The sequence below is a fragment of the Pedobacter psychrodurus genome (assembly GCF_004331735.1).
Lineage (GTDB): Bacteria > Bacteroidota > Bacteroidia > Sphingobacteriales > Sphingobacteriaceae > Pedobacter > Pedobacter psychrodurus.
In genome coordinates, this window is record NZ_SJSO01000019.1 from 57278 (window position 1) to 113394 (window position 56117).

The 56117-nt window shown below is 37.5% G+C and carries 51 protein-coding genes (1 of these 51 cut by a window edge); 22 read left to right on the forward strand and 29 right to left on the reverse strand.

Annotation, left to right across the window (positions count from 1 at the left end; all coding sequences use genetic code 11):
* On the reverse strand, window positions 1-1535 hold the 5' portion of the coding sequence (gcvP, locus tag EZ456_RS19230; protein WP_131532947.1) for an aminomethyl-transferring glycine dehydrogenase. 1342 nt of this gene lie to the left of the window's left edge; only the first 1535 of its 2877 coding nucleotides appear in the window; it begins with the start codon at window positions 1533-1535; its stop codon lies off the left edge, out of view.
* Window positions 1536-1884: 349 nt separating this feature from the next.
* Between gcvP and EZ456_RS19235 the strand changes: the two genes are divergently transcribed.
* Window positions 1885-2736, forward strand: coding sequence for a hypothetical protein (locus EZ456_RS19235; protein WP_131532949.1), 852 nt, complete (start codon window positions 1885-1887; stop codon window positions 2734-2736).
* 267 nt (window positions 2737-3003) lie between these two features.
* On the opposite strand, the gene EZ456_RS19240 is transcribed toward EZ456_RS19235, so the two are convergent.
* The 4 genes from EZ456_RS19240 to EZ456_RS19255 all read right to left on the reverse strand — a co-directional run bounded on the left by EZ456_RS19240 (window position 3004) and on the right by EZ456_RS19255 (window position 8377).
* On the reverse strand, window positions 3004-5553 hold the full coding sequence (locus EZ456_RS19240) for a TlpA family protein disulfide reductase (protein WP_131532951.1): 2550 nt from the start codon (window positions 5551-5553) through the stop codon (window positions 3004-3006).
* Window positions 5554-5961: 408 nt separating this feature from the next.
* Complete coding sequence (locus EZ456_RS19245; protein ID WP_131532953.1) at window positions 5962-6525, reverse strand: hypothetical protein; 564 nt, start codon at window positions 6523-6525, stop codon at window positions 5962-5964.
* 115 nt (window positions 6526-6640) lie between these two features.
* Complete coding sequence (locus tag EZ456_RS19250) at window positions 6641-7537, reverse strand: EamA family transporter (protein ID WP_131532955.1); 897 nt, start codon at window positions 7535-7537, stop codon at window positions 6641-6643.
* Between the two features lie 123 nt (window positions 7538-7660).
* Window positions 7661-8377 (reverse strand): pyridoxine 5'-phosphate synthase, encoded by a 717-nt coding sequence (locus tag EZ456_RS19255; protein ID WP_131532957.1) that lies wholly within the window; start codon window positions 8375-8377, stop codon window positions 7661-7663.
* An 83-nt stretch (window positions 8378-8460) separates the two neighbouring features.
* Between EZ456_RS19255 and EZ456_RS19260 the strand changes: the two genes are divergently transcribed.
* The 3 genes from EZ456_RS19260 (at window position 8461) to EZ456_RS19270 (ending at window position 11757) form a co-directional block, all read left to right on the forward strand.
* A complete protein-coding gene (locus EZ456_RS19260) occupies window positions 8461-10101 on the forward strand; it encodes an ArnT family glycosyltransferase (protein WP_131532959.1) in 1641 nt (546 codons plus the stop codon).
* A 1-nt stretch (window position 10102) separates the two neighbouring features.
* The gene (locus EZ456_RS19265; protein ID WP_131532961.1) at window positions 10103-10483 is read left to right on the forward strand and encodes a GtrA family protein; all 381 of its coding nucleotides are present in this window, start codon (window positions 10103-10105) and stop codon (window positions 10481-10483) included.
* Window positions 10484-10776: 293 nt separating this feature from the next.
* Entirely contained in the window at window positions 10777-11757 is a 981-nt protein-coding gene (locus EZ456_RS19270; protein WP_131532963.1) for a polysaccharide deacetylase family protein, read from the forward strand.
* A 142-nt stretch (window positions 11758-11899) separates the two neighbouring features.
* Here the strand turns inward: EZ456_RS19270 and EZ456_RS19275 are convergent, their stop codons facing one another.
* Window positions 11900-12241, reverse strand: coding sequence for a DUF6370 family protein (locus tag EZ456_RS19275; protein ID WP_131532965.1), 342 nt, complete (start codon window positions 12239-12241; stop codon window positions 11900-11902).
* A gap of 304 nt (window positions 12242-12545) precedes the next feature.
* Window positions 12546-13862, reverse strand: coding sequence for an adenosylhomocysteinase (gene ahcY, locus EZ456_RS19280; RefSeq protein ID WP_131532967.1), 1317 nt, complete (start codon window positions 13860-13862; stop codon window positions 12546-12548).
* 377 nt (window positions 13863-14239) lie between these two features.
* Between ahcY and EZ456_RS19285 the strand changes: the two genes are divergently transcribed.
* Window positions 14240-14668 carry a CBS domain-containing protein gene (locus tag EZ456_RS19285; protein ID WP_131532969.1) on the forward strand — a complete coding sequence of 143 codons (429 nt, stop codon included), beginning with the start codon at window positions 14240-14242 and terminating at the stop codon, window positions 14666-14668.
* Window positions 14669-14781: 113 nt separating this feature from the next.
* On the opposite strand, the gene EZ456_RS19290 is transcribed toward EZ456_RS19285, so the two are convergent.
* From EZ456_RS19290 to EZ456_RS19310, 5 genes are all read right to left on the reverse strand, one after another.
* Window positions 14782-15171, reverse strand: a complete 390-nt coding sequence (locus EZ456_RS19290; protein WP_131532971.1) for a bactofilin family protein — start codon at window positions 15169-15171, stop codon at window positions 14782-14784.
* 4 nt (window positions 15172-15175) lie between these two features.
* Window positions 15176-16012, reverse strand: a complete 837-nt coding sequence (locus tag EZ456_RS19295; protein WP_131532973.1) for a M23 family metallopeptidase — start codon at window positions 16010-16012, stop codon at window positions 15176-15178.
* Between the two features lie 639 nt (window positions 16013-16651).
* On the reverse strand, window positions 16652-18100 hold the full coding sequence (locus EZ456_RS19300; protein WP_131532975.1) for a M28 family peptidase: 1449 nt from the start codon (window positions 18098-18100) through the stop codon (window positions 16652-16654).
* Between the two features lie 228 nt (window positions 18101-18328).
* A complete protein-coding gene (locus tag EZ456_RS19305) occupies window positions 18329-19387 on the reverse strand; it encodes a TerC family protein (protein WP_131532977.1) in 1059 nt (352 codons plus the stop codon).
* The gene (locus EZ456_RS19310; protein WP_131532979.1) at window positions 19387-20358 is read right to left on the reverse strand and encodes a polyprenyl synthetase family protein; all 972 of its coding nucleotides are present in this window, start codon (window positions 20356-20358) and stop codon (window positions 19387-19389) included. The genes EZ456_RS19305 and EZ456_RS19310 overlap by 1 nt, the downstream gene beginning before the upstream one ends.
* Before the next feature lie 292 nt (window positions 20359-20650).
* Here EZ456_RS19310 and EZ456_RS19315 point away from each other — a divergent pair, with 292 nt between their 5' ends.
* Window positions 20651-21652 (forward strand): alpha/beta hydrolase, encoded by a 1002-nt coding sequence (locus EZ456_RS19315; RefSeq protein ID WP_131532981.1) that lies wholly within the window; start codon window positions 20651-20653, stop codon window positions 21650-21652.
* A 135-nt stretch (window positions 21653-21787) separates the two neighbouring features.
* Window positions 21788-22291 (forward strand): hypothetical protein, encoded by a 504-nt coding sequence (locus EZ456_RS19320; RefSeq protein ID WP_131532983.1) that lies wholly within the window; start codon window positions 21788-21790, stop codon window positions 22289-22291.
* A 108-nt stretch (window positions 22292-22399) separates the two neighbouring features.
* Here EZ456_RS19320 and EZ456_RS19325 read toward each other — a convergent pair whose 3' ends face one another.
* From EZ456_RS19325 to EZ456_RS19360, 8 genes are all read right to left on the reverse strand, one after another.
* The gene (locus EZ456_RS19325; RefSeq protein ID WP_131532984.1) at window positions 22400-23362 is read right to left on the reverse strand and encodes a YpdA family putative bacillithiol disulfide reductase; all 963 of its coding nucleotides are present in this window, start codon (window positions 23360-23362) and stop codon (window positions 22400-22402) included.
* Between the two features lie 85 nt (window positions 23363-23447).
* Window positions 23448-24860 carry an MBL fold metallo-hydrolase gene (locus tag EZ456_RS19330; protein ID WP_131532986.1) on the reverse strand — a complete coding sequence of 471 codons (1413 nt, stop codon included), beginning with the start codon at window positions 24858-24860 and terminating at the stop codon, window positions 23448-23450.
* A 578-nt stretch (window positions 24861-25438) separates the two neighbouring features.
* Window positions 25439-26458 carry an asparaginase gene (locus EZ456_RS19335; RefSeq protein WP_131532988.1) on the reverse strand — a complete coding sequence of 340 codons (1020 nt, stop codon included), beginning with the start codon at window positions 26456-26458 and terminating at the stop codon, window positions 25439-25441.
* Between the two features lie 356 nt (window positions 26459-26814).
* A complete protein-coding gene (locus EZ456_RS19340) occupies window positions 26815-27582 on the reverse strand; it encodes a TatD family hydrolase (RefSeq protein WP_131532990.1) in 768 nt (255 codons plus the stop codon).
* Between the two features lie 455 nt (window positions 27583-28037).
* On the reverse strand, window positions 28038-30950 hold the full coding sequence (uvrA, locus tag EZ456_RS19345; protein ID WP_131532992.1) for an excinuclease ABC subunit UvrA: 2913 nt from the start codon (window positions 30948-30950) through the stop codon (window positions 28038-28040).
* 112 nt (window positions 30951-31062) lie between these two features.
* The gene (locus tag EZ456_RS19350) at window positions 31063-32022 is read right to left on the reverse strand and encodes a hypothetical protein (RefSeq protein ID WP_131532994.1); all 960 of its coding nucleotides are present in this window, start codon (window positions 32020-32022) and stop codon (window positions 31063-31065) included.
* A 247-nt stretch (window positions 32023-32269) separates the two neighbouring features.
* The gene (locus EZ456_RS19355; protein WP_131532996.1) at window positions 32270-33316 is read right to left on the reverse strand and encodes a ferredoxin--NADP reductase; all 1047 of its coding nucleotides are present in this window, start codon (window positions 33314-33316) and stop codon (window positions 32270-32272) included.
* A gap of 381 nt (window positions 33317-33697) precedes the next feature.
* A complete protein-coding gene (locus EZ456_RS19360; protein ID WP_131532997.1) occupies window positions 33698-34480 on the reverse strand; it encodes a lytic transglycosylase domain-containing protein in 783 nt (260 codons plus the stop codon).
* Between the two features lie 263 nt (window positions 34481-34743).
* Here EZ456_RS19360 and EZ456_RS19365 point away from each other — a divergent pair, with 263 nt between their 5' ends.
* The 4 genes from EZ456_RS19365 (at window position 34744) to EZ456_RS19380 (ending at window position 39161) form a co-directional block, all read left to right on the forward strand.
* A complete protein-coding gene (locus EZ456_RS19365) occupies window positions 34744-36333 on the forward strand; it encodes a pseudouridine synthase (RefSeq protein ID WP_131532998.1) in 1590 nt (529 codons plus the stop codon).
* Between the two features lie 478 nt (window positions 36334-36811).
* On the forward strand, window positions 36812-37921 hold the full coding sequence (locus EZ456_RS19370; RefSeq protein ID WP_131532999.1) for a lactonase family protein: 1110 nt from the start codon (window positions 36812-36814) through the stop codon (window positions 37919-37921).
* Between the two features lie 18 nt (window positions 37922-37939).
* A complete protein-coding gene (locus tag EZ456_RS19375) occupies window positions 37940-38434 on the forward strand; it encodes an SRPBCC family protein (protein ID WP_131533000.1) in 495 nt (164 codons plus the stop codon).
* A gap of 4 nt (window positions 38435-38438) precedes the next feature.
* Window positions 38439-39161, forward strand: coding sequence for a phytanoyl-CoA dioxygenase family protein (locus tag EZ456_RS19380; RefSeq protein ID WP_131533001.1), 723 nt, complete (start codon window positions 38439-38441; stop codon window positions 39159-39161).
* A gap of 213 nt (window positions 39162-39374) precedes the next feature.
* On the opposite strand, the gene EZ456_RS19385 is transcribed toward EZ456_RS19380, so the two are convergent.
* From EZ456_RS19385 to tilS, 5 genes are all read right to left on the reverse strand, one after another.
* Window positions 39375-39821: a KTSC domain-containing protein gene (locus EZ456_RS19385; RefSeq protein WP_029279950.1), complete on the reverse strand. Its 447-nt coding sequence runs from the start codon at window positions 39819-39821 to the stop codon at window positions 39375-39377.
* A gap of 153 nt (window positions 39822-39974) precedes the next feature.
* Window positions 39975-40544, reverse strand: coding sequence for a hypothetical protein (locus EZ456_RS25170; protein ID WP_165501379.1), 570 nt, complete (start codon window positions 40542-40544; stop codon window positions 39975-39977).
* A gap of 88 nt (window positions 40545-40632) precedes the next feature.
* Window positions 40633-41775, reverse strand: a complete 1143-nt coding sequence (gene bshA / locus EZ456_RS19395) for an N-acetyl-alpha-D-glucosaminyl L-malate synthase BshA (RefSeq protein ID WP_131533002.1) — start codon at window positions 41773-41775, stop codon at window positions 40633-40635.
* A gap of 122 nt (window positions 41776-41897) precedes the next feature.
* Window positions 41898-42386: a hypothetical protein gene (locus EZ456_RS19400; RefSeq protein WP_131533003.1), complete on the reverse strand. Its 489-nt coding sequence runs from the start codon at window positions 42384-42386 to the stop codon at window positions 41898-41900.
* Entirely contained in the window at window positions 42387-43718 is a 1332-nt protein-coding gene (gene tilS / locus EZ456_RS19405) for a tRNA lysidine(34) synthetase TilS (RefSeq protein WP_131533004.1), read from the reverse strand. It lies immediately after the preceding gene.
* Between the two features lie 65 nt (window positions 43719-43783).
* Between tilS and EZ456_RS19410 the strand changes: the two genes are divergently transcribed.
* The 3 genes from EZ456_RS19410 to EZ456_RS19420 are packed head-to-tail and all read left to right on the forward strand — an operon-like array spanning window position 43784 to window position 46714.
* Window positions 43784-46153 carry an OstA-like protein gene (locus EZ456_RS19410; RefSeq protein ID WP_131533005.1) on the forward strand — a complete coding sequence of 790 codons (2370 nt, stop codon included), beginning with the start codon at window positions 43784-43786 and terminating at the stop codon, window positions 46151-46153.
* 37 nt (window positions 46154-46190) lie between these two features.
* Complete coding sequence (locus tag EZ456_RS19415; RefSeq protein ID WP_131533006.1) at window positions 46191-46412, forward strand: hypothetical protein; 222 nt, start codon at window positions 46191-46193, stop codon at window positions 46410-46412.
* Entirely contained in the window at window positions 46412-46714 is a 303-nt protein-coding gene (locus EZ456_RS19420) for a type II toxin-antitoxin system RelE/ParE family toxin (protein WP_131533007.1), read from the forward strand. The genes EZ456_RS19415 and EZ456_RS19420 overlap by 1 nt, the downstream gene beginning before the upstream one ends.
* Here the strand turns inward: EZ456_RS19420 and rdgB are convergent.
* Window positions 46709-47287 (reverse strand): RdgB/HAM1 family non-canonical purine NTP pyrophosphatase, encoded by a 579-nt coding sequence (gene rdgB, locus EZ456_RS19425; RefSeq protein ID WP_131533008.1) that lies wholly within the window; start codon window positions 47285-47287, stop codon window positions 46709-46711. The two genes, EZ456_RS19420 and rdgB, sit on opposite strands and share 6 nt — an antisense overlap.
* A gap of 116 nt (window positions 47288-47403) precedes the next feature.
* The gene (locus EZ456_RS19430; protein ID WP_131533009.1) at window positions 47404-48057 is read right to left on the reverse strand and encodes a hypothetical protein; all 654 of its coding nucleotides are present in this window, start codon (window positions 48055-48057) and stop codon (window positions 47404-47406) included.
* A gap of 209 nt (window positions 48058-48266) precedes the next feature.
* Between EZ456_RS19430 and EZ456_RS19435 the strand changes: the two genes are divergently transcribed.
* The 7 genes from EZ456_RS19435 (at window position 48267) to EZ456_RS19465 (ending at window position 53408) form a co-directional block, all read left to right on the forward strand.
* Window positions 48267-48749, forward strand: a complete 483-nt coding sequence (locus EZ456_RS19435; protein WP_225876576.1) for a hypothetical protein — start codon at window positions 48267-48269, stop codon at window positions 48747-48749.
* 53 nt (window positions 48750-48802) lie between these two features.
* Window positions 48803-50161 (forward strand): peptidylprolyl isomerase, encoded by a 1359-nt coding sequence (locus EZ456_RS19440; RefSeq protein ID WP_131533010.1) that lies wholly within the window; start codon window positions 48803-48805, stop codon window positions 50159-50161.
* A 5-nt stretch (window positions 50162-50166) separates the two neighbouring features.
* Window positions 50167-51129 (forward strand): AAA family ATPase, encoded by a 963-nt coding sequence (locus tag EZ456_RS19445; protein ID WP_029279992.1) that lies wholly within the window; start codon window positions 50167-50169, stop codon window positions 51127-51129.
* 246 nt (window positions 51130-51375) lie between these two features.
* On the forward strand, window positions 51376-51819 hold the full coding sequence (locus EZ456_RS19450; RefSeq protein WP_131533011.1) for a DUF1801 domain-containing protein: 444 nt from the start codon (window positions 51376-51378) through the stop codon (window positions 51817-51819).
* Entirely contained in the window at window positions 51809-52312 is a 504-nt protein-coding gene (locus EZ456_RS25175) for a DinB family protein (protein WP_165501380.1), read from the forward strand. The genes EZ456_RS19450 and EZ456_RS25175 overlap by 11 nt, the downstream gene beginning before the upstream one ends.
* Before the next feature lie 245 nt (window positions 52313-52557).
* Window positions 52558-53079 carry a hypothetical protein gene (locus tag EZ456_RS19460; RefSeq protein ID WP_131533013.1) on the forward strand — a complete coding sequence of 174 codons (522 nt, stop codon included), beginning with the start codon at window positions 52558-52560 and terminating at the stop codon, window positions 53077-53079.
* A gap of 140 nt (window positions 53080-53219) precedes the next feature.
* The gene (locus EZ456_RS19465) at window positions 53220-53408 is read left to right on the forward strand and encodes a hypothetical protein (RefSeq protein WP_086549118.1); all 189 of its coding nucleotides are present in this window, start codon (window positions 53220-53222) and stop codon (window positions 53406-53408) included.
* A 75-nt stretch (window positions 53409-53483) separates the two neighbouring features.
* Here the strand turns inward: EZ456_RS19465 and EZ456_RS19470 are convergent, their stop codons facing one another.
* Together EZ456_RS19470 and EZ456_RS19475 are read right to left on the reverse strand one after the other, a co-directional pair.
* Window positions 53484-54368 (reverse strand): glycerophosphodiester phosphodiesterase family protein, encoded by an 885-nt coding sequence (locus tag EZ456_RS19470; RefSeq protein ID WP_131533014.1) that lies wholly within the window; start codon window positions 54366-54368, stop codon window positions 53484-53486.
* 245 nt (window positions 54369-54613) lie between these two features.
* Entirely contained in the window at window positions 54614-55471 is an 858-nt protein-coding gene (locus EZ456_RS19475; RefSeq protein ID WP_131533016.1) for a nuclear transport factor 2 family protein, read from the reverse strand.
* Between the two features lie 435 nt (window positions 55472-55906).
* Between EZ456_RS19475 and EZ456_RS25400 the strand changes: the two genes are divergently transcribed.
* A partial coding sequence (locus tag EZ456_RS25400) for a hypothetical protein (RefSeq protein ID WP_205945137.1) occupies window positions 55907-56117 on the forward strand: 211 nt, incomplete at its 3' end.

The window sequence follows — 56117 nt, forward strand, 5'->3', positions numbered from 1 at the left end:
TTTAATTTCATGGTACAGCTACCCAAAGCAATCATCGAATGGCAAAGCGATAAATCTTTAGCTTCTAATGATTTGATATAACGCAACATTTCGTGTTCTGAGTGGTGCGCGTTAAAAATTGGGTGCGTTAAATAAGCCGAAGTACGTTGTAAAACAGCCGGAATAACGGTTTGTACATTTTCAACAACCTCAACCTGATCAGCCGCGATGGCTTTTACTTTAGCAAAGATTTTAGCAATTAAAGCTACATCTTCGAAAGTGCTTGTTTCGTCGAATGAAATGGTTGCAACGTTACCAACATAATTTAAGTTGATTTCGTTATCAATACATCCTGAGTGGATACCGCCTTTTAAATCGCCTAAATCGAAACGGATGGTATCGAAATAAGCTGAGTTTAACTGCTCGAAACCTAAACCTTTTAAAGTAGATGCCAAACTGATGGCCAAACCATGTGTACGTTCTGCAATGGCTTTTAATCCTTTCGGGCCATGGTAAGCGGCATAAAAACCAGCCATAATAGCCAATAATGCCTGTGCAGTACAGATGTTTGATGTTGCTTTATCTCTACGGATGTGCTGTTCGCGTGTTTGCAAGGCCATACGTAAAGCATAATCGCCATGGCTATCGATGGTTACACCGATAATACGACCAGGGATGTTACGTTTATATTCTTCTTTAGTTGCAAAAAATGCAGCATGCGGTCCACCAAAACCCATTGGTATACCTAAACGCTGTGTAGTACCTACCACTACATCAGCTCCCCACTCGCCTGGAGGCGTTAGTAAGGTTAAGCTTAAAATATCGGCAACTACCGTTAATTTAATATTTTGGTTGTGCAATGCCGATGCGAAATCTTTGTAATCGAAAACCTCACCGTTTCCTGCCGGATACTGAACAATTGCACCAAAGAAATCTTCAGTAGCTACGAAATCTAAATGACTTCCGATAACCAGTTCAATACCGTAAGGATTTGCACGTGTTTTTAAAATATCAATTGTTTGAGGGAAAACCAATTCTGATACGAAGAACTTTTTAGCCGCCTGGTTTTTACGCAAGCTATATTGCATAAACATCGCTTCAGCGGCAGCAGTACCTTCATCCAATAAAGATGCATTGGCAATTTCCATTCCGGTTAAATCGATAACCATGGTTTGGAAATTTAACAAAGCCTGCAAACGGCCTTGTGCAATTTCTGCCTGGTATGGCGTATATTGTGTATACCATCCTGGGTTTTCGAATACGTTACGTAAAATTACACCTGGAGTAATGGTATCATAATAACCCTGACCGATAAAGCTTTTGAAAACTTTATTCAACAATGAAGTTTGTTTTAAAGCACCAAGATATTCAGTTTCTGATTTCGCTGCAGGCAAATTTAACGGCTGTTTTAACCTTATTGCCGTCGGAACAGTTTGTTCAATCAGCTCATCAATAGAATTAACGCCAACAGTTTGCAACATTTCGGCTGTATCTGCCTCATTTGGCGCAATATGACGATTTTGAAAATCTTCCTTGTAATGGATATTTAAGCTCATGCGGTATGAATAATAAATTTGCGTGCAAAGGTAGCAAAAACGAAGCTGTATTTTGCTATATATCAGTGTAAAAAAGGTGTCCTATTTATACTTAAAAGCGACAAAATAGATAGATTTTGTACAGAAAGCAGAAGACAAACGTTTGTTCATTTTTATCTAAGAATCCTATTATTTGGAAAGTTATAGCAGTTCTGAAATTTAAATCTGTCAAGATCTATTTTATCAATCTTTTTGAATCCGTTCACACCAAATCGATACTCCCGTACAGTGTAAAATAGAAGCTACTTAAGGTTAGTCAAAAATTCATTTTCATACCTTTGCGAACCATTTATCTAAATGTGTTTTGTTTATGCCAACAGCTAAAAATAATGTTGCTCTTCTCGTTCATGCCTGCGATCGCTACGAATTTCTTTTTAAAGGTTTTGATTACACTTTCTCAGAAAACTGGGATTTCGAAATACCATGCAATTATTATTTCGCTACAGAAGTAAAAGAAGTAGAAGTGAATGGTTTTACAAACATCAAATCGGGTAAAGGCGAATGGGCCGATCGCCTGGTAACGCTGTTAAGCAATATAGACGAAGAGTATGTGCTTTACTTTCAGGAAGACATGTGGTTAAGCAAGTCCGTAAATCCTAAGTTCTTTATAGCGCTGTTCGAACGGGCAATTAAAAATGGTTGGCAACAGGTTAAACTCCATAGTTCTAGTGTTTACAAAACTAAAGAAACCACTAATTTTATTGAAGGATTTAATATTGCGGAAATCGATAATAAGGCATCAAATTATTTAATGTCGCACCAAATTACGCTTTGGAAAAAAGATTTTCTGCTGGCGCAACTTTATAAACAAGAGCACCCATGGAGGAATGAGCGCAAAGGTACAAAGAGGTTGAAAAAATTAAACCCTTTGATTCTTCATGTAGATTGCTTTGCTGAAAACGGCGCTGCAGAAATCAACAACAATAAAAATCCATCCGAACGAAGCGAATATTATGCAGTTTCATTTAACAGCACCTTAAATCACAATGCTGTGCGGTTTATCGAGGTGTTAAAATCAGGTAGTCAATCTCAAAAAGACTATGCTGCAGAACTGCAAAATCATTATGATAATAATCTAACCCACGATGGTAAGGAAAAACCCAAAAAAGTAGATTTGTTTAAGAAAATTAAAACCTTTTTTCGAAAAACCATTAGCAAGTAATTTTTGCATGTATTATATTTGGAAAGCAACGGCCGTACTAAAGCTTAAGTTTGTTCCCGCCATTCGCTGCAATCTTTTTGTGGCACTCCATAACATTATAATCATTGCGAGGAGGAACAACGAAGCAATCTTTTTCGAGCGTGCAAGCAAAAAGGATTTTCGCTATTGTCGGGTTTAAAACATAGCGTAATACAAGAAACAAAGGTTGCAGGGTGCGAGTGCCAAATTAACCCTTGCGGCCAACTAAAGCCAGCCGCAAGGAGTGTGCTATTTAGTGAGCAAAGTATTTACGGCAATAACAAGTTGTTCTTTGTCACTTGGTCGCGGAGCCTTCATCGTGTTTACATTCCCTTCTTTATCAATTAAAATATAGGTAGGAAAACTGTTTATCGAGAATCTGGTCTCAATCATATTTTGCTGCATTTCTGGCAAGCGGTAATGAACTGCATTTTCACTAGACAGTTCATATTCTTTGATAACATTCTTCCAACCTTCTTCTGGAGAATTATTGGCGAAATACATAAATACAACATCTTTTCCCTTTAAAGCTTCTTTAACCGGTTTTACAAAAGGCATTTCGCCTTTGCAGGGGGCGCACCAAGTACCCCAAAAATCAACATAAATCACTTTTCCTTTATAAGGTTTGATTAGCTCAGCAAACAGAGAATCTGCATTTTTTGCATCTTTTAAATGATCGGTTCTCTTTAAACTTTCCTTGTATTCCACATCAACCTTCGACATGTTTTGATAAGTAAGCTGGAGCTTCTCAATTTCACTCCGGTAGAAATCATTTTTTAAATTGCCCATAAACCGAGCAAATACAGTATCTGGCATTGCAGAATGTTTACCTTCAAGATATTTATAAAAACGACCTGCTATAATACTCTCTCTCAAATCTTCGTTTTCGATATCTTTTGCAACCCTTAATTCCTTATCAAAAACTTTAAAAGCCAATTTTTGACCTGCCCGATCTATAATCTGTTCTTTATAAACCCTTCTTACACTATCTGCTAATTTTCGTTTTTCAGGAGAAAAGCCCTTCAAAAGCCGTAGATATTTTAGTGAGTCTTTAGTTGATCCAATTTCATTCAATTCGATCTCTGCGAGCAGAGCCTCCTTTTCCTTGAATGATAAATTGATCTGTTTTAAATAAACCATTTCAGCAAGCACATCGTCCCATTTGACAGAACTTCCCTCATTCGAGACCAAATAAGCAAAGTAATCTCTTTTAAACGAAGAAAAATCCCTAACCAAAGTAAAAGGTTTAGGTGGGTTGTTTTTATACAAACTATCGTTAACAAAATTTATAAACGGTTCAGGGAATTTCCCTTGCTTTAGCGTAAATCTTTTCTGCATTAAATCAAATCCCATTTTGTACTTATAACCTTCTGATACAAAATATTTAAATCGGTTACTTGCATTGGGGTCCTTTACCAAATGTTTATTCAGATATGTAATTGCCTGTTGATGTTCTTTCTTACTGATGGCTAAAAAAGATAACAAATCTGCATTTCTTCTGGCATTATAATCACTCTCTGAGGTTCTTGAGTAAGGGCCATAATACCTGTAATTCAATAATTCGTTATGAAAACCGGAATTATCGCCCATAGTACTCCTAACTTCTGTACTGGAATCTTCAAAATAAAAATAATGTTCACCCGGTTCAATCACGTCAATAACTCCATTCCTCTCCCAGTCTAAAAAAACCTGAGTAGTATTTAACAAAGGGATTTTGAGCGTAAAAAACCCGTTGCTATCCAAATCTCCATAGTAATTCACCTGCTCATCTTTTAAATGATCGGTAAAACCAACCGAAAAAGGTTTATTACTTGTTGGGTTTCTTAAATAGCCCGTAATAACTGCCGTATCCACTCTGGCAAAATGGCTATCCTTAAATGACGTTGCATCTTTCGTTGTATTGGCTTTAAATTCTTTTTTCAACAGGTATACATTAATTATACCCTGGTCATCAACCAATTGTGCAACACTATCGTTTTTCGCTGTAAATTGAATATTTTTCTCCTTACCATCTTTAAGAAGTGTAATTTTTAAACTTTTTCCATTTTTTTCGATGCTTTTGTAGGGATAAACCTTCTGATTGTAGATCGCAAAGTCTTCAAAAAAACCATACTGCCATGCGTTGGTTTCATCGTTTATCCAATTACCCAAGAATTGATACACCAATGGATTCTTAGCAATAGGAACATAAATTTTAAGCCCTTCGAGACTGTTTAACTTTAAAGCTTTGACCAATTTATGTACATAAACCATCCTGCAGCTATCTTTATCTTTCAACAAAAACCGATCTTCTTTATCCATGTAGTTGCCGGCCCATGCAATGTCCCATTCCTTATTTTGATAAAGCATTTTATGCTTGGTTGTGATGTAAAAATCGGAATGAGATGGTGTACTCACCCATTTTCCAAAATAGTATGATGGGATTTCGTATTTGCTATAAACTTTAATATCAGGATCAGAAGCGTTCCAGGCACAAGATATTTCTTTCTCCCATCGGTTAAATTTTAATAAAGCTTTACCATAGGCGGGAGCTTTAATTTCTAAGGTTAAAAGGTCTTTGCCTCTTGTATTTAACCATAATTTGGTGATTCCGTTACTATTCTTCACACTATCGACCATGTACATTCGATAGTTATACTCAACATAATTATCGCCAATTAAGGTACCGTTCCAGTTGCCTACTTTTGCTGCTTTATAACTCCAAAAGCCATGAAGATTTTTGGGCACAATAGGTTTTGCCTGGGCAGGGATTAAATAAAAAAAGAAAATGAGGGTGAAGAGGTGAGCTAGATTTTTCATTGTTATTATTTAGATTAGACTGATGAAGGTATCAAGTTTTTAATCTAAAATTTCTTAAAAAATGTTAAAAATCAGATAGTTCCACTTTTTAATCCAAAACAAACGTTTGTTCATTTTATTTGATGAACTGATTATTTAGAAAGCAATTGCTGTGCTAAAATTCGACCTGCTCCCGCCATCCGCTACAATCTTTTTGCTACTCTTTGCCATGCTGAGGCACGAAGCATCTGTTTCATAGCTTGCAGATGTTTCGTGCCTCAGCATGACAGTATATTCAAGGTTGCTGCAAACAAAAAGGATTTTTGCTGCTGTCGGGTTTAAAACGTCAGGTACTGTAAGAAACAGAGGCTGCAGAGCGCAATAGGTATTATGCTTTCACCTTTGGTCTTTCAGCTTTAGTCTCCAAACCTACTTCTGCACTTTCCAGCCTTCATCCTTACTCAACTTTAATTTATAAGTTTTGGTAATGAAGTTGCTGTTTTTATTGGCGTCCTTATCGAATGGCTCGAAATCGGTAGTTGTCATTTTAAGTGAAACCGTTACTTTGGCTGTGCTTGAGTTTACCTGCGCAAAATCGACAGGTTTTTCGTCTGATAAAACATATTCTACAACTTTTACCGTGGCTTTGTCACCATCCTGTTTCAACACCAACGGACTTGCCTTATCGGTTAAAGTAATTTGGTAAACAAAACTGCTATCTTTCGATAAGAATTTTTTCTTGGCTTCCTTCAAACTCAATGAAACTAAACCTTTACTCGCTAAAGATTTATATTTCCCTAGCTCAAACATATCGTTTGTACTATTGAATTTGATCTCCCCAAAGTTGAAACGTGTTGTTTTATATTCAGGATTGGCTTTTAAATAGTCGGTAATTACCTCAGCAGCTTCATCTTGATTAATAGTAGTTTTGGTTTTACATCCTATGAAACCAATGATGACAAAAGATAAAATATAAATGGTAAGTTTTTTCATGTGTAAATGCTTTATGCTTTTTAAAGATATTTATTTTTTTTTGTAAGTCGGAGGTCAGGGGTCCGAAAGTCGGAAGATTATTAGCGCAAATTTTAACCTTACACCCTCCACCTTTCTACCGTCCACCTTTTTTCAAATATTTCAAATTAGGCAAAACCATTGCCGATAAAATTACCACAACGCCTACCCATCTTAAAAACGACACCTGTTCTTGTAAAACAAAGCCAGCCATCATCACAGCAACAGGCAATTCTGCAGCACTCAATATAGAACTAATAGCCGTGCCGATTCTGGGAACACCTTCGGCATAAAACAAGGGCGGAATAACTGTACCGAAAACGGAAATAATCAACCCCCATTTTAATAAACTTCCATTTAAAGCACCGTTAAATAAAAATGTTGGCGGGAAAATAATAAAGATCAAGATACAGGCACCGGTAATCATCAAGGCACTTTTTTGTAATGGAGCATATTCATTTCCAATTCTACCACTCAGTAATAAAAAGCCCGCATAACATATTGCAGCCAATAATCCAAAACCTATCCCTTTTAAATCCATACTTTCGATACTTGTTTCTGCCATTCCGCTGGCTAAAACTGTTCCGCCTAAAACCAATAAAATGGCCAAAAGCTGTAAGCCTGTAGGTTTCTTTTTAAAAATGAGGTATTCCATTAAAATGCTCATCCATATAAATTGCATCAACAGAATAATAGCCACTGAGTTAGGCACAAGCTTTACACATTGATAGTAAAAAATACTTACCAAGCCTGTACACGTCCCGGCCAGCACCATTTTCCACCAAGGGGTTTTAATGATGATTGTTTTGGCTTTATAACCAGCCGTTCTGCTATGAAAGAAAAATAGCACCCATAAAATTACGGCACCAAAGAAAGCCTGAGCACCTGTAACATCACCCAAAGTATAACCTTCGTGATAAGCCAGTTTAACAAAAGTAGAGAGGATACCAAAACTACAGGCACCAAAAAAAACAAGGAGGGTTCCTTTTAACATATATTTCGTTGTTTAACCGCTAAGGGCGCTAAGTGTTTGCAGAGAACCGCAAAGCATGATTAGAATGCGCCCAACTTTGCGTTTCTTTGCGTCATCTTTCTTTGCAGTCTTTGCGGTTAAAAACTAAGCCAATTGTTGTAAATATTTCTGGATGGTAGTTTCCAGACCCAGATAAAGTGCATCACTAATTAGTGCATGACCGATAGAAACTTCTAATAAACCCGGGATACTCTGCGCAAAATAATGCAGGTTGTGTAAGTCGAGATCGTGCCCGGCATTAATTCCCAAGCCTAATTTGTTGGCGTGATGTGCTGCAGCAATGTAACTCACTACTGCTTTTTCACGATCGGCAAAATAGTTATATGCATAAGCTTCGGTATATAGTTCAATCCGATCTGTTCCGGTTTCTACAGCACCTTCAACCATATCAACAACAGGATCTACAAAAATAGAAACACGGATACCTTCATTCTGGAAAACGGAAACCATCTCTTTCAGGTAATCTTTATGTTTAATGGTATCCCAACCATGATTTGATGTAATCTGACCTTCGGCATCAGGCACCAGCGTAACCTGAGCAGGTTTGTTGGCCAAAACCAGATCAACAAATTTATCTTCCCTACAATTTCCTTCAATATTAAATTCAGTAGCAATAACAGCCTTTAAATCATAAACATCCTGATAACGGATGTGGCGTTCATCAGGGCGTGGATGCACGGTAATTCCCTGCGCACCGAAACGTTCGCAATCTAATGCAACCTTAACCAGATCAGGATTATTACCTCCGCGACTGTTGCGAAGTGTAGCAATTTTATTGATATTAACCGATAATTTTGTCATGAAGCAAAGATAAGGCTTTGCCTTTGTTAATCTTAAACCTTAAAAAAATTTGACTTTTTTTTGCTCATATTTGCTTCTTATAAATGAACTTAAAAGACACAACCCTATATAAATTCTTGCTCGTTTTACTTGCAATTGCAAGTATACCAGCACTTTTTGGCGGCGTGATGGAGCCCGATGGAGCATTGTATGCATCCATGTCTAAAAACATCATTCTTTTTAAAGACTGGTTTAACCTTTACGGTCGCGGGGCCGATTGGCTGGATAAACCCCACCTCACTTTTTGGATTTCTGCAGCTTCTTTTAAAATTTTTGGCATTTCATCCTTTGCCTTTAAACTACCCTCATTTCTATTCGGTTTACTGGGTGCCGGCTATTTATACCGATTAGCGAAAGATATATATGATGAAAAAACTGGATTAATCAGTGCAGTTATTTTTCTGAGCGCCTTACACATCATCACCTCTACCTTTGATGTGAGGGCCGAAATTTACATTACCACTTTCACATTAGCATCTATTTACCATTATTATAAAGCACATCAAAACTCTTTCTGGCACATTGTAGCAGGCTCATTTTTTGCGGCCTGTGCGATATTGATCAAAGGAATTTTTGTATTAATTCCTGTATTTGCAGGCTTTATTATCTATTGGTTGTTTACAAAACAGTATAAGCAACTTATAAAACCAAAATGGTATATCGCTATCCTTTTAATTTTTGTTTTCATTACCCCTGAGCTGTATTCGCTTTACACACAATTCGATCTGCATCCTGAAAAAATTGTTTTCGACAGGACAGGTGTTTCGGGCTTAAAATTTTTCTTTTGGGATAGCCAGTTTGGAAGGTTCTTTAATAATGGGCCGATTAAAGGCAAAGGGGATATTTCGTTCTTCTTGCATACCACCCTTTGGGCATTTCTTCCTTGGTCTGTATTATTTTATACAGCAGTTTTAAATCTGTTTAAAAAGAAAAATAGAATTGCTTTAGCTCCTGAAAGTATTATGATCTGGGCAAGCGCCGCGGTTACTTTTCTGATCTTTTCGCTTTCTAAATTTCAGTTGCCACATTATATCCTGATCATCTTTCCTCAGTTTTCGATCATCACAGCCTTGTACTTAAGGAAGCTTAGCAGCAAAGGTTTAAAAACCTTCTTTTTCATCCAGAACATCATCTTCATTTTGGTTATTGCCTTACTTTCTGCATTAGCCTTTTTCTTTGGATGCGAAAACCCATATTTAATTATCGGGATTCTGATTGTTATTCTTGTTATCTCTTTCTTATTATTTAAAGGTGTCCTATTAGAAACCATCATTGCCAGAAGTGCATTTTTATCGGTCGGATTAATGATATTCCTCTTCGTCTTCTTCTACCCTGCAATTTTAAAATATCAATCGGGTATGCAGGCAGGTAATTGGTTAAAGCAAAATTATCCTACTGCTAAACCTGCAGTATTAAACTATATAGATGCTTTCTCTTTTGATTTTTATGCCCCTGGAGAGGTAAAATATTTTCATAATTATACCGATCTCGACAAATCAAAAAACCTAAAAGACTTGGTTATATACATTCCAGAACAGGAATTGGCAAAACTGAAAAGCGAATACCATGCTGAAATTCTAAAATCGTTTGAATATTTTCATACCACGAAACTGACGGGTAAATTTTTAAATGAGAAAACACGTCCTCAGGTTTTAGAGCATTTTTATTTGGTTAAAATACATTGACATGGATTTATTTTTCCGCATCTTAAAATTTGGATTAACGGGTTTCCTCGGAATGGCGATAGATTTTGGTGCAACCTGGTTGTGTAAGGAGAAAATCAAAATAAACAAATACATTGCCAATGCCACTGGGTTTACTTTGGCGGTAACCAATAATTATCTGATTAACCGGGTTTGGACTTTCGAAAGCACCAATAGCCATTGGGGGACAGAATTTGGCAAGTTTTTAGTAGTGAGTTTAATTGGTTTAGGGCTAAACACCTTTATCATTTACTTGTTCCATCAAAGGAAAAATGGAACCAATTTTTATGTAGCCAAATTCTTCGCGATTGTAATAGTCTTTGTTTGGAATTTCCTCGCGAATATGCTTTTTACATTCAGATAGGTTTCTTAACCATTAAGGGATTAAGAACATTAAGAGAAATCAGCACGACGGTGGCTTTATGCAAATTGCACGGACTAATGAACCAATGACCAGTGAACAAATGAACCAATTTAAGTGACGTTTTTGCCGATAACATAGAAGACAACAAGCCATATTAATCCTTTAATCAGGAAGAATAAAAAACCAACTAGCCCCACCCGCTTAAACCATAATTTTACTTTCTCTTTGTTCATGGCGATGTTTGTAAAGATAATGGATTTGGCTTAAATTAGAAAGATTTTAAATAAGGAAATATGAAGTTATCTAAATCTTTGCTCCTCACTTTTTTTTATATCTGCTTTTTCAGCTTTAGAATTTTCGCGCAGAATTTTGATGATGTTAAACGTTACAAGGTTAATTTTGCCATAGCCGCCCGCACTAATGAAAAACTGATTGCAGTTAGAAGTTTCACCTCAAATAATCAAAAATATTTATTGCTGGTGAATCCTGAAACTTTAGATACCAAAGTAGATCTGTCCAGTAATTATACCACAAGCGGCTTACAATTCCAAAATGTATTGGCGATTTTCAAAAACACGGCCTATGTTAAATCAATAGAAGCCGCGGCAGCTAAAGATTTGCAGCTTCAAAATGCAGGGATTGATCATGCTATCCCAAACGAAAAGGGAATTACCTTAACGATCGATCTTTGTCCATCGCATAGGGCTTTAGACAGGATTATTTTTCAATCTGTTTTTGATGAATTTAAAAAGATAGAGCAGCCTGCGCCACTCGCGGTTTCTGTTTCAGGCATATGGATGTTAAAGCATCAGGATGATTTAAACTGGCTGAAAAGTCTCGTAGAGAAAAAGGAACTGGACATCACTTGGGTAAACCATACTTATAACCACGAAGTAAATAAACTACCCTTAGCCGAAAACTTTCTATTAGCTCCTGGAACTAATTTGGATATAGAGGTATTGGAGACCGAAAAATTGATGCTCAAAAACGGTTTAACACCATCTGTATTTTTCCGTTTCCCTGGACTGGTATCTGATCAAGCAATTGTAGAGAAAATTGAAGCCTATGGATTAATCCCGGTTGGAAGTGATGCATGGCTAGCCAAAGGACAACAACCAAATGCAGGCAGCATCGTACTGATTCACGGCAATGGGAATGAAGAAATCGGTGTGAAAGATTTCATCCAGTTATTAAAAACCAAACAGGCCGATGTAAAGAGCAAACAATGGTTGCTTTTCGATTTAAGGCAGGGCTTGGAAAAGGAGTTTGAATAACCTCGTGTTTTTTAACCGCAAAGAACACAAAGAAAAGGCGCTGAGGGCACAGCGTATCTTAAATTGATCTAACCACAAAGACACGAAGAACACAAAGGTTTTATTTTTCTTTGTGACCTTTGTGCCTTGGTGGTAAATAATCCTACTTCTTAACCGGCAATAATTTTATTTCTTTCGCCTTAAAACGGTTGTTTACAATTTCGCCGGTAACTTCTGCTTTACTTACGGCATTGCAAAAACCATGTTCGCCATGGGCATCTCCAAAATCATCAATATTTTTTCCATCAACAAAATAAGGTTTGCCATCTATTTTCACTGCTAACTCGCAATCTTTACCTTTCATTTTAAACTGGCATTCACCACAGGCAATATCTACAGTTTGTTTAGTGATTACTCTTGCTGTTTCAGCTTTTTTAGGAGCGGTTTGAGCATTTGCAGAAACTGTAAATACACCAAGAATTAGTGCAAATATTATTTTTTTCATTTCTTTTCTTTTTTCAAATGTAAGTTTTCAAGTGCAAAAGGAGTACAATTCTCTGTAAAATAAACCTGATGGGAACGAGCATCCCGATTTTTCTATCGGGATAAAGTGTACAGCAGGACTGAAACCTCCAAAGAATTACTGAACCAACGTTTTCCAAAAAAAAAACAGGAAACTCACCTAAACTTTAGTGACACCCCGCCTTACAGGCACCCTCCGATAAATCGGAGGGAATAAAAAAGGGATATGCAATTTGCACATCCCTCTTAATAATATCGACTCCAGACTCTCGACTGAAGACTCAGGACTAATACCTGTATGTATCTGCTTTGAACGGACCTTCTACCGGTACACCGATATAATCAGCCTGGTGTTGATCTAAAACATCTAATTCTACACCGATTTTTTCTAAGTGTAAACGGGCAACTTTTTCATCTAAATGTTTAGGCAAAGTATAAACTTTGTTTTCGTAAGCTGCAGTGTTAGTCCAAAGTTCTAACTGAGCCAAAGTTTGGTTCGTAAATGAGTTACTCATTACAAAACTTGGGTGACCAGTTGCGCAACCTAAGTTAACCAAACGACCTTCGGCCAAGATGATTACATCTTTACCATCAATGGTATATTTATCAACCTGAGGTTTAATTTCAACTTTAGTATCGCCATAAGCACCGTTTAACCAGGCCATGTCGATTTCGTTATCGAAGTGACCGATGTTACAAACAATCGCTTTATCTTTTAATGCTCTGAAGTGTTGTTCGCGAACGATATCACAGTTACCTGTAGTGGTTACCACGATATCTGCTTCTTTAATTGCAGTAGCTAATTTTTTAACTTCATAACCTTCCATTGCAGCCTGCAAAGCACAGATCGGATCAATTTCGGTAACGATAACACGTACACCTTGTGAGCTTAACGATTCTGCAGAACCTTTACCCACATCGCCATAACCACAAACCACAGCCACTTTACCAGCCATCATTACATCAGTTGCACGACGGATCGCATCTACCAATGACTCACGACATCCGTATTTGTTATCGAATTTAGATTTGGTAACCGAATCATTAACGTTAATTGCAGGAGTATGCAATGTTCCGTTTTTCATTCTTTCGTACAAACGGTGAACACCTGTTGTAGTTTCTTCTGATAATCCTTTAATTGCTGCAATTAGCTCAGGATATTTATCAAAAACCATGTTGGTTAAATCGCCACCATCATCCAAAATCATGTTTAATGGTTGTTGCTCCGGACCAAAGTGTAAAGTTTGCTCAATACACCAATCAAATTCTTCTTCGTTTAAGCCTTTCCAAGCATAAACCTGAATACCAGCAGCAGCAATTGCAGCCGCAGCGTGATCCTGCGTAGAGAAAATATTGCAAGATGACCAGGTAACTTCAGCACCCAGTGCAGTTAGTGTTTCGATTAATACAGCCGTTTGGATGGTCATGTGCAGGCAACCTGCAATACGCGCACCTTTTAACGGTTGTGTTGGACCGAATTCTTTACGTAAACTCATTAAACCTGGCATTTCTGCTTCGGCTAATCCGATTTCTTTACGGCCCCATTCTGCCAGTGAAATGTCCTTAACTTTGTAAGGGATATAAGTTGTCTCTACTGATGACATAATTATTTGTTTTTAAATGTGATGCAAAGTTACGGCATAGCTTTGTCAAACCCAAATAATTAACAGCACAAGCGGGTTTACAGATTGTAAAATCTCTTAGAAATTATAGTAAGAATCTCATTCCTTAGCAGGAACGTACATTAAAGAGATAATGCTTGATTTGAAAAGCAAAACCAGCAGTTCTTAGGTCAGGTTCAGCCCTGCCATACACTATAGCTCCGATGAATCCCGATGTAAAATCGGGACGGAGGCTGCCGTTCCTGTCAGGTTTAGATTACATAAAACTGTGCTGCGCTTGTAAAGCTGAGAACAATCCAAAATAAAACTTTGATTTACAGCTAATTATTTCTTAAATTGTTATAACCAAATTAACAGTTATGAAAAGCGTAAAACAATTATTAGATACCAAGCAGGTACGAATTATCACGGTATCAGAAAATGTTTCTGTTTTAGATGCCTTAAAAATAATGACAGAAAAGAACATCAGCGCAGTATTGGTCATGGAAAACGATCGGCTACACGGTATTTTTACGGAGCGTGATTATGCACGAAAAATCATCCTTCAGGGTAAATCATCAAAAGACACCTTGATTAAAGAAGCAATGACGGCCAATCCAATCACCATTAACTTAAGCGACAGTATCGATTATTGCATGGAGCTGATGACAGATAAACACATCCGCCATTTACCAGTTGTAGAAAACGACGAAGTAAAAGGAATGGTTTCGATCGGTGATGTGGTAAAGTTTATTATTGCAGATCAGAAACAGACCATTTCGCAGTTGGAAAGCTATATTAGTGGGTAGTGCTGATGTTGGATAATGTATCACCAATGTGTGGATAAGTAAATCATTCCTCTTATTGAAGGCTATATTGGTGCATAATTTTGGTTGGTAAGACACCTACCAATAGATGAGCCCTAGGCTTTTACGGCCACTTTATCTTCTGTCTTACCCGATTGGTGCATTTCCAGTTTGCCATTGTACTGTGCGCCCAGTTCAATTTCAATGGCCTCTGTTTTAATGTCGCCATTAACCCTGCCTGTCTTTTTTATTTCAAGGTTTTGAGCTTTCACATTTCCGTTAACGGTTCCATAAATAATGGCAGACCCTGTTTGAATATCGCCCTTAATCATCCCTTTTTCACCTAAAACAATACCACCTTCAACATTTACATTGCCAATTACAGTTCCATCGATCCTTACTACAGCTTTTCCTTTTAGTTCGCCTGTGATGGTAAAGCCAAGGCCAATTAGGGTTGAAATTTCTTGCTGATTCAAGTCTTTAATTTGATTGTTTTTTTTGAACATGTTCTTACAGGGTTAAAAAGGATCTTGGGTTTATAACTTTACCATTTTTATGCACTTCATAATGTAAATGAGGGCCGGTTGATCGCCCGGTTGAACCCGCTTTGCCAATGTTGTTGCCAGCAATAACATCCTCATCAACCTTTACCAAAATTTTAGAAAGGTGACCGTAGTAGGTTTCAAAACCATTACCGTGTTTAATTACGATACAATTGCCATAACCACCACGCCTTCCTGCAAAAACCACCTTGCCGTTCGCTGTACATTTAACAATGTCGCCATAATTGGCCCTGATATCGAGTCCTTTATGTGTCTCCACATTTTCACCACTAAAAGGATTTTCTCGATGCCCATATCCGGATGTGATTGTGCCTAAATGTGGGTAACCCATTGGGGTGTAAGCTACGTTGTAGGCAATTTTACTCAGGTAGTTATCGTAAAATTCGCCAATCTCCTCAGCCGATAAAATATCATCACTTTGCTCTCCACCTTCATTGCCGGTTAAAATTGGCTTTAGTCCTCTCGCTTTTAGGTATTTATTGATGGTGAGCAGTTTTTTATCTATCGATTGATAGTGTTTTTTAAGCGAAGAAGTATCGATAACAGATAATTTGTCTTTACTTTTTAAAAGTGCCATTTCGAGTTTACCCTTGGCGATTTCGATGCTGGAGTTACTTCTGATGAGGTAAAATATACTTGCAATGAGGATTAAAAACAGGCCAAGAACACCTAGAATATACTTTTTCCAGTGTATTACATAAGCTGTTGGAACTTGGATGGGCTTGCTTGAATTTTGATTTTTATTTACAAAAATTACGGTTGTTTTGTTCCGTTTTCTGTTCATTTTTACTCAGATTTTTTGTTTGGGACTAAAACAAATATATGATTAACAAGCACATAGTCAAAAACAAAGTTGAAGTTTAACACTTACAGGAATAAAAAATAATAGCATATTAACATCCAATTACCTCCCACTATATGGCTTATGCTGGTTTAAATATGGGCATGTAACATTTAAGTGTAGTTTCAATGTGGCACGTAAGCTCAGTAGAAATGACGATTCACATAAAGCACTAAATTTCATCATTTCCAAGGTTAATATTGCATAAAATCAATATAAATGACATGATTTTAAGGGGATGAATAGCCTCGAGGTATCGTTGCGAAGCCGATTTTTCATCGGATGAGGCAATCTTACAGCGATCGCTAATAGCGTGCGCTTTAAGATTGCTTCGTTCCTAGCAATGACGATTTCTCTACCGGAATCTATCAACGTTAGCGAATGCACCGAAGCCAAGAAAATCCTAAAAAAAGTTTAATTAAAGATTCCTCCTCCGAAGGAGTTCCTTTGGAACGCTACGGTCGAAATGACGATCTACCGAATGACAGACTAAACTAATAAGATAGCTTATAGAAATCTGTGCAATCCTAACATCAGTGTAATCAACCCGTAAGAAAAAAGATAAGAAAATCTATGAAATTATTATTTCCACCTCCACTCGCCAGCAATGCTTAAAGGTTCTTTTAGGTTCTGCGATTCTAAGAAAGCCCTTAGCTCCTCTTCACCCTGAACACCTACCGGAATTTTTGATGTGTTGGCCAAAGCGTAGGTTAACATTGCACTATAACGCACCGTATTTTTCAGTTCCTGCTCGTCAACCAGTTTAAAACTATCGCCATCTGAGTGATAAAAAGGACCGGAGTTATTTGGCAGTTTACCACCAAAACCACCGCCGGTAGGAATCCCCTCTAACATAAACGGCTGATGATCGCTATGCAAACCTGCACCAGCATTAAACAAGTTTTTAAAACCGGTATCAATCTTCACAATATCAGCTCCCCACGAGGTAAACAGATCCTTCATTTCTGATCTTGATGTAGAGAAACCTTTAGGGTCGTTGGTCATATCGTAGTTCAACATAAACTTAACCTGGTTTAATGTTTGGTCTTTCTTAGCCTGATCGATGTAGGCTTTAGAGCCTAACAAACCTTGCTCCTCACCCATAAACAGCACAAACTCTACGGTACGTTTGGTTTTTAAGTTCAGTTTTTTAAAGGTACGTGCCATATCCATAATGGCGAAAGAACCTATTCCATTGTCGATTGCACCGGTTGCTAAATCCCAACTATCTAAATGTCCACCGACCACAATTTTATCTTTAGGCCATTCTGTCCCTTTAAAAGTAGCCACTACGTTTCTAGCTTTGATTAAACCAGAGAAATTGGTCATGGAAATGTGCGCGATCTGCGGGCGTGATTTAATTTTTTCTTTCAGTGCGGTACCATCTTCTAAGCCAATACAAATTGCAGGGATAGGAATCAATTTACCCGTTACCGAAGCTGTTCCGGTTAAAAGTACGCCATCTTTTACGGTGTTGATAATGATTACACCTATTACACCATATTTTGTTGCAATAGCGGTTTTCTCTGATCGGTGCAACGATTTGGTTCCTGCCGGAGAACCTGGCAATACACCTAGATAAATTAGGGCAATTTTACCTTTAAACTTCTCCGGACTGGCCTGATAGTCTGCTTCAAGTCCATTACCAGCATCTACAATATCGCCAGTAACATCTGCACTTACTGGCGAATGTGCTAAAGTAACAGCCTTCATTTTAGTCAGACTGTTTTTATCAGTACCAATTTCTACACTGATTGTTTTTCTTGCCCAACTTTCTACTTCGAAAGGTTGAAACTTCACTTCACAACCGTAAGATTTTAATAAATCGAAAGCATACTGCTCTGCTTTTGCTCCGTTTGTAGAACCTGTTAAACGATGACCGATAGTTTCGGTTTCATATTTAAGTGTTTGATAAGCTTTTGAATTTTGCTGTACATCGGTATTGATCTTGGCAAAAACATCACCGAATTTATCCTGGGCATTTACAAATAAAGTGGTACAAAGAAGCGCTGCAGAGAAAAGATATTTCATTAGAGTTAGTTTATCTGCTGAAAGTACAAATTTTAGCCAGAGATTGCTAGCTGTAACGTATATTTTGCTTAGCGCACTAAATTTCGCAAGCAAACTAACATTATAGAACATTCATTAATCGAATCGTCATACTGAACTTGTTTCAGTATCTATCCTGCCAATTTGTTGTCATTAAGACCCTGAAATAAATTCAGGGTGACGACCATTATAAAATAGTCCCCATTAAGATTATTGCTCTTTAACATGCGCCTTTTTCTTCGGGAAAGCCAGCGAAGCCACAATACTGATCACCAAAATACTCAGAATCACGATTAACGAATGTTCGGTAGTGAAACCCCATTTCTCCAAATAGGTATGGCCCAACATTTTTATCCCGATAAATGCCAATAATACAGCTAATCCGGTTTTTAAATAGTGGAATTTATGGATGATATTTACCAACAGGAAGAACATGGAACGTAAACCCATGATGGCAAAAATATTAGAGAAAAATACAATGTAAGGATCTTTTGTTACCGCAAAAATAGCCGGAATAGAATCGACCGCGAATAACAAATCGGTAAATTCAACAATCAGCAGCACCAAAAACAATGGCGTAACCAGTGTTTTATGGTTAATTTTTACGAAAAACTTTTTTCCCTCGTACTTAGGATGAATAGAAAATATTTTCGAAGCCCATTTTACTACAGGGTGGTTTTCCGGATCAATCTTATCATCTTCATCTTTACTGAAGAACATTTTTATACCCGTAAAAACAAGGAAAGCACCAAACACGTATAGTATCCAGGCGAATTTTGTAATGAGTGCTGCGCCAACAAAAATGAAGATGAAACGCATAATAATGGCACCCAAAATACCCCAAAACAATACACGGTGATAATATTTTTCTTCAACGGCAAAAGCAGAAAAAACGAGTACAATCACAAAGATATTATCTACCGAAAGGGCATATTCAATAACATAACCTGTTAAAAACTCTAGCCCGAGGTTTTGTTTATAAACGGCTAAACTTCCTTCAAAATCATCAGGAACCAACTTGATATGATGCTGATGGCTAATTACAATTTCTTTAAGATGTGCAAAATCCTTTATTCCATGGAGCTGGTGCCCTTCGGTTAACAGAATAAAGTAAAAACCGATAGCCAAAGCCACCATGATCAGACTCATTACTCCAGCTTGTTTTAAGCTCACTACATGCTCTTTCCTGCTAAAGAGACCAAGGTCTAAAGCAAGAATCAGGACAATAAAAAGAAGAAAACCTAAGCTAAAAAGTAATTCGTTACCCATTATTTTTTACGTTCAGTGGTGTACAGTACAAGTTGTTCTAAACCAGTTCGTGCTTCGCCAGCCTCAAAACTGTGCAAAATATCAAATGCTTCTTTCTGGTAATCCAGCATTTTCTGGTTGGCGTAATATACACCTTCTTGGGCATTTACGAAATCGATGATCTGCTGAATTTTAACCGGATCATCCTGGTGATTTTTAACCAGGTTAATTATTTTTTTACGTTCAGTTTTTTCGGCTTTATTCAGTGCATAAATTAAAGGCAGCGTTACTTTCTTCTCTTTAATATCAATGCCCAAAGGTTTTCCTACATCATCTGTTCCAAAATCGAAGGTATCATCTTTAATCTGAAAAGCAATTCCAACTTTTTCGCCAAACAGACGCATTTTTTCTATTGTTTCATCATCCGCACCTGCCGAAGCAGCACCCGCAGCACAACACGAAGCAATTAAAGAAGCTGTTTTCTGTCGGATCACATCAAAATATAATTCTTCTGAAATATCCATCCTCCTCACCTTTTCTACCTGCAGCAGTTCGCCCTCACTCATCTGTTTCACCGCTTCCGATACAATCTGTAACAAACGGTGTTCATTATTGTTTACCGAAAGCAACAATCCTTTAGCCAACAGGTAATCGCCAACCAAAACGGCAATCTTATTCTTCCATAAAGCATTGATAGAGAAAAAACCTCGACGCTCGTAAGCATTATCTACGACATCATCATGCACCAAAGTAGCTGTATGTAAAAGCTCTACCAAAGCAGCTCCACGATGGGTTGATTCTGTAATTCCACCGCAGAGTTTAGCCGCAAAAAACACGAACATCGGCCGCATTTGTTTGCCTTTTTGCTTTACAATATAATGGGTAATCCTATCCAGCAACGGTGCGTCGCTATGCATAGATTCTTTAAAGGTTTTTTCAAACGCTTTAATATCAGCAGCAATAGGTATTTTTATCTGTTCGATTCCCGGCATTAAGTCGAAAAATTTTGATTGCAAACTTAAGCTAATTTCCCATAAAAAGGTAATGTGTAGTCGTATTATTAAGGATTTGAAAAGCAATGGCAGTAATCCTTAACATCTTCCGTCCTGCTATTGCCTATAGTCCTCGCCCTCATGCTTCGGGCTGTGGGCTATTTGGCGCTATCAGGTTTAATTATTCTGGGTATTGCAGGCTAAAACCCTTCCATACGATAATTAATTTCGCAAAAATATTAGCTTTATTTAATTTCAAATTTTACATTTAAACCAATATTCGGTGCCTTATATGAAAAAACGCTACAAAGTACTTATCGGCCTTTCGGCATTAATTGTTGCAGGTTATTTATTGGGCCCAAAACCCAAAAAGCCGATTTACAATGAAGAGCTGACCCAAGTTCCCGATCTGGAAGATTTAGACCGTTATGTGGCCAGCATCGAATCGATGCATAAAATAAAACCAGGCAATGAAGCCGAAATCATCTGGGCCGATACCCTTCATCAGCAAACTGAATACGCCATTGTTTACCTACATGGTTTTTCGGCATCAAAAACAGAAGGCAATCCGGTCTATTTAAATTTAGCCAAAGGATTAAATGCCAATTTATATCTGGCCCGTTTGGCCGATCACGGCATTGATACACTTGCACCCATGCAATATTTTACCGCCGATCGCCTTTGGGAAACCAGCAAACAGGCTTATGCCATTGGCAAAAAATTAGGCAAAAAAGTAATTTTAGTGGGCACTTCTACAGGTGGAACTGTAGCATTAAAATTAGCGGCAACCTATCCTGAGATTAACAGTTTGATCTTGTTATCACCAAATGTAGCCATTAATGATAAAAACGCATGGCTTTTAAACAATCCATGGGGGCTACAAATTGCCAGAAAGGTTGTAGGCGGCGATGAACGTAAAGTGGACGACCGCACCGATGAATATAAAAAATACTGGTACACCAATTACCGCCTAGAATCATTAGTAGAACTGGAAGAATTTATCGAGAGCAGTATGGTAAAAACAACTTTTCAAAAGGTAAAGCAGCCTATTTTAATGCTCTATTACTATAAAAATGAACTCGAACAAGATCCCGTTGTTCGTGTAGACGCCATGTTGAAAATGTTCGATGAACTGGGTACGCCAAACAGCTTGAAAAGAAAGCAAGCCATACCAAATGCAGATAATCATGTAATGGGATCGTATATTACTTCGAAGGATTTACCGAGCGTAGAAAAGGCAATTGAAAGTTTTGTGGGAAGTACATTGAAAGCAACTGATCAATTGAAAGAATAGTCGTCATCTCGACTGAAGCTTAGCGAAATGGAGAGATCTATCTAGACAGATTTCTCGACTGCGTTGCACTCCGCTCGAAATGACGATCCCATCTTATATCTACGGTATTAAATACCAATCTAAATCTCGCTCATCATGAAAATTAAACCTATACTAATCGAAATAGCATGGCTTTTAGGCTGTGCAGTAGCATCATATGGCATACTTGTTATCATCTTAGGAAACTTTGGCTTGGGTATTAGTCTTCATGACACCTATTTTGTAATTAAAGACCAATATTACCTGATCTGGCTTTCTTTCGTTTTAGCGTCTTTCCCCATTTATTTCATCAAAGAAAGCAGACATTCTTTCAAACGAAGATTACCATTATTTATCTTTTTAATTTTAGGTTTAGGCTTCAGTTCGCTCATCATTAAAGTAAGTTTTATTTTTCTTTTTTTACCTGAGATCGGCAAAAATGGATGGACGGTCTATCCTCCATTATCAGTTCATAACAGGGCAACAACGAACATTCTACCACAGGAAGGATTTCTTTCTATATTTTTAACGCCGATCAATTACCTAATCTTATTTCAAATTACAGTTATCTCACTAATGTTATTTGCGACTTATAAATATGGAAAAAGCATGAATAATTAATTTTAGAAATCTGAAAGGCAAAAATAAGAAGAATATTTCAGAGGTTTTAACTTGGATAAGACTTACGAAGTTACCCTAGTGCAGGCCCAGGCTAAACTTCGTAAGGCATTAACCTAAAATATTCTTTACGATCATTTCAGCATGCACCCTCGAGTTTTCGATAAAAAGTTTGTGCGTATCCAATCCACCGCAAACTACACCAGCCAAATACAAACCTTTTACGTTGGTCTCCATGGTTTCTTCGTTATAAACCGGGCAGAGTGTTTCGGGCAATTCGATACCGAATTTTCTCAGCATGCTAAAATCTGGTTGATAACCCGTCATGGCGATTACAAAATCGTTCGGTATGGTTTTCATTCCTTCAGGTGTTTTGACATCAACCTCTCCTTCTCTTATTTCAACCAATTCTGAGTCGAAAAGTGCTTTAATTTCTCCTTCATTAATCCTGTTCTGAATATCAGGACGCACCCAATATTTCACATGAGGGCCAAGATCGCCGCTGCGCACAACCATGGTTACATTTGCACCTTTTCGGTAAGTTTCTAAAGCGGCATCTACGCCAGAGTTATTGGCGCCAACCACTACTACATGCTGAAAGGCGTATAAATGCGGATCTTTGTAATAATGCGTTACTTTGGGCAAATCTTCTCCAGGAACGTTCATCAACAAAGGAACGTCATAAAAACCTGTGGCAACAATTACATTCTTAGCGGTATAACTGGTTTTAGAAGTATTTATTTCAAAAAGTTGATCTTTTTTAACAACCTGTTTTACACTTTCGAAAAGATGGATATTTAAATCAAATTTTTCGGCCACGCGACGGTAATACTCAACCGCTTCATTTCTATTAGGTTTCGGACTGATGGTTACAAAAGGTACACCCCCAATTTCTAACTTTTGAGAAGTAGAAAAGAAAGTCATAAATACCGGATAGTTAAATAAGCTGTTTACCAAAGCACCTTTCTCTACAATTACATAGCTTAAGTTCGCTTTCTGGGCTTCAATTGCGCAAGCCATCCCTATTGGGCCGGCACCGATAATTAATACGTCGTAATGATTTTGATTTACCAATTGGTTATATTCTTAGGATGTCATTCTGAGCCTGTCGAAGCACATCATTACATTTCAACAGGCTCAATGTGACAATTTGCGTTTATTATACTTTCATTGCTTTACTTGGGCATGCGAAATCGGTTCTTTTTAAACCGGTATTTTTAATTGCGCCGTAACCGCCAGCGATATCAATCACATTTTCTACTCCACGCGATTTTAAAATTGACGCTGCAATCATTGAGCGATAACCACCTGCACAGTGAATGTAATAAGTATCTTTTGGATTGATTTCGCCAGTCCAGTCGTTAATAAAATCTAACGGGCGACTGAGTGTAAATTCAAGGTGTTCCGATTCATACTCTCCAGGTTTACGCACATCAAGTGCGGTAATTTCTCCATCAAGGCTGGCCTGTTCAAAAGCTTCAGCCGAAATAGATTCAATAGTGTCGATTTCCTTACCAGCATCCGTCCATCTTTCAAAACCACCATCTAAATAACCTATAGTACTATCGTATCCAACACGGGTTAAACGGGTAATGGTTTCTTCTTCTTTGCCCTGATCAGTAATTAACAAAATGGGCTGCTGTAAATCGGTAATCAAAGCCCCAACCCAAGGCGCAAACTGTCCGTTAAGACCAATATTGATCGAATTTGGAATAAAACCTTTGGCAAAAACCTGTGGATCACGAGTATCGAGCATTATCGCTCCTGTTTGGTTTGCGGTATCTTCAAATTGCTGAGGCGTCAAAGCATTTAAACCTTTCTCATAAACCTCATCAATACTTTCCACACCGCTTTTATTAATCGCTGCATTTTTAGCAAAATATTGTGGTGGCGGCATAATGCCATCAGTTACTTCTGCAATAAACTGCTCTTTTGTTAACGCTTTTAAGGCATAGTTCACTTCTTTCTGATGCCCCAAAGTATCGAAAGTTTCTTTACTCATGCTTTTACCACAGGCAGAACCAGCACCATGAGCCGGGTAAACAATTACATCATCAGCTAAAGGCTTTATTTTCTCATTCAGCGAATCGTAAAGCATTCCTGCTAAATCTTCCATCGTTAAATGGCCTTTCTGTGCTAAATCCGGGCGACCAACATCACCAATAAATAAGGTATCGCCACTAAAAATACAATGATCTTTTCCATTTTCATCGGTTAACAGGTAAGTGGTCGATTCTAAGGTGTGCCCTGGGGTGTGTAAAACCGTAATGGTTACTTTTCCGATTCTAAACTGCTCGCCATCTTTAGCAATGTGCGATTTAAATTCGGTTTTTGCAGTTGGTCCATAGATAATTTCGGCACCAGATTTCTCTGCCAGATCTACATGGCCAGAAACAAAATCGGCATGAAAATGCGTTTCAAAAATATATTTTATGGTTGCTCCTGCTTTTTCGGCTTTCTTTAAATAGGTTCCAACCTCTCTTAGCGGATCAATAATTGCAGCTTCGCCATCACTTTCAATGTAATAAGCGGCTTCTGCCAGGCAACCTGTATATATTTGTTCTATTTTCATGTTTAATAAGTATCGAGTTGTTGTGTATCAAGTATCAAGACATAACCTTACGCCTTAAACCCTTTAACTTATACCTCTTTACTGGCAAAAATAACGCTAAATACTTATAACCGAAATGATGTTGCTCATAATTGCAGAAGTTTTACTTACTGTAATACAAAACTGCTAACTGAAAAATGTCAACTGTAATTGATTTGGGCGTTACCCTAATCCCGATGAATCGGGAAAGGGTCGGGCTTTTCAGGGCTGCGCTTCGCTACGGTACCGATGAAGACCTGTGAAACAAGCAAGCATACCGTAATAAATAAAAGCAGATGCTTAATCGACACTAAACCCTTCCAATCCCTAACGCAAAACCCACCGTAAAAACCTGCCAGATATCTAACAAATCTGTTCCTTTCATGGTATCAAATACTGCAACTTGCTAAATTTAGCCAATTGCATTTATCTTTCATCTCTAAACCCGATCGAAGCGAGATGCCGATTCTTCATCGGCAGAAGCGTGAGCGGGACTGAAAACCTCCAAAAGAGCAGAACTGCTCATTTCCTTAAAAAACTGTTATAAAACACTGGAAACATTAATCCTTCGTCAACTCTCCACGAAGCGATTCTTCCATTAACTTACGGCTTTCTTCGATTGATAATCCTAAGCCCATTACAAACATTAATTTGGTTACCGTAGCTTCGAATGTTAAATCGTAACCGCTTAAAATGCCCATTTTTAACAGTTCTCTACTGGTTTCGTAGCGGCCCAGCTGAACCGAACCTTTTTTACATTGAGAAATGTCGATAATAATTTTTCCATTCAAAATGGCCTGACGTAAACTATCTAAAAACCATTGTGCGGTTGTGGTATTACCAGAGCCAAAAGTTTCTAAAATAATGGCATCTACTTTAGAATCTGTAATCGCCTGAACAGCTTGCGGGGTTATACCCGGGTATAATTTCAGCACCCCAATGTTCGAATTAAAATTGGTATGCAATTTCAATTCCCCTTTTGGTGTTTTAAGAATATAATTCCTGTAAAACTGCAAGTGAACACCTGCTTCGGCAAGTATCGGATAATTTGGTGAACGGAAAGCCTCGAATTTTTCGCTGTTGTATTTAATAGATCGATTGCCCCTAAATAGCTGGGAATCAAAATAAATGCAAACCTCAGGAAATAATGCTATTCCATCTTCCTTGGTAGCTGCAATTTCTAAAGCAGTAATTAAATTCTCTTTAGCATCTGTTCTGATTTCGCCAATTGGAAGTTGCGATCCGGTTAAAACAACAGGTTTAGCCAAATTTTCGAGCATAAAGCTCAATGCCGATGCCGTAAAAGCCATCGTATCAGATCCATGAAGGATGACAAAACCATCGTACTGATCATATTTGTGATAAACAAGCTCTGCTAATGTTTTCCATATTTCAGGATCCATGTTCGAAGAATCCAATACCGGATTGAAGGAATGCACGTCTAAATCGTAATCTAAACGATTTAATTCAGGAACGTTTTCTTTTATCTGCTCGAAATCAAATGGAATTAACATCCCATTTATAGGATCGTTAACCATACCGATGGTACCACCGGTATAAATTATAAGTATTTTGGTCATTTGGTTGGGTGAAGGTTGCTCACCGCAAAGAAACTAAAAAATTACAAATGATCGAGTGAATTCTCAAATTAACAACAAAAAAGCAAAAAAACGTTAACATATTGCCAATATAGCAAATTTTAAGCCGCTATTTTACAATACAAGAAATACAATGTGGTCGTCATCCTGATCCGATACCTATCGGATTTGTTTCAGGATCCGGCAAGAAAGATGCTGAAATAAAAATCACAACGACAGAATCTAAAATTTAAGCGTCATTCCCGCGCATGCGGGAATCTTAAAGCTATTGCATTACGATTCCCAATCAAGTTGGGAATGACGAACCGCTAAAATTTGTCGAGTAAGAATAATAACATTTAAACCCCGAAAATTTTCTTCGAGTTTTCCGTGGTTACCTCTGCAATTTCTTCAATAGAAACGCCATAAATATCGGCCAGTTTTTGTGCAATATAAATCAAATAACTACTCTCATTGGGTTTGCCGCGAAAAGGAACCGGGGCTAAATAGGGTGAATCAGTCTCTAAAACCACATTAGCCAAAGAAATTTCTGACAATACAAGATCGAGCCCAGCTTTTTTATAAGTAACCACCCCACCAATCCCTAAATAGAAATTTAGATCGATGGCCTGTTTGGCCTGCGCTACATTGCCTGTAAAACAATGGAAAATACCTCGTAATTTTTCATCTCGCTCACTTTCTAATAACTCAAACACTTCATCAAAAGCTTCACGACAATGAATTACGATCGGCAAACCTAAATCTTTTGCCCAGGCAATCTGTTTACGAAAGGCATCTTGCTGAATCGCCAATGTGGTTTTATCCCAGTACAGATCGATGCCGATTTCGCCAATGGCATAAATTTTCCGACCGGAAATGCTGTTGTAGATTTCATCCAATTGGACAAGATAATCTTCCTTCACATCACAAGGGTGCAAACCAGCCATTGCAAAACAATTTGCAGGATATTTGGCCACCAGGTCATCAATCATGGCAATCGATTTCACATCAACATTTGGTAAAAACAAACGGTTCACGTCGTTCTCAAAACAGCGCTCCATTAGTTGCGCTTGTTTCTCAGCATCCTGCTCGTAATATAAATGGGTATGGGTATCGGTGAAAAGCATGTTTATAATGTAAAATGGATGATGGAAAATGGGTGATTGGGTTAGGTTATGAATTCATGAGTGTATTTCCAAAGTTATTTTTAGGTTGAATATGTCATGTTGAGCTTGTCGAAACACTTAACGGCAAATTTTAAGCAGGTCCTTCGACAAGGCTACCATTGACAGATTCAGACGGATGGTCGTCATCTCGACCGCAGCGGAGAGATCTTTGAACTATGTTAAAAGATTTCTCCGTTTCGCTGTGCTTCAGTCGAAATGACGACAACCTGAGACCATTTATTTCTCTCTAAACTCTTCTGTCATTTATATTGATTTTTATAAAATAAATTAACCCTCAGGATGACAAATCAATTTATTACACATGCTCATCCTATTAAATAAAGGCCCTGAAACAAGTTCAGTGTGACGATCGCTTAAAACCCGCGGCTTCGGCCTTTCTGACCTCCAACCTCAGACTATTTCTTCTTCTTGGACACTTTGACTTCGGACTTCGGACTACTGGCTCCGGACTTTTCGGTCTCCAGCCCCCAATCCATCTCCTTTTTCAAAAACTTTCCGGTTAAACTGATCGGATTCTGGATCAAACCTTCAGGCGTACCTTCAAACAAAATCCTTCCGCCGCCAGCGCCGCCTTCTTCACCTAAATCGATCACCCAATCGGCAACTTTAACCACATCTAAATTATGTTCGATTACCAAAATGGTATTCCCTTTATCAACAAGTTCTTGTAGCACGCCTAAAAGCACATTAATATCTTCGAAATGTAGTCCAGTGGTAGGCTCATCTAAAATATAGAAGGTTTTCCCGGTATCTTTTTTAGAAAGCTCGGTAGCCAGCTTAACACGCTGCGCCTCTCCTCCCGATAAGGTAACCGACGATTGCCCCAAAGTGATATAACCTAAACCAACATCTTTTAAAGTCTTAATTTTTCTATAGATGATCGGGATATTTTCGAAGAAATTACAAGCATCTTCAATACTCATATCCAGCACATCACTAATCGATTTTCCGCGGAAACGAACCTCTAAAGTTTCCCTGTTATATCTTTTTCCACCGCATTCTTCGCAAGGCACCTGCACATCAGGCAAGAAATTCATTTCGATTACCTTCAAACCTGCACCTTGACAGGTTTCGCAACGCCCGCCCTTTACGTTAAAAGAGAAACGACCTGGTTTGTAACCGCGGATTTTTGCTTCGGGCAACTGCACAAACAGGTTTCTGATATCGGAGAAAACTCCGGTATAAGTAGAAGGATTTGAACGTGGCGTTCTACCGATAGGCGCCTGATCAATTTCAATCACCTTATCAATTTCTTTTAATCCATTAATTTTCTCGTATGGCAAAGGCTGTTTTTTTGCCCTGAAGAAATGATGATTTAAAATCGGATACAAAGTTTCGGTAATCAAACTCGATTTACCACTACCTGAAACTCCGGTTACCGCAATAAATTTACCCAAAGGAAAATCTACTGAAACCTCTTTTAAATTATGTCCGGTGGCTTTAATAATCGATAATTTATGCCCATTACCTTTTCTGCGAACTTTTGGCGTTTCAATTTTCCTTTTACCGTTCAGGTAATCGGCTGTTAGGGTTTTCGATTTGAGGATCTGCGCAGCAGTTCCTTCTGCCACTACCGTTCCACCATGAATACCTGCACCCGGACCAACATCAATTACCCAGTCGGCTTCCAGAATCATATCCTTATCGTGCTCTACCACCAAAACAGTATTCCCAAGATCACGAAGATTTTTAAGTGCATTAATCAAACGTTCGTTATCGCGCTGGTGCAAACCGATGCTTGGCTCATCGAGGATGTACATTACGTTCATCAACTGCGAACCGATCTGTGTAGCCAAACGGATCCGTTGCGCCTCGCCACCAGAAAGTGTACGGGCTGTACGATCTAAAGTTAAATAGGTTAAACCCACATCTGTTAAGAAACCAATCCGTGCTTTAATCTCTTTTAAAATTTCCTTAGCAATAATATTCTGACGGTCAGTAAGGCGCTCATCTACTTTTTCGAACCAAATGTTCAGGTTGAAAATATCCATTGATGACAGTTCGAAAATATTCTTACCATCAACCTTAAAATGCAGACTCTCCTTTTTCAGTCTAGCGCCATTACATTCCGGGCAGGTTTTCAGTTTACGGAAAGTTTCCATATCATCAACAGCAGCCTCCCCTCTTTTTTCATTCTGCTCTTCGAGCATTTTAATAATACCATCGAAAGTGATATTATAATTCTGAACGTTCCATTTATTATACTCAACAGCTACATTGATCAGATCGTGTGTACCGTTTAAGATAATATTGATCACTTCATCACCCAGTTTTTCGATCGGGGTAGAAAGTGAAAAATTATATTTTTTAGCCAGGGCTTTTAACACCTGGAACATCCAAATGTCTCTATATTCGCCCAGTGGCGCCAAGCCACCGTTTAAAATACTCAGTTTCGGATTCGGTATCACCGATTCTTTATCCACTACGAAGATATAACCTAAACCATCACAACGTTCGCAGGCACCATATGGCGAGTTGAACGAAAAACTGTTCGGTTGAGGCTCATCGTAAGAAATACCTGTGGTTGGGCACATTAAAAACTTACTAAAATGCGCAACGTTGTTATCCTTATCGCTAATTTTAATTACGCCTTTACCCATCTTCATCGCAATCTGCAATGAATCCAGCAGGCGTTTTTTATCCTTCACATCAATAATCAAGCGATCGATCACCACTTCGATATCGTGAATTTTATAACGATCTACCTGCATTTTAGCAGAAATATCCTTTATTTCTCCATCCACACGCACCTTCACATAACCCTGTTTACGGATTTGCTCAAAAAGCTCACGGTAATGGCCCTTTCTACCCTTTACAACAGGTGCAAGGATATTTACCGCTACGCCATCAAATTTATTAAAGATATTCTGTAGAATCTGATCTTCACTCATGCGCTCCATCTTTTCGCCAGTATTGTACGAATAGGCATCGGCAACGCGTGCATAAAGCAAACGCATAAAATCGTAAATCTCGGTAATGGTACCTACGGTAGATCGCGGGTTTTTGCTGGTGGTTTTTTGCTCAATAGCAATAACCGGGCTTAGTCCTGAAACTTTATCTACATCAGGGCGTTCCATCCCTCCCATAAACTGGCGGCTATAAGCGCTAAATGTTTCCATATAACGGCGCTGTCCTTCCGCATAAATGGTATCAAAAGCCAATGAAGATTTGCCGCTACCACTTAAACCTGTTATAACAACGAGCTGGTTGCGCGGAAAACTTACATCTATATTCTTTAAATTATGTACCCTCGCACCATATACTTCTACATCTTTTTGCTCGCCGAGGTCGATAGATTTATTGCTCATATTATATTTAAAGTTGGAGGCAAAATCGAGCCTTTAAAAAGGCACAATTCCAATCCGCAAAAATGCTAAAAATTTTATCAAAAAGAAAGTCAAAACCAATCTTGATTAAGGATTAATTGTCATAATGTCGACTTCTATTTCGTAGGAAACCAGATGATAAGCCAAGGCGCACATAACTATAATGATCCTGAAAATAGATATTGTAATTATCTTCTCCATAATAGCCTACTGCAGCCATCAGAAACACATTATGCATAAAGGGAAAGCTATAATTAAAATTAATTTCAGCATTTAGTCTTTTCTGAATATTAGCTAAATTCCTTGCTGGAATTTTATTTACCGCATAAGAAATTTCAGTATTTAAACGCCAGGTTTCTTTTTCGGTTTTATCTTTCTGTTTATTTTTTGCATTTCTTTCAATTTCATCGTATCTCCGCCAGGAGAAACTATACAATAACCGGGTAAATCCAAAACCTTCATCAAGCGCAGGCTCATACCTAAAGAATTTGTACCATTGCAAACCAACACGGTGGTTTAAGGAATAATAGCTTTCATTTGCTCCGGTTGGCTTTAGATTACCGAACCGGTAAGAAAGGGTTAAATAATTGGCATTGAAATTTCCTGTACGGGTATTGATCGTACCATCAGGGTTGTAAGGCGACACATCTTGTCCGTTAGAATGGTGGGCAAAAGCAAGTTCTGCATATTTATAATGCTCAGGATCGGGATTTAACCGCGCATAAAGCGCACCACCCAGGCGATAACTCGGTGTACGTACAGCAGCCGAAAATTCTTTCCGCACACGTACCGTAAAATCAGGGATAATGGCAAATGCAATGGGCGATTTATAACTACCCAATAACATATAAGTAGTAGTAAGCCGACCATTAATTACATATTTCGATGGCGCACCCAATTCTCCACCAGGGGCTGTGTAAGCCAGGTCGGCATTTTCTTTATAAAGATGGATGTACTCCTTATTGGCAAACTCTCGTTTTACAGCAACAGAATCTTGAGCAAATGATTGTAAACAGAAGAGGCAGATTATAAGTGTAAAAAAGAATCTCGTCATACCTCATAAACGCTGTAAATGAGATAACGGTTTTGTATTTTTAGAGAAAATAACGACCGCTTATCAAATGATACAAAAACTTAAAATATTCGAAAGACACAATATTAATATGCTTTTAATTTTTTCGATTAAGTTTATAAAGCTGAAACCAGAATGGGGAAAAGTTTGAAACAATTATTTCAATTCGAAATGGTGTTATTGACAAGAACCTATGCGTTAGATAGACCATTGAATTATATCCGATAAACTACCATTCAATCGTTGTTCCATTCTCTGTCGGGTGCCCGGTACAAACCAAAACTCTTCCTCTTTCAAGCTCATCATCGGTAAGCACTTCGTTATAATCCATCCTTACGCCACCTTTGGTGCAATTGGCCACACAGGTACTACACACTCCTCCACGACAGCTATAGGGAAGTTTGATCTTATTTTCCAGCGCAACGTCTAAAATCCTTTTTGGCCAGGGCACATCGAGCTGGTAAGTTTCTCCTCTAAAGTTCAAAACTACCGAATAGGTATTTTTATCTACTACCTTTTCTGCCGAACCATCATCCTCATCCACCTCATCTTCTGGCAACACGAAGGTTTCTCTCTTAATCTGTTTGATATCGAAACCCATACCCAGCAAGGTAATCCGACATAAATCCATGTAAATGATCGGTCCGCAGCTATAAAACAGTGTATCATTACGATCAAAACGCAAATGTTCTTTGAGTAATTTCTCGATATAGAATTTATTCAGTCTGGCCGTCATTAAGTTTTTACTATTGCTAAAAACCCAAACAATCTTTAACCTTTCAGGATATTTTTTTTGCCATTCGTTCAGCTCATCATAAAACAACGCGTCCTCCATCGATCGGTTACTATATACCAGTGTAACCAACGATTTTTTCTCACGCACTAATGCCGTTTTCAAAATCGAGAATAATGGTGTAATCCCAACCCCCGCAGCGAAAAGAAAAAGATCACGTTCCAGATTTTCATCAGGCACATAACTGAACATTCCCTGCGGTTCTTGTGCCAAGAGAATATCGTTTACGGAAGTTTTATGGTGTAAAAATCTCGAAATCTCTCCATTCTCCACGCGTTTCACGGTAATCGCTAAGGGTTCATCCACATCAGGCGAGCTATTAAAAGAATACGACCTTCTTATTTCCTTATGTTTTCCCTGAAAAATCAATGAAATAAACTGACCTGCTAAATACTTTGGATATTGCTGGTCTACCTCCTCAAATTGAAAAGTAATATTATCTCCAGGTTGATTTATAATTTTATTGATGCGCAGTTTGAACATAATGCAAAGAAAGGAAATTGATTTATTAGTTCAATCGTTCATTGGTCATTAGTTAGTAGGAGGGTTTAGGGTTTAGGGTTTAGGGTTTAGGGTTTAGGGTTTAGGGTTTAGGAAAAACACTGGTCAGACAAGTTTGTGTTTGATAACAATGAAAACATATGATAATGACTAATGTATTTAGACGCACATGCGCTTAAATGACCTTCCATCTCTTATATGGTGAAACTATTCCGTGTTAATCCGTGCTTCCGTGGCAAGAAAAAAAGTGGTTAGCAAAAACAAATCTGTGTAATCCAACAATCTGTGTAATCATTTTCAAAAAAAAACGTCCCGATTTAAACCGGGACGCCTTACCAAATGCTTGTCTTTATCTTAATTATACTATTCGGCGTTGTAAGCCAATAATACTCTCGGTTTTTCGTAACCGTAACGTTTCGGGTGTTCCATAATCTGTTTCATAGAAATCACTTTATAAACATAGCCCCCGGTTTCGCGGTTTAGCTTCATTTTGTAGTAATTGTCTTGATTTTGATTATTGATCTGCTTGCGCAGGCGTCCGTCGCCAACATTGTAAGCCGCAGCTACCAATGTCCAGCTTTCTAAACCTTTATACATTTCTTTAATGTATTTGCAGGCAGCAATTGTCGATTTACGCAGATTATGGCGTTCATCAACATTTCCGTTTACTCTTAATCCATAGGTACGGGCTGTGCCAGGCATAAACTGCCAGATTCCTGCTGCACCTTTGGGAGAAACTCCTTCCGCCATTCCAGATTCGACCAAAGCCAAATACTTAAAATCATTGGGAATTCCGTACGCAGCGAGAATAGGCTCAATTACAGGAAACCATTTTGCTGCTTTTACATGCAATTTATTGGTTTGTGTATTTCCGTAACTGTGTGCTGCAAGGATTTTTTTCATTTTGCGTTCTACCTTTTTATCGCCTAACGGCAGGGTTTCTTCTGCAAAATTTAACTGTGCCATTAAAGATAGCGGCTTTTCCGCACGCTGAACTTTTAGACTATCAGATTTGGGTATTGTAGTGTTTAATTTTTCTTCTTTTAAAAGACTTTTTTGTGCTAAGGGCATTTGGTAAGCGAACACTTTTGCCAAGATAAATAGTGTTGCCACTACCGCAAATGGTACGATGTGTTTCTTTAACATTTTCCTCCTTTTTTTGGTGAACTTATATAAAAACGTTGGCAAAGCTAAAAAATAATAAGCACATTATCAAATAGTTACAAAAATAACCCTCAAAATCGCCCCTTAAAGCGCTTTAAACGTGGATTTTAAATTTTGATTTTCAGGCGAATTTTCCTATTTTAGAGGCTATTTTTTTATCTAATTTTTCCGCTCTTAAAATTGTTATGTTCATCAATTTTCCATAAATTTGCAACCCGCATTTTCAATGTGGCTAAAAGCGTATCATGATAAATAAAAACAACAGGAACAGTCGGGATGACAAGTCCAAATCAGGCAGTCGGAAAACAGAAGGCAGAAGTAGTTCGGCCGGGTCTGATAGAAGAAGATCAGACGACAAAGACAGCAAATTCAAAAAATCATCCGATTCAAAAGCCGGCTTCAAACCTAGAAGCGCAGATGGTAAAGATTTCAAATCAAAATCTTTCGGAGACAAAAAAGACTTCAGACCAAGAACAGGAGACCGTGATTTCAAATCGAAAGATGGAGAATCGAAGGGATTCAAATTTGGAGACCGCGAATTTAAATCAAAAGACAATAACTCAAAATCAGAAGACCGTAGCTTCAAACCCAGAGAAGGTGGATCGAGAGATTACAAGCCAAGAACTGGAGATCGTGATTTTAAATCGAGAGAGGGAGGATCAAGAGATTACAAACCGAGAACAGGAGACAGAGATTTTAAACCAAGAGAAGGTGGGGCAAGAGATTATAAGCCAAGAACAGGAGAACGCGATTTCAAAGCTAAGGATGGAGATTCGAGAGATTTTAAACCGAGAACTGGCGACCGCGACTTTAAACCTAGAGAAGGCGGATCAAGAGATTACAAACCTAGAACTGGCGACCGCGATTTCAAATCGAAAGATGGTGGATCGAGAGATTTCAAACCTAGAGAAGGTGGTTACAAAGATTACAAATCCAGAGGTAAATCTGATGATTTCAAGCCAAGTGCTGGAAGTTCAAGAGATGTAAAACCTAGAGAGCCAAAAGAAGGCGACACTCGTCCGTTTAGAAAACGCGAGGACGCCCAACCAAGAGATACAGAATTTAACCGCCCAGAACGGACTGTAATTGCTCAAGGCCGCAAAACAAATGAAGAGAAAGGCTTAATTCGCCTAAACAGATATATTTCAAATGCAGGTATCTGCTCTCGCCGTAAAGCCGATGAGCTAATTGCTGCCGGCATTATTACCGTAAACGGAGAAGCTATTACCGAATTAGGGCATAAGGTTGATCCGGCGAAAGATTTAGTACGTTATAATGGCGAGCTATTGAAACGCGAGAAAAAAGTTTACGTTTTATTAAACAAACCAAAAGATTACATCACCACTACCGACGATCCACAAGAACGCCGTACGGTAATGCAATTGGTTGACAAAGCGAGCCGTGAACGTATTTACCCCGTTGGCCGCTTAGATCGCAACACCACAGGCTTATTATTAATGACAAACGATGGTGATTTAGCTGATAAATTATCACATCCTAAAAACGGTATCACTAAAATTTACAATATTGAGCTGGATAAAGCTTTATCACAAGGCGATTTAAACAAAATTGCTTTTGGTTTAGAACTGGAAGATGGGTTGATTAAACCGGATAACATTTCTTACGTTGCAGGTGGAACCAAAAAAGAAATCGGCATCCAGATCCACAGCGGTAAAAACAGAATTGTTCGCCGTATTTTCGAACACCTGGGTTACAATGTAGAAAAATTAGACCGTGTGGTATATGGCAATTTAACCAAGAAAGATTTACCTCGTGGCAGATGGCGCTATCTTGAAGATCATGAATTGATCCAGATTAAACATTTAATAAAATAAGATATAAGAGGCAACCAATGGTTGCCTTTTTTGTTGCTTTGCTAAAAAGATGTCAAAATCAATTTTTTCAGAAAAACACTGGAGGATATGACAGGGTGCGAGATATCATCATTCCCAACCCGATAGCTATCGGGTTGATTGGGAATCGTAATACCTTGGTAGGGTTTGTAGGTTGCATTAAGATTCCCGCCTGCGCGGGAAAGACGACCGTTCTTTGGAATCCATCAATGGTAGCATAGTCCAAGGATAATGTTTTTATAGTAATCTCATAAATGTCTTCGACTACGCTCAGACTGACAAACCCAAGCATAGTTTAAGCACATTGTACCTTCGTTGCAAATATATTGTAAGATTCAGAAATAAATTAAGAACGACGAAGACGATTTATCTAATGGGAATAAATTTCCGTGTCCTTCATTACCTCCGTGGCGAATTACATTTTAATTCCTCATATTTGTTAAAATCAACATCATTTTTCATGAAAAAAATTAGTTCATTGTTCATACTTTCTATACTATCAACGCTAACATTTGCACAAAAAGCCAACTACAACCTCATCGTTGGCACTTATACGGCACCCGGAAAAAGCGAAGGAATCTACACTTACAACTTTAATACCTCAACTGCAGCCACGAAGATAAAAAGCATCACAAAAAATACGGCTAACCCGAGTTATCTGGCCTTTTCTCCCGATCAGAAATTTGTTTATGTAGTGAATGAAACCGGAGCTACAAGTACAGTTAGCGCTTTTAAATACAGCGCAGCAATCGGTGGTTTAACTTTTTTAAATAAAGTAGACAGTCACGGTGCCGATCCATGTTTTATTACCGTTGATGCCAAAAATGTAATCGTGGCAAATTATAGCGGAGGCAGCTTGGCCGTATTTGCACGAAAAGCAGATGGAGCATTAACCGAAGCTTTACAAACAATCATACATACTGGAAAAAGCATCGATCCTAAAGGTAGACAAGAAAGTGCGCACGTACATATGGTTAAATTCACTCCAGATCACAAGTATTTAATTGTTAATGACTTGGGCGAAGATCAAATTTATATTTACAACTACAAGCCTACCTCAAAAGAAAAAATATTAACGATTAAGTCGGTAATTAAAACTAATGCAGGCACTGGCCCGAGGCACATCACTTTTAGTCTAAATGGAAAATTCGCCTATTTAGCGCACGAGTTTAATGGAAGCATAACCGTTTTCGCTTATTCGAATGGTAGTTTAACCAAAATCCAGGAGATTGGCACTACGCCAAAAGATTTTACCGGAAAAGTTGATGGTGCTGATATCCATGTTTCGGCTGATGGAAAATTTCTTTATGAAACCAATCGTGGCGATGCCAATAGCATTTCTGCTTTTTCAATTCTGCCTACCGGAAAATTAAAATTTATCGAAACGGTAAGTACACTCGGTAAAGGACCAAGAAACTTCAGCATTGATCCGACTGGAAAATTTCTATTGATCGGCCATCAATACACCAACAACATCGTTATTTTTAACCGAAATAAAACCACAGGCAAATTAACCGATAGTGGTAAACGCATTGATGTTGGCGCACCAGTTTGTTTGGTTTTTAATTAATCACCTAAAATTAAGCCAATGGAAAACTTCGATTGGACAAAATTCACGCTCAAGATCGCCGTTAAGGCAAAACTTGAAGACCTGTATAACGCCTGGACAAAGGCCGGCGAAATTGAGAAATGGTTTTTAAGTGAATCAGAATTTTCTGACGAGAATAGCGTATTGCTCAACAAAACGCAAAACGTACTGAAAGGCGATAAATACAAATGGATCTGGTATTTATACGATGATATTGAAAACGGAAGCATAACCGAAGCCAATGGCAAAGATGAACTTCAGTTTACTTTTGCAGGCGAATGTTTGGTTGATATTAAACTCAAAGAAGAGTTTGAATATGTAATTGTGGAGTTGACCCAAAAAAACATTCCCTTGGATGACAATGCAAAAAGAAACATTCGACTAGGTTGCCACAACGGCTGGAGTTTTTATTTGATTAATTTAAAGTCTGTTTATGAAGGTGGTTTAGATTTAAGGAACAAAGACAACCGCTTTAAACCCATGTTGAATAATTGAGGTGATGGATTTAGCTGCTAGGGAAAGAGAAATTCAACAAGTCGGTTTTTCAATTATAGAGGAAATATTTACGAATCAAGAAATTGAAGCAATTTTAGCTGCAATCAACAAAACGGATTCAACAAAAGAAACCTTTAGAAAATCGGAGGACCTTTTTGCTATACGCCAGTTTTTAAAAGAGATTCCAGATACTATCGATCTTATTTTTAACGATAAACTAAAAAAGATAATAAGAAAGGTTTTTGGCAAAGATTATTTCCTTGTTAAATCAATATATTTCGACAAACCCGAAACTTCAAACTGGTTTGTATCCTATCATCAGGATTTAACCATTTCTGTTAATCAAAAGGCAGAAATACCAGGATTTGGCCCTTACACCAACAAACACAACCAATTTGCCGTACAGCCTCCGCTAGATATACTTGAAAACAATTTTACCATCCGCATTCATCTCGACGAAACCAACGAGCAGAATGGAGCACTTAAAGTGATCTCAAACTCACACTGTAAGGGTATTTACCGTCCGGAGAATATTGATTGGAATATAGAAAAAGAACTGAGCTGCAATGTAGCGCGTGGCAGCGTGATGATTATGAAGCCACTTCTTTTACACAGCTCAGGCAGAACAACTAACAATCAAAAAAGAAGGGTGATTCATTTAGAGTTTAGCAATCAGATATTGCCTAAGGAACTACAATGGGCTGAGTATCTTGATTTGGATAGTTAGTAATTAAATTTAGTTTCAGCAATAATAGATACTGAAACAAGTTACCGATGATAGATTCCAAAAATCGGTCGTCATTGCGAGGAGGAACGACGAAGCAATCTTTCCAACTTGCGATAAAGATTGCTTTAGCCAATGAAAAATCGGCTTCGTTGAAGAATAAAAAAATGGCCCCAATTAAAATCGAGGCCATTTAAAATATTTTACTCACACGTATTATGCTGGTTCTGCAACCCTTGCAACATTACGATATGGAAACTCATTAAATATATGTCTACGGGCAAAGCGACCTGGAGAATCGGCGTTAACCAATTTCACGTAGATTGCTTTTGGCACATCGAAATATTCGTAAGCACTACCATCAAAAAACTGGATGTTTAAAACCTGTTGTTTGTATTCGAAATCCTGAATATTCGATAATGTTGTAGTTTGCGTGTACGTTTCGATATTCTGTTCACGTGTTTCTGGCGCAATACTTACCAAGAAATGGTAAGCTTCGATAATTTCTTTACTTCTTGCTTCTGCATCTAATTTCTCTTCTTCCTGCTGAAATTTATCAGGGTGACAATCTTTCATCAATGTACGGTACACAGATTTAAGCTCTTTTAACTCAGCATTTTTATCTACGCTCAAAAGCTTTCTGTAATCAACTATTTTCTTCATTTGGGATAACCTCTTTTTTAATTTTGTTGAAATGATTTTAGGAATTTTTATCTACCAAACCGTTTCAAGCCGCAAAGATACGATTTATAATCATTTGATTTTGAGAAAGTTTACTTTTGATAAGTATTTCTTTTTTAAGGTGTTCTCAGCAGCTCATTTTTTTGAGCCATCATCATTGATAAATTTGAATTTATAATCTGGATCAATTACCTCTCCTCCGATATCCTGAAAAGACCCGAACATACCCGTCCAATCTTCAGTATCGTTTTCAACATCAGTATCCCAACAAATTAGTCCACAAAATTCATTGTAAGTGTTTAATACAACACCAAATTCTCCTTCTAATGATACTTTGGCTCCCACTTCAAAGCCTTGGTTTCGTTTCCACCTAACTGACCTTCGATAAATATCTGTGCCTAACTGATTCCCTCTTAAAAATGAAAAAGAGTTCCATTCGCCAGTTGGCCTGAACAGATCCATAATACTTGTAAAGTCAGGAACATTATCTCCATGGATATAATAAAGTTCTTCAACAAACAGATCGGTAAATTTTTCTAATTCAACACCACCTACATTTTCATGAATTAAACCCTTTAACAATGTTTCCGTTTTAAATAAATCATCAAATAATTCTACGAGTTCAAATTTTTTCCAGTATTGACTTTTAGTAAGCTTATTAGACGGTTTTTTCTTAAATACGTTTTTTAAAAATTTATAGAGCATAAATTTAGATTAAGTATCAAATATACATCACAAAAAAAGCCACCCGAAATATCGAATGGCTAAATAAATCTTTATTTCAAACTAAATTTCAATATTTAGCCTGTAATGATTTTTCGATTACTTCTTTGTAATAGTCGATATAAACCGGGAGAATCTTTTTCAGGTCAAAATCTTGCGCTCTCGCAAAAGCATTTTCTTTGAAACGATTCAGGGTTTCATCATCCTTTAAAATTTCAATGGCATGGGCTGCCATCGCATCTACATCTCCAACATTGCTCATATAGCCACAAAATCCGTCAACATTTAGCTCAGGCAAACCACCGGCATTTGTAGTAATTGCTGGTACTTTACAAGCCATTGCTTCTAATGCTGCCAAACCGAAGCTTTCAGATTCTGACGGCATTAAGAAGAGATCTGAAACCGATAGGATTTCTTCTACCGCATCTTGCTTACCTAAAAACCTTACATTTTCACAAATATTCAACGATCTGCAAAGTTGTTCATCGTAAGCACGCTCAGGTCCATCACCTACCATTAATAGTTTGGATGGAATAACTGCCTGTACTTTTTCGAAAATCCTAATCACATCAGCCGTACGTTTCACTTTCCTGAAATTACTGGTGTGGATTAAAATCCGTTCGTTATTTGGAGCAATTGCTTTTTTGAAGTGACCTTTTGCCTGCAAACTGAATCGCGAAAAATCTATAAAATTTGGGATTACCTTAATTTCTTTTGTAATCTCAAAGTGGTTATAGGTATCTTCTTTCAAATCTTCCGACACAGTAGTTACACCATCGCTTTGATTAATAGAAAAAGTAACTACCGGTTTATAAGTTGGATCTTTGCCTACCAAAGTAATATCGGTACCGTGCAAAGTAGTTACCACAGGAATGTGGATGCCATAACTTGCCAAAATCTGCTTGGCCATAAATGCCGCAGAAGCATGTGGAATAGCATAATGAACATGCAACACATCAAGCTGCTCAAAACGGACAACATCAACCACTTTGCTGGCCAAAGCCGATTCATATGGTGCATAATCGAAAAGTGGATAATCCCTTACCGAAACCTCGTGGTAAAACAGGTTAGCCGAAAAGAAATCGAGCCTGGCAGGCTGACTGTAAGTAATAAAGTGAACCTGATGACCCTCGTTAGCAAGTGCCTTACCAAGCTCTGTTGCAACTACTCCACTACCACCAAAAGTGGGGTAGCAAACAATTCCTATCTTCATTGTAAATGTATTGTTGTTACCAGCAAATGTACCCGATTTTAATCTATAATGCGTGTCGGCCTATTGCAATAAAAAAGACGAGATATTGAGTAGAGATTATCTGGAAGAATAAAGGGGAATTATTATTTGAGATTTCTCATTTCCTCTTTAATTACGAGGAAAAGTTCATTTGGTCTTTGCGTACCAATAAAATATTCTAAACCATCACGATCGGTTAATACAACAGCATCTTTACCTGATGAATAAAAACGGATTGTACCTTTCGTATGCAGGTTGTAAACAGGATTATTGAAAAAATAACGGCTATAGGTTGCCTTACGCACATCAACAATACTGTTCAGATCAATCTTAACGCGTTTGGTTGTCCAAAGGCCATCCAAAGTCATGCTGCCATTATCTACCACAATTTTGTACTGAATAAGAAAAAGCAAAAGCATAGAAACACCGATGATCCCGAAACCTACCACGAGGAACAGGTCTTGCGTATTGTCACGATCGCGTTCATAAACGTAGGCAGCAAAACAGAACGCAGCCATAATCAACCGAATGAAAATACGAACATAATCACGGCCGATGTACTGTTTTTCGATATAGGCGTATTTGCTTTCCACTTATTTAATTTTGAGTTCGAATATAGCAACTTTTTTTGTTGCTGTAGTTAATTTATATCGGTTATCCTGCCGCATACCTGCAATCCAAACAATTTCACCATTTCCGTTAACCAAAATCGGTGTAGTGCTTTTTAAATGTAGAGGAACTTTCTCGTCGATAAAATAATCGCTCACTTTTTTGGGGTTACGCATACCCAGCGGGATAAACTTATCACCATTTTGCCAATTCCTTAATACCAAAGGAAAAATTAATTTATCAGCATTTACGTACGCCTTATTCAAATTAATTTCGAATTTTATTTCATGCGTAAACGTCAATGAAATTTCATCATTGGCAAAAGCAATGTTTTCTGTTGTTGGATGGATAAACTGGTTGGAAGTCATCGAGGTGTTTTTCTCAACAATAACCAGATCACCTCTATTAATAATGGCCTGATGCGTCGAGCTAAAAAAATGCGTCCCACTTAAGGCTTTTAAACTGTCTAAAATTTCCTGCACCACATTTTCGCCAAAATTAAAAGGTTTAAGCAACTCATAAAGCAACAGTTTTTGTGGATTTAATTTAGCAATCTCTTCTAAGGGGATATAAACGCCATCAATCCTTTTATTTAGAATTCTATTTGTAAGTTTTTGAACCTGTACATTTAAAAAAGTCTCTAATTCCGCAAAGCGGGAAATGTTTTCTGCAAAAGTTTTTTCGAGATTTGGATTAATCTCCTGAAGTTGCGGAACAACTGCTAACCTAATTTTATTGCGGGTATAATTCGTGCTTGCGTTCGAACTGTCTTCTACAAAATCTATATGATTAACCTTTACAATTTCATCAATTTGCTGTCGGTTTAAAAATAATAAGGGTCTGATCAGTAAATCACGTTTAGGTAAAATGCCATGCAATCCGCTTATGCCTGTGCCACGGGTAAGGTTAATGAGTACGGTTTCTACCGCATCGTTCTGGTGCTGCGCCAAAGCAATATAATCGTAGCCTTCTTTGTCTCTAATTTCTTCGAACCAGTTATAACGCAGGTCGCGCGCTGCCATCTGGGTAGAAATTTTATTTTCAGCAGCATATTTTTTGGTATCAAAATGCGTTACATAAAAAGGTAATCCTAAATTTTTGGCCAAAAGCGCAACAAAACCTTCATCACGTTGTGCTTCATCAGCCCGTAAATTAAAATTACAATGTGCCACACCAACATCAATGCCTATTGCTTTAAACAAATGCAACATTAATACCGAATCTTTTCCTCCGCTTACGGCCAAAAGAATCTTGTTAGCCCGCACAAACAGCTGTTGCTGGTCAATAAAATCCTGAAATTGTTTTACGGGTAACATCCACCAAAAATATTTAATTTTAACTGGTATTCCGAACGTTCGGAACAAAAAACTAACTTTGTAGTGTGCAAAAACTATTTGTCTTTTTATTCATTTTAATCAGTCCAGTATTTTTATTCGGTCAGCAACCCGCCTCGAAGATTAAAATCGTTTCGTTTTCTAAAATAACCGGGGATGTTAAAAATAAGGTTAGTTATTTACGGAACCCTGTTTTCCAACAAGATAATGCAACACTAACCTGCGATAGCGCTGTATTTTATAGCGAACGAAACTATTTCGAAGCTTTTAAAAACGTTCATATCAACCAGCTTACAACAGATATTTATTCAGATCAACTGGAGTATGACGGGAATAAAAAACACGCACATTTAACTGGAAATGTGAAGATGATCGATCCTACTTCGATCTTAACGACCAATATTTTAGATTACAATACCCTAAGCAAGATAGGAACTTATACCAGCGGAGGTAAAATTGTAAATAAAGAAGTAACACTAACCAGTAAAAATGGCTATTATTTTAGCAACTCGAACGATGCTTATTTTAAATATGACGTAGTTGTAGTTACACCACAGTCGACCATAAAGTCGGATACCATGAGCTACAACACGCAAAGTAAATGGACTTTTTTTTACGGGCCAACCAATATCAAAGGAAAAGACGATAATCTTTACACCGAAAACGGTCAGTATAATACCATGACAGAGGATGCCTTTTTTGGAAAGAAAAATCTTTATACACAAGGTACAAGATCTTTAAAAGGTGATAGCTTGTATTATTATGGGAAAAAAGGCATTGGTAAGGCTGTAAAAAACATTGTTTTCTCTGACACGAAAGATAAAATGAAAATGTTCGGCGACTTAGGTTATTACTATAAACTAGATCAGCGGACGTTGGTTACCAGAAATGCCTATTTAGGAATAGGTACCGAAGATTCGGTAATGGTAAAGAATAAAAAAAGACCTGATAGTTTGTGGATGGGCGCTGATACCTTAGAAACCCAAATGGTATTGCAAAAAACCCTAAAATTAGTACCTAAAATTTCCATCAAAGCTGATAACCAGGTTGGAGAGGACGATGAAGAAACTGGTGAGAAAAAAGAAAAAACCGAAGCAAAGGAGAAACCAGAAAACCCAAGTACCCCAAAAGAAGATAGGAATAAACGCAATACGGCAAAAATAAGCCGGGCTGATAGGAAGAAAAAAAATAAGGGCGATGCGGTAACGGAAGATCCGCTTAACCTGAAAGACAAAAGTATCGATAGCTTAAAATCGAAAGTTGATTCACTTGGCAAAGATCTATCCAAGGTTAACCTCGATAGTTTACAGAAAAATAATCTTTTAAAGAACAAGGCTGATTCCATTATCAAAAATCTGCCTAAACTTAAAACTGAGAGTCTGAAAAAGCTGGCTGACAAGACCAATTCGATAATAAAGGGCGTATCGAAAACTAAAATCGATAGCTTGCAAAAGAAGATAACAAAATCTGGCATTAAAGATAGTTTAACAAAAGTTCTGGGAAACTTAAAACCCGGTGCATTAAAGACTGATACTGCCAAGTTTAACCCAGCTGACACTGTTCAAACCCGAATCATTAAAGCTTACCACGGCGTTAAGATTTTTAAAACGAACATACAGGCCAAAACCGATAGTCTGTTTTATACCAGTGCCGATTCTACTTTACGTTGCTACAGTAATCCGATCATCTGGTCGGAAGGCTCTCAACAGGTTGGCGATACCATATTTGTTCAGTTCAAGAATAAAAAACTAAATAATTTACAGGCATTTAGAAATGCATTTTTAGTAAATACACCAAAAGATTCGTTAAAGTTTAACCAAATAAAAGGAAGGTTAATGACTGGTTTCTTTAAGGATGGGAAATTTAAGAACCTCTATGTGGATGGCAATGCCGAAAGTATTTATTATACCCAGGATGATAGCACAAAGGTGTATAAAGAAATGAACCAAACCCTGAGTAGCAGGATAAAATTCATATTTAAGGATAAGGAAAATGCAATTGAGGAGATTGTTTATATTAAAGGAATAGAAGGAGCCTTAAATCCTGAAAATACGATTGCAAAAGATCATGTATTAAAGGGATTTTCGTGGAAACCTACCGAACGCCCAAAATCAAAAAAAGATGCGATAGGCTCTTCGGGCAAACCTAAACCCAAAGTAAAGGCAAAAGCAGTTGCAGGTAAAACTGTAGCTGGCGCTAAAACGACAAGTCCAGCAACTAAACCATCAACAACGGCACCTGCAGTTAAACCGAAAATCATATTGGGAAAAGACAGTTTAAACCTGAATAAGAAATTGCCACAAGCTAAACCAGCAGACACTGCTAATTTTGGCATTAAACCGATTTTACCGAAAAAGGATTCAGTTCAATTTAAAAAAGATTCTGTTCAGGTGAAAAAGGCAGCTGGTAAAATGTAGTTTTTGTTATTCACTAAATTAATGGTTAAATTTATTTATGGATTTACAATCAGAAAAACTAAGTGTGCTTCAACAAATCATTAATTCGGATGATGAAAGTTTAATCAGAGATATTAAATCACTAATTACTGCAAGAGATTTTGATTGGTTTGATGGATTAAACAGCCGCCAACAAGACGACATTCTCGAAGGAATAAGCCAACTTGATCGGGGTGAAAGTTTTAGCCATGAAGAGGCAAAAAAAAGGTTTAGTGTTTAATGGATATTATTTGGTCTAAAAAAGCTGGCGAAACTTTCCAAAGAAATATTGATTATCTAAAAGAAAATTGGACAGAAGTAGAAGTAAAAAAATTCATCACAAGGGTATTTACCTATCTCGAAACAATATCTGAGGAACCATTAATTTCTAGAAAAACATATAAAACAAAGAATACACATATAGGTTTTATTATTCCACACATATCAGTTGTTTACCGTATTAAACCAAAAAAAGAAATTTTAGAAATCGTAACCTTTATAGACAATCGGCAAAGTAGCAAAAAGAAAAAAAGATTTTTATAATTTTCCCTTCAAAAAACCCATCATCTTTTTAAGTGCGATGGCCCGGTGGCTAATTTTATTCTTCTCGGCAATATCCATTTCGGCAAAGGTAATATCATAGCCATCTGGCTGAAAAATAGGATCGTAACCGAAACCCTTCAATCCCGATAATCCTGTCCTGATTGTTCCTTCAATTATACCTTCAAAAATATGGTTCTGGCCACTTTGCATTAAGGAGATCACCGTTTTAAACCTTGCTTTTCTATTGGTGTTTCCTTCAAGTTTCTTTAAAACAAGCTGAATATTTTCTAAGCTATCACGGCTTCCTGAATATCTTGCAGAATAAACGCCCGGTTCGTTATTTAAAGCTTCTATTTCTAAACCGCTATCATCTGCAAAACAATCTAAATTAAAATGCTCCACTACATAGCTGCTTTTTAAAGATGCATTTCCTTCAAAAGTTTCAGCAGTTTCAGGAATATCAACCAAACAACCAATGTCTTCTAGATTCAGAACCTCATATTTACCTTCAAGGGCTGAGCGTATTTCTTCAGTTTTATGTTGATTATTAGTCGCAAATACAAGTTTTTTCATTTTAGGGAAGGTAAAAGGTTTAAGGTGTAGGGTTTAAGGTTTTTGGAGCCAAATTAAAATGCCATATCTCAGCACTTGATATTTAATTCTCAATACTTGATACGCTCGCAAAGCGGCTATTTAATTTTCTGAAGGTGTGCCCAAAGCATTTTCTTAGCAGTTAAATCACTATCCAGATGATGAAGATTAGGGGCAAAAATAATCCTGGTGGTTTCGTGAACGATGATTTCATTCTGCCAGGTAAGGTCCAGTCTCAAGTCGGCAATCTCTACGCCAAAAGATAACATAATGGCAGGTTTAAAAAACTGATGCAATTCTGCAAAATCTGTTCCCCTATAATTTGAGTAATTTAGAATAGCAAAATCGGGTGTACCTAAATCTACGGCTTTAACAATTTTCCGCAACAGTTCCCTGCCCTGTTCAGTACTTACATCATGCTCATGATCGTTAACTAAAATCAGTACTGATTTTTTATTTCCTCCTAAAAATTTAAACGTTTTTTCAGGTGCTGGTTCGGCCACAATATGCGGAATTTCAGGACCTTGCGTATAAACTTTAGGCATATTTGTAGGATTAATTCCAGGAATTTGTGTTATTTCTGGTTTTAAAACAGGTTCTTTTACTTCGGTAACGGAAACATTTTCAACAGCCAAAACTGGCTCTGGATTACGTAAAGGCAGAATTTCAACGCTTTCATCCTTTACCAGAAAAATCTCTTCAGTAAAAAATAAACGTAAAGCATTCGCATTGTTGGTAACCTGGTTTTCCATTCGTATTTTTGCTGGATAATAATTTCTGTTAAAATTAGTTAAATATCTTATAATAGCGTCGCTAATTGTTACTTTTATCCCTTAAAATTTATAGAGTGCTCTGCGTGAGGAAAGCTTATTGCCTATTTGTTTTCAGCTTTATTTATAGCGTTTCGTTTGCACAAAACGTTGCTGTGATAAATGGTAAATCAATAAGTGCCAAAGAATTTATGTGGGCATACAAAAAAAGCCATAACGGAAACGTTAGTGCTGCGTATGATACTTTACAGGCATATTTAAACTTGTACATAAATTTTAAACTTAAAGTTTTAGATGCCCGAGACATGGGATTGGATAAAAATGCCAATTACCAGGAAGAAATTAAGACCTATGAAAATGCATTGGCCACACATAAAAAAGCTGGAGTCAGTAGCAAAGATCACGATTTCTTATTGAATGAATACCGTGAAGGGGTTTTAATGTTCAATGTTTCTGAACAAAAAATATGGAACAAAGCGCAGGAAGACGAGCAGGCGATAACTGAATTTTACACTAAAAACCAACAAAATTACAATAAACCCTTAAGCGAAGTTAGAGGAGAGGTAATTGCCGATTATCAATTAAGCTTAGAAGAAAAATGGCTAAAAGGCCTGAAACAAAAATATCAGATCAAAATTAATGAAAACGAGTTGAAAAAGCTTGCTAAGTTATAACCAACCTGATTTTTTGATCATAAGTATTAAATTTGCAAAATATAACAAATAGAATGAAGAAAGTTTTTTTAGTAGCAACCGCTTTAATTTGCCTGTTTTTAAACAGTTTCGCTCAAAAGCATACCGTAGATAAAGTTGCTGCTGTTGTAGGAAATAATATTATCCTGCTATCAGATTTAAACCAACAATACACTCAATATCTTTATCAGGGCAACCAGCCTAACAATGAGATTAAATGTAAAATATTACAACAAACCTTAACCCAAAAACTGCTTAAACAACAGGCCGAAATTGATTCGGTAATGGTTGAAGACGGTGCCGTTGATGATGAAGTAAACAAGCGTATGCGTTACAGCATGCAACGTGCCGGTGGCCAAGAGCGCTTAGAGCAGTTCTTAAACAAATCGGTATTACAGTACAAAGATGAAATCAGACCATCAGTAAAAGATGAATTGATTGCACAGAAAATGCAACAAAAAATCACCGAAAACATTAATGTTACGCCAATGGAGGTTGAAAAATATTTCAAATCTTTGGGTGATAGCATCCCACAATTTAACACCGAAGTTGAAGTTGGTGAAGTAATTTTAAATCCGCAGTTAACCAGGGCAGAAAAACAGAAATTCCGCGATAAAATTGAAGCCCTTCGTTTAAGGGTTAAAAGTGGTGAGGATATGGGTGTTTTAGCAAAAACTTATTCTGAAGATCCAGGTTCTGCTGCCGATGGTGGTGATTACGGTTTTATCGACAGGAACACCATGGTTAAAGAATTTACTGCTTGGGCGTTTAAACTGAAAGCGGGAGAAATTTCGCCAGTGTTCGAAACAGATTACGGTTTCCACTTTTTACAGGTATTAGAGCGTAGAGGTGAGCAAGTGCACGTTAGACATATTTTAATTATGCCTAAAACCACACCAGAAGCCTTAACACGTTTAAAATTGCATGCAGATAGTATTTACAATAATATTATCGGTAAAAAATTAAGCTTCGCTGCTGCAGCAAACCTTTATTCTGATAACAAAGAAAGTAAATACAATGGCGGTATGATGCTTAATGCCGAAAATGTTCAGGCAAGAAGTACTTTTATCCCTGTTGATAAATTAGATCCTTCGGTATTTTTAGTAATTGATAGCATGAAAACTGGCGGTATTTCTAAACCTGATTTATTTACTGCAGCTGATGGAAAACAAGGCTACCGCATTTTATATTTAAAATCTAAAATACCACCGCACAAAGCAAACTTAGCGCAAGATTTTCCAAAAATCAGAGACGCGGCACAAAGCGATAAAATTAATCGTACTTTAAGCGAATGGTTTGAAAAACGTCGCGAAAGCACTTACATTAAAATCGACGACGAGTTTAATACCTGTGATGAATTAAAAATTTGGACTAAAACCACCGCCGCAAAATAACACCAATGCAATATAAGAACGAAGTAGAAGCTGTTGATGCACTTCATCAATCTTTCAACAACATTAAAGCCGAAATAAGCAAAGTAGTAGTTGGACAAGATGACATCATAAAATCTGTTTTAATCGCCATTTTTAGCAACGGACACTGTCTGTTGGTTGGCGTACCCGGATTAGCCAAAACTTTACTTGTACAAACGGTAGCTTCTGTTTTAGACCTCGATTTTAACCGGATCCAGTTTACACCAGATTTAATGCCAAGCGATATTATTGGTGCAGAGATTTTAGGAGAAGACAGGCACTTTAAATTTATAAAAGGGCCTGTTTTTTCTAATATTATCCTGGCTGATGAGATTAACCGTACACCGCCAAAAACCCAGGCAGCTTTATTAGAAGCCATGCAGGAGAAATCGGTTACCGCAGCTGGTCAGACCCATATTCTACCAAAACCATTTTTTGTTTTGGCCACACAAAACCCTATTGAACAAGAAGGAACTTATCCCCTACCCGAAGCTCAATTAGATCGTTTCATGTTCAACATTCAATTAAATTATCCTGCCTTTGCAGATGAATTGAACATCGTAAAAAACACCACAAGCAATAAAACCGTTCAACTGCAGAAAATTATCCACGCAGATGACATTCAATATTTCCAGAAACTAATCCGCGATATTCCTATTACCGATAATGTTTTAGAATATGCAGTAAAATTAGCAGCTAAAACCCGTCCGAATAGTGAGTTTGCTACTGATGCGGTTAACAAATACATCAGCTGGGGTGCTGGTCCGCGTGCCTCGCAGTTTTTAGTGTTGGGTGCAAAATGCCATGCTGCGGTAACGGGAAAATACTCTCCAGATATTGAAGATGTTAAAGCTGTAGCTGAGCCTATTTTACGTCACCGTATCGTACGTAACTACCGTGCAGAAGCTGAAGGCTTATCAATCGAGAAAATCATTAAAGATTTATTGTAGTTTCTCTTAAGTGGGATTTGTAATTTCCGTTAGTCGGGATTTGCAATCCCGTCTCATGAACCAAGGATTTCGACCCTTCTATTAGTGGATTACAAATCCACAATACAGCAGGTCGAGATTGCAAATCTCGACCAACACAAAATCAAAATATTAGAAAGATTAATGCAAGAATTGAGGACTTTCTTGCCTCTTTGCTATTAAAGTTAACTCTACAAGCTATATTCGTATAAATATTCAGAGAAACGAATGAATGGTAATCGTGAAATACATTCAGATTTTTTACACTTTTTAAAATTTAAGGAGCGTAACTTAATCGAACTTTATAAAGACTTAAGGGATTTTATACTCGAAATCCATCCAGAAAGTAACGAACTGCTTTACCACACACATGCCTTAACTTCAGTATATTCCATTTCTGAGAAATTAAGTGACGCATTTTGTATGATTCCGATTTATACCAATCACCTTAATCTTGGTTTTAATAAGGGTACATTAATTAACGATCCTCATGCTCTGTTGCAGGGAACAGGAAAATTAATCAGGCATATTCCTATTGAAAAAGTATCAGATTATAGAAATGATAAATTAAAAGCATTGATCCAAGCTGCTGTTGCATTTGCTATCAACGATATGGATAAACCAAGCAAATCAGCAGGAAAAACCATTTCAAAAATAAGCAATGGAGATTAATAATCTAACCGGTGCTATAGCTGCATTGATGGATGAATATAAAAAGACGGTTAACGAACTGATTGCGATAATCGAACCAATTAGCCAGTATCAACTAACTAAAGCCATCGAACCAGAAAGTTCAAATCCCGATTGTATCTCCATTCAAACTATTTTAACGCATGTAATCGCTTCTATGTTCAGTTATGCTGTTTATATCGAAAATTCTATCGGACTGGAAACCGTTAGGCCAGAGCGATTAAAATTTGATGGGGTAATGCCATATATTTCGAAGCTGCAAGAAGCTTTGAAATACAATGAGGAATTCTTCAGCAGAAATCCAAGCATTACAGTGGAAGAGCTTGATCAGTCCAGGAAAATAAGTACAAAATGGGGGCAGCAATACGATGTAGAACAAATGCTCGAACATGCCATTGTTCATATTTTAAGGCATAGGAGGCAGATTAAAAATGCTTTAATTAAATTCAATTCCTCAGCCAACGAAGAAAAATAATTTGCAATTCACTGAAAATAAATATCTTTGCATCAAAATTTACAGAAATGCTACGTCAACTACATATCCAACAATTAAGCTTTAGCCCGTCTTGTGGCATAAAGGGCTTGGGTATTGACATAAATTTCCTTCCCAACCCTTAGCTCGGTTTTTAGGCTCCGGCTCAATAAAAACCAAAATTTAAAAACCATTTATTACGCATTTGCTAAGCACTTAACTGCTTATCAAAATTAATTATATCCGTTATGGACATTTATACTACTGTAGAAGAAAAATATCTACAGGCCATTGAAGAATTGCACTGGGGCGAATTACCCAAAGCACTTCAGTATTTTAACGAAATTATTGTTTTCGACCCTGATTATGCAAGAGCTTATTTTCAGTTGGGGGATATTTATCAGAACCATTTTAAAGATTATAAAACTGCAGGTTACTACTACAAACGTTGTATCGAGTTGGATGCTGATTTCCCCGAGGTTTACAAACCTTACCTACAACTCGTTATTACACTCAAAATGCACCAATTGGTAAAACAGGTTGCAGAAAAGGCTTTGCTCGTACCTGGTGTTTACGAAGCGCATATTTACGAATGTTTAGGGCTACATGCCGAGCAACAGCAAAATTTTGCAGAAGCGGCAAACTATTTCAAGAAGGCAGAACTGTTTAATGCTGCTCAGGAAGAGCAAAGCACTTTACAGGAGCACCAAAACCGCATTAAAAGCAAAATGAATAGTACAAAAACAATGATTTACGACTTACAGGGATAAAAGGCAATGCCTTTTATCCTTTTTACCTAGCGGGTTAATCTTAAAATACAATTCACCAAATTGCCCTTGTTATTTTAATTTTGTTACTATCTTTACCGCACAATTACAAAGCATAAATCTTTAAATCAAAAATATTCGATATGTCAGCTCACGATTCACACGCACCGGTTCAGCAAACAAAAGGCATTTGGGCTTTACCATTAACTGCATGGATTCTGGTTTTATTATTGGTTGTTTATTTCACCAGACCAATCTTTAACCACGAAGAAGCATCTGCTCATCATGAAAAAACTGAAGCAGCGCACGAAAAACCAGAAGCGCACCACTAGGTAGTTTCCAGTTATAAAGCGTAAAAAGCGTCCAGATATAAAATCGGGACGCTTTTTTTATGCCGCTTATATCACTTATTTAAGCTGGCCCATAATGTTTGGAAAATCAGTTATGATCCCATCTACTCCTAAACTCATAAAATAATTCACCTCCTTAACTGTATTAACCGTCCAAGGGATAATTTTGATGCCCATTTCGTGGCAGCGGTCTACCAAACCTTTACCTACCAATACCGAGTAAGGACTGTAAATGGTCGGTTTAAATCCTAGTTTCTCAATATAATCCTCAAACGGTTCTTTTTCATCAATCAATAATGAGGTTTGTACTTTTGGGTATTTCTCGTGCAGATATTGTAGCGTACGCATATCAAAAGATTCGATAATTACCCTTTTGGCAAGTTTTTTCGAATTAATTACCTCCATAATCAGTTCTACAAATTCTGCAGGCTCTGGATGAAATTCATTGTCGCCCTTTTTAATTGTTTTCGTTTCGATGCTATATACAGCTTTAGCAAGTTTGTGTTCTTTAACATAAGCCTCAACCGCATCTATTGTTTCAGAAAGCAGTGGTTTGTAAGCTTTAAACTTCATCTGTCCAGGAAAGCGGGCGTGAACTTTGCTACCTACATCAAACTTTTTAATCTCATCATAATCCATCTTGTAGATGTTATAATTCTTCTGATCTTTTAGCGTAATCGGCTTCCCATTGGGTTGCAAAGAAATCTCATTGTTAAAATAAGGTTCTTGCGAAAGCACCACTTGCTTATCTTTCGAAATTACGGCATCCATTTCTAAAGTGGTAACACCTAAATCGATAGCTTTTAACATGCCTTCGATGGTATTTTCGGGCATAATTCCGCGTGCACCAGCTTTGCCCTGTACATCGAATTTCTTTTTTTGAGCCGAAACATTAACGGATAATAAAGCGACAGCTGATAACAGAAGTAATTTTTTATGCATGAATTTTAAACGTAAAATGAATAGTTTTATTAGTGGTAATTATTTTTTGGAGCGCAAAAACCGTGCATCTATTTAATGTTTGTTCCTGCTTTCCGTTGTATCTCTTCGCTACGCTTCAGGATGCCGTTTCATCCGATAGCTATCGGATCGGGGCTAAACCGAAAGCAATTGCTGGTAAAGCAAGGTCCGAAATAAAAAAAGGGCTTCTTTTTATGGAAAGCCCTCTTTAATTCACATTTTGTTATTTATCTTTCTGCTGGTACAAAGGCTTGTACAATTAAATTCCAGCTTGCATCGGCTGCTTTTTCATAAACGAAAACATAGTTAAAGCTTTCGCGTAAATCGGCTTTATAATCGATTGTAGCAACACCGTAGGTATAGGCTAAATCGCTTCCGATTGCCTTATCTACTCCGGTTGTTTTCAAATTAATTTTGCTGATCATTCCATTGTAGAATGCAATAATTTTTCCTTTTCCATCAATGGCTTCGTTACCTGGGAAAAGCAAACGTGCATCATTAGTTAAAAAGCCACCAAATGCAGCAATTCCATGCGTTTTTAACAAAGTATTTAATGTTTTCTCGGTTGTTAAGATAATATCTTTCCCAGCCTTAATTTCTCTTTCATTTAAGAACTTTGGTGCAACATGATCTTTTGGTTCAATAAACTGTGGGCTAACTTTAGTTAAAGGTTTATTGCTTTCCGTTCCTAAATCAATGGCTAATTTCCATCTTCCATTTTCTGGTTTCCATATCGATAAGTATTGACCGTATTTTTTCTCTGAAGTACTAACTTCATATGGTCCAGTAGTGAAACCTAAATCACCACTACGTGATACTTTTGCCAGGTTTGGTGTCCATGTTACATCGTTCTCAGCATTTGCTTTACCCGCGTAAAACGTTTTGGCATTAACAGGATTTGGTCTGAACACTAAAGTGCTCGTTGATGAATAGTCTATAAAAGCTTCTTTATCTCCATTTTTGGCAATTGACTTAGCAAAATCCTTCTCAGCATTTACTAAAGATTTGGTTGTACCGTCGCTTTTTTGGGCAAAAGCACCTAAGGCTAAAAGCGAGGCTATTGCAGTTGAAAATAATTGTTTCATTATTAATTAAGATAATATGTTTGGCGAATATAAAATTTTCTTTGGTGTATGGTTTCAAAAGTAATTAACAATTACACATTAAGACCACTTATTTTTCTCTATAAATGGTTTCTAGAACAGTTTGTCCGGTGGCCTTCAAAGTATTTTTATCAATATTGGCTAAGTTATCCAATTGCGTATTAAAAGTTTTTTATTCATTGATTAATCTAACGGAAAATTGTTTGAAGTAGTGTAATTATCTTCTTCATCCCCCTTGCCCCCTTCAAAGGGGGACAGCCTCCTTGATGAATTCAAAATGCCTAGAGTTTATTTTCTTCTCGATTAATTCGTCCCCCTGCTCCCTTGAAAAGCTAATCTTTACACACATTTATTTATAGAAAACATATTATAACGATCTGATTATCAATTATTTGTGGTTTATTTTTTGTATCTTTAATGATGTTAGATCATTGTTATTCAGGTGTTTATAAAGGTTTTTTATCAGATAGTCGTATTGCAGTTAGATTAGAAAATTGTTTGTCAGATTTATTATCTTCGGGAACAGCAGTCATCAATCGGTTAGCTCCAACCCATTCCTTAAAAGCTGCCTTCTATCGTATGCTATCGAACAAGCGATTGGAACATGATGATATTCTTGAAGGTGGCT

Coding starts and splice junctions, on each gene's coding strand:
- EZ456_RS19475 (WP_131533016.1), bottom strand. CDS start 55,471: ATGAAACAATTATTTTCAACTGCAATAGCCTCGCTTTTAGCCTTAGGT.
- EZ456_RS19260 (WP_131532959.1), top strand. CDS start 8,461: ATGAACTTAAAAGACACAACCCTATATAAATTCTTGCTCGTTTTACTT.
- EZ456_RS19465 (WP_086549118.1), top strand. CDS start 53,220: ATGTCAGCTCACGATTCACACGCACCGGTTCAGCAAACAAAAGGCATT.
- EZ456_RS19330 (WP_131532986.1), bottom strand. CDS start 24,860: ATGAAAATAGAACAAATATATACAGGTTGCCTGGCAGAAGCCGCTTAT.
- EZ456_RS19375 (WP_131533000.1), top strand. CDS start 37,940: ATGGAAAACTTCGATTGGACAAAATTCACGCTCAAGATCGCCGTTAAG.
- tilS (WP_131533004.1), bottom strand. CDS start 43,718: ATGTTACCCGTAAAACAATTTCAGGATTTTATTGACCAGCAACAGCTG.
- EZ456_RS19380 (WP_131533001.1), top strand. CDS start 38,439: ATGGATTTAGCTGCTAGGGAAAGAGAAATTCAACAAGTCGGTTTTTCA.
- EZ456_RS19365 (WP_131532998.1), top strand. CDS start 34,744: ATGATAAATAAAAACAACAGGAACAGTCGGGATGACAAGTCCAAATCA.
- EZ456_RS19240 (WP_131532951.1), bottom strand. CDS start 5,553: ATGAAAAATCTAGCTCACCTCTTCACCCTCATTTTCTTTTTTTATTTA.
- EZ456_RS19250 (WP_131532955.1), bottom strand. CDS start 7,537: ATGTTAAAAGGAACCCTCCTTGTTTTTTTTGGTGCCTGTAGTTTTGGT.
- EZ456_RS19355 (WP_131532996.1), bottom strand. CDS start 33,316: ATGTTCAAACTGCGCATCAATAAAATTATAAATCAACCTGGAGATAAT.
- uvrA (WP_131532992.1), bottom strand. CDS start 30,950: ATGAGCAATAAATCTATCGACCTCGGCGAGCAAAAAGATGTAGAAGTA.
- EZ456_RS19310 (WP_131532979.1), bottom strand. CDS start 20,358: ATGCCGGGAATCGAACAGATAAAAATACCTATTGCTGCTGATATTAAA.
- EZ456_RS19385 (WP_029279950.1), bottom strand. CDS start 39,821: ATGAAGAAAATAGTTGATTACAGAAAGCTTTTGAGCGTAGATAAAAAT.
- EZ456_RS19305 (WP_131532977.1), bottom strand. CDS start 19,387: ATGGGTAACGAATTACTTTTTAGCTTAGGTTTTCTTCTTTTTATTGTC.
- EZ456_RS19440 (WP_131533010.1), top strand. CDS start 48,803: ATGAAGAAAGTTTTTTTAGTAGCAACCGCTTTAATTTGCCTGTTTTTA.
- EZ456_RS19265 (WP_131532961.1), top strand. CDS start 10,103: ATGGATTTATTTTTCCGCATCTTAAAATTTGGATTAACGGGTTTCCTC.
- EZ456_RS19235 (WP_131532949.1), top strand. CDS start 1,885: ATGCCAACAGCTAAAAATAATGTTGCTCTTCTCGTTCATGCCTGCGAT.
- EZ456_RS19285 (WP_131532969.1), top strand. CDS start 14,240: ATGAAAAGCGTAAAACAATTATTAGATACCAAGCAGGTACGAATTATC.
- EZ456_RS19295 (WP_131532973.1), bottom strand. CDS start 16,012: ATGAACAGAAAACGGAACAAAACAACCGTAATTTTTGTAAATAAAAAT.
- EZ456_RS19350 (WP_131532994.1), bottom strand. CDS start 32,022: ATGACGAGATTCTTTTTTACACTTATAATCTGCCTCTTCTGTTTACAA.
- bshA (WP_131533002.1), bottom strand. CDS start 41,775: ATGAAGATAGGAATTGTTTGCTACCCCACTTTTGGTGGTAGTGGAGTA.
- EZ456_RS25175 (WP_165501380.1), top strand. CDS start 51,809: ATGGAGATTAATAATCTAACCGGTGCTATAGCTGCATTGATGGATGAA.
- EZ456_RS19460 (WP_131533013.1), top strand. CDS start 52,558: ATGGACATTTATACTACTGTAGAAGAAAAATATCTACAGGCCATTGAA.
- EZ456_RS19315 (WP_131532981.1), top strand. CDS start 20,651: ATGAAAAAACGCTACAAAGTACTTATCGGCCTTTCGGCATTAATTGTT.
- EZ456_RS19450 (WP_131533011.1), top strand. CDS start 51,376: ATGAATGGTAATCGTGAAATACATTCAGATTTTTTACACTTTTTAAAA.
- EZ456_RS19340 (WP_131532990.1), bottom strand. CDS start 27,582: ATGCTTTTCACCGATACCCATACCCATTTATATTACGAGCAGGATGCT.
- EZ456_RS19320 (WP_131532983.1), top strand. CDS start 21,788: ATGAAAATTAAACCTATACTAATCGAAATAGCATGGCTTTTAGGCTGT.
- rdgB (WP_131533008.1), bottom strand. CDS start 47,287: ATGAAAAAACTTGTATTTGCGACTAATAATCAACATAAAACTGAAGAA.
- EZ456_RS25170 (WP_165501379.1), bottom strand. CDS start 40,544: ATGCTCTATAAATTTTTAAAAAACGTATTTAAGAAAAAACCGTCTAAT.
- EZ456_RS19255 (WP_131532957.1), bottom strand. CDS start 8,377: ATGACAAAATTATCGGTTAATATCAATAAAATTGCTACACTTCGCAAC.
- EZ456_RS19335 (WP_131532988.1), bottom strand. CDS start 26,458: ATGACCAAAATACTTATAATTTATACCGGTGGTACCATCGGTATGGTT.
- EZ456_RS19420 (WP_131533007.1), top strand. CDS start 46,412: ATGGATATTATTTGGTCTAAAAAAGCTGGCGAAACTTTCCAAAGAAAT.
- EZ456_RS19430 (WP_131533009.1), bottom strand. CDS start 48,057: ATGGAAAACCAGGTTACCAACAATGCGAATGCTTTACGTTTATTTTTT.
- EZ456_RS19470 (WP_131533014.1), bottom strand. CDS start 54,368: ATGCATAAAAAATTACTTCTGTTATCAGCTGTCGCTTTATTATCCGTT.
- EZ456_RS19290 (WP_131532971.1), bottom strand. CDS start 15,171: ATGTTCAAAAAAAACAATCAAATTAAAGACTTGAATCAGCAAGAAATT.
- EZ456_RS19415 (WP_131533006.1), top strand. CDS start 46,191: ATGGATTTACAATCAGAAAAACTAAGTGTGCTTCAACAAATCATTAAT.
- EZ456_RS19370 (WP_131532999.1), top strand. CDS start 36,812: ATGAAAAAAATTAGTTCATTGTTCATACTTTCTATACTATCAACGCTA.
- EZ456_RS19360 (WP_131532997.1), bottom strand. CDS start 34,480: ATGTTAAAGAAACACATCGTACCATTTGCGGTAGTGGCAACACTATTT.
- EZ456_RS19270 (WP_131532963.1), top strand. CDS start 10,777: ATGAAGTTATCTAAATCTTTGCTCCTCACTTTTTTTTATATCTGCTTT.
- EZ456_RS19300 (WP_131532975.1), bottom strand. CDS start 18,100: ATGAAATATCTTTTCTCTGCAGCGCTTCTTTGTACCACTTTATTTGTA.
- EZ456_RS19435 (WP_225876576.1), top strand. CDS start 48,267: ATGTGGGCATACAAAAAAAGCCATAACGGAAACGTTAGTGCTGCGTAT.
- EZ456_RS19445 (WP_029279992.1), top strand. CDS start 50,167: ATGCAATATAAGAACGAAGTAGAAGCTGTTGATGCACTTCATCAATCT.
- EZ456_RS19245 (WP_131532953.1), bottom strand. CDS start 6,525: ATGAAAAAACTTACCATTTATATTTTATCTTTTGTCATCATTGGTTTC.
- ahcY (WP_131532967.1), bottom strand. CDS start 13,862: ATGTCATCAGTAGAGACAACTTATATCCCTTACAAAGTTAAGGACATT.
- EZ456_RS19275 (WP_131532965.1), bottom strand. CDS start 12,241: ATGAAAAAAATAATATTTGCACTAATTCTTGGTGTATTTACAGTTTCT.